Consider the following 48855-nt stretch of genomic DNA (forward strand, 5'->3'; position numbering starts at 1 on the left):
ATCAGCGCCTTGATTTCCTTCGCGGCCGTGGCCGAGCGCTGCGCGAGGCTGCGCACTTCGGCGGCCACGACGGCGAAGCCGCGTCCCTGTTCGCCGGCGCGTGCTGCCTCGACGGCTGCGTTCAGCGCGAGGATGTTGGTCTGGAACGCGATGCCGTCGATCACGCCGATGATGTCGCCGATCTGCCGCGAGCTGCTGGTGATCTCGCCCATCGTGCGCACCACATCCTCGACGACCTTGCTGCCGCGCTTCGCGACATCCGCTGCCTGGCCGGCCAGTTCCGCGGCCTGCATCGCGTTGTCGGCGTTGTGCTTCACGTTGGCCGTCATCTCGTCCATGCTCGACGCGGTCTGCACGAGCGCGGCGGCCTGTTCTTCGGTGCGCTGCGAGAGGTCGGTGTTGCCGGCGGCGATTTCCGTTGCGCCGACGTTGATGTTGTCGGTACCGGTGCGCACGCGCGAAACCGTCTCGACGAGACCGTTCTGCATCGTATGCAGCGCGAACAGCAGGCTGCTGTGGTCTTTATGGCTGAGCACCGGCACGGTCGTCGCGAGATCGCCGTGCGCCATGCGCTGCGCGGCTTCGACGGCCACTTCCAGGTCGCCGCCGAGCGTGCGCCGCACGCTGCGCAGCACGAGCATCATCACGATTGTCGCGACACCGCCGAGCACGGCCGTGATCAGCATCCAGCGCAGCAGGTTCACGTAGAACGCGGACTGCACGTCGTCCATATACATGCCGGTCACGATGAACCAGTCCCACGGCGCGAAGCGAAACACGTAGCTCGTCTTCGCGACCGGTGCCTGGCTGCCGGGCTTCGACCACAGATAGTCGACGAAGCCGCCCTGGGCGGAACCGCCGGCCTTGACGATGTCGAGGAACAGATGGTTGCCCGCCGGGTCGGCGAACTGGCCGAGATTCTTGCCGACCAGTTCCGGCTTGATCGGATGCATCAGCATCACGGGCTGCGAATCGTTGATCGACAGATAACCGTCCGTGCCATAACGCATCGCGGCGACGGTGGCGAGCGCCTGCTTTTTGGCTTCGTCTTCGGTGATCGTGTGCTGCTGCGAAAGGGTGTAGTAATGATTGACGATGCTGTTGGCCTGCTGGACGAGAGACGTCAACTGGTCGCGGCGGTCGGTAATCATCGACTCGCGATTCTGGATCGCGCCGAACGCGCCGATCAGGATCAGACCGATCCAGAGTACGGCGATCATCGAGCCGAGCTTTTTATTGAGGGTCATCTTCTGCATGGTGTACGCGTCTTCCGTCGGTCGGAGCAGGCTGGATTGAGAGGCTGGCAAAGCGGACAAAGCGGACAGAGAGGCGATGCCATGCTCGCGTTTACGGCATCGCGTGTGGTGCGGCGCAGGAAGGGGAAACCCGTAATAAGCAGACAAATATCGGGACTATCCCGCGAGGTGAAATGCAGTTTTGCGCACTACGCGACATTAAACTCTTCGAATACCCGCTGAAGCTGGATAATCGAAATCCGGTTTAATCATGCGCGGTTTTATTCGACTAATATCGCCAGAATATGCCACATGATGCATATAAAAATTACACAATTTTCACCGCAACTCCATCAATTGCCATAAGGCTCGCAGCCGGAAGACAGCGCCGTTTTATTTCGTTTATAGTCGCCACTTTCAGTTCGCGAGACATCGCGTTATATCGTCAGCAGGCGATTGATCGTGGCGAATAAAAAAGCGGATGGGACGCGGGCTTTTTTGCCCATTCTTTTAAACCCGATTTCCTTTCATGCCGGAAAACTCATGCGAGCCATTATTCTTGCCGCGGGGCTCGGCCTGCGCCTCCAGCGGCCGCTCGAACATGCAGCATGAAGAGGCGTTGCACGGTCTGCCGCCCGAAAGCCGTTGTTCAGGCGGTCACCCAGGCCATTCCCCTTCGATATCGCGGACGCCATCTGCGCGCTGTGGATCGAAACCGGTTTTCCCAACGATGTGGCGCGTGCCGGCAATGAAATCCAGCCGCGCCTTCAGAGGACTGTAGGAGTCACACGATGAATGCAAGAGATCCCCAATTCCTGACCGCTTCGCGCAGCGCACGCTTGCGCCAGATGCTGGTGGGCAACGAGCTCGAATTCCTGATGGAAGCCCACAACGGCCTGTCGGCCCGCATCGTGCGTGAAGCGGGCTTTCGCGGCATCTGGGCGTCGGGCCTCGCCATCTCGGCGCAATACGGCGTGCGTGACAACAACGAAGCGAGCTGGACCCAGGTGGTCGACACGCTCGAATTCATGGCCGATGCGAGCGATCTGCCGATCCTGCTCGACGGCGACACTGGCTACGGCAACTTCAACAACGTGCGCCGTCTCGTGCGCAAGCTGGAGCAACGCGGTGTCGCGGGTGTCTGTATCGAGGACAAGCAGTTTCCGAAGACCAACAGCTTCATCAACGGCGAGCGCCAGCCGCTCGCGGAAATGGATGAGTTCTGCGGCAAGATCAAGGCCGGCAAGGATTCGCAGACCGACGACGATTTCTCGATCGTCGCGCGCGTCGAGGCGCTGATCGCGGGCTGGGGCATGGACGAAGCGCTGCGTCGCGCGGAGGCGTACCGTCAGGCCGGCGCCGACGCGATCCTGATTCACAGCAAGCTGTCGCGCCCCGACGAGATTCTCGAATTCGCGCGCGAATGGGCGGGCCGTGGTCCGCTCGTGATCGTGCCGACGAAGTACTACAGCACGCCGACCGAAGTGTTCCGCAAGGCGGGCATCAGCACGGTGATCTGGGCGAACCACCTGATCCGCTCGGCGACGACGGCGATGCAGGCGGTCGCGAAAGAGATCTACACGCACGAGACGCTCGTCGACGTCGAGGACCGCATCGCGCCGGTCAACGAAATCTTCCGCCTGCAGGACGCCGACGAATACTCGGAAGCCGAAAAGCGCTACCTGTCGGCCTCGCGCGCGTCGGGCGCGGCGGTGGTGCTGGCCGCGAGCCGCGGCGCGGGCCTCGAAGCGGTGACGACCGACCGTCCGAAGGTCATGCTGCCGGTCGCGGGCAAGCCGCTGTTGCGCTGGCTCGTCGACGCGTTCAAGAAGCAGGGCGTGAACGACATCACGGTGGTGGGCGGCTATCGCGCCGACGCCATCGACACGGCAGGCGTGAAGCTCGTCGTCAACGAACGTCATGCGCAAACGGGCGAACTGGCATCGCTCGCCTGCGCGATCGACGGCCTGCAAACCGATACGGTGATTTCGTACGGCGACCTGCTGTTTCGCAGCTACATCCTGCGAGATCTGGTCGAGAGCGAAGCGGACTTCAGCGTGGTGGTCGATTCGTCGCTGACGCAGACCGAAAACAGCAGCGTGCGCGACTTCGCATGGTGCTCGGCGGCCGACGATCGCGGCCTGTTCGGCAACAAGGTGCTGCTCAGGCGCGTGGCGAGCGAGCCGCTCGACGCGCAAAAGCCGGATGGCCGCTGGGTGGGACTGCTGAACGTGCGCGGCGCAGGGCGTGAGCGTCTGAAGGCCGTCGTCGCGAAGCTGCGTGAACAAAAGGATTTCGACACGCTCGACATGCCGGCGCTTTTGAACGCGCTCGTCGAAGCGGGCGAACAGATCGAAGTGCAGTACGTGCACGGCCACTGGCGCGGTGTGAACGATCTCGATGACTTCCGTCGCGCAGGCGATTTCGCGCACGCGCAGACGCCGTTCGCCGTCGGCGGCACGAGCGGCGGGGAGGCGTGATGATCGAAGCCGCGCAATTTGTCGAGGCGGCGCGCGAACGCGGCTTCGACTGGTACGCGGGCGTGCCGTGTTCGTATCTGACGCCGTTCATCAACTACGTGGTGCAGGATCCGTCGCTGCATTACGTGTCGGCGGCCAATGAAGGCGACGCGGTTGCGCTGATCGCGGGCGTGACGCTGGGCGCGAAGAACGGCCGGCGCGGCGTCACGATGATGCAGAACTCCGGTCTTGGTAATGCGGTGAGTCCGCTCACGTCGCTGACGTGGACGTTCCGGCTGCCGCAACTGCTGATCGTGACGTGGCGCGGCCAGCCCGGCGTGCCCGATGAACCGCAGCACGCGCTGATGGGGCCGGTCACGCCGGCCATGCTCGACATGATGGACATTCCGTGGGAGACGTTCCCGACTGAAAGCGACGCCATCGGGCCGGCCCTCGACCGCGCGATCGCCCATATGGACGAAACGGGCCGCCCGTACGCACTCGTGATGCAAAAGGGCAGCGTCGCGCCTTACGAGCTGAAGCAGAGTGCGGCACCTGCCGCGCGTGTGCCGCGTGCAGCGCGCTCCGTGCCAGCCGGCGTGCTGCGGGATGCGTTGCCGTCGCGCCACGACGCGTTGCAGCGCGTGATCGCGCACACACCGGTCGATTCGACTGTCGTGCTGGCATCGACCGGCTTCTGCGGCCGCGAACTCTACGCCATCGACGACCGCCCGAACCAGCTCTACATGGTCGGCTCGATGGGTTGCCTGACGCCGTTCGCACTGGGTCTCGCGCTCGCGCGTCCGGACCTGAAAGTGGTCGCGCTCGACGGCGACGGTGCCGCGCTGATGCGCATGGGCGTCTTCGCGACGCTCGGCGCGTATGGTCCGTCGAACCTCACGCACGTGCTGCTCGATAACGGCGCGCACGATTCGACCGGCGGTCAGGCGACCGTGTCGCCAGCTGTGTCGTTCGCGGGTGTCGCGGCGGCGTGCGGCTACGCGTCGGCCGTCGAAGGCGACGATCTCGCATTGATCGACGAGGTGCTCGGTTCCGCACCCGCGCAGGACGGCACGCGCTTCGTGCGCGTGTCGATCAGGCGCGGCACGCCCGACGGCCTGCCGCGTCCCACCATCACCCCGCCCGATGTGAAGACGCGCCTGATGCGCCACATCGGCACGGATCAAGGAGTGCATTGATGCTGCTGCTCAATCCCGGCCCTGTCACGCTGACCGAACGCGTGCGCCGGAGCCTGCTGCAAACCGACCTGTGCCATCGCGAGAGCGAATTCTTCGATCTGCAGGAAGAGGCGCGCACGCGTCTCGTGAAGCTGTACGACCTCGACCCGTCGCAATGGCAGGCCGTATTGATGACGGGCTCGGGCACGGCGGCCGTCGAAAGCATGATCGCGGCGCTCGTGCCGGAAAACGGCAAGCTGCTGATCATCGAAAACGGCGTGTACGGCGAGCGCATCACGCAGATCGCGAGCCAGTACCGCATCGCGCATGAAGCGCTGAAGCACGACTGGATGGAGGCGCCGGATCTCGGGCGCGTCGCCGCGTGCCTCGACGGCGATCGCGGCTTCACGCACGTCGCCGTGATCCATCACGAAACGACGACGGGCCGCCTGAACGACCTCGCGGCGCTCGGCGCGCTCTGCCAGCAGCGCGGCATCCGTCTGCTGGTCGACGGCGTGAGCAGCTTCGCCGCCGAAGCGATCGACTTCGTCGACGGCGGCATCGACGCCGTCGCGGCCACCGCGAACAAATGCGTGCATGGCGTGCCGGGCGCTTCGTTCGTGATGGTGCGCCGCGCGGCGCTCGCGAACGCGGCAAGCCGCACGTTCTATCTCGACCTCGGGCGTCTCGCGAAACTTCAGGACCAGCGCAACACGCCGTTCACGCCTTCGGTGCATGCGTATTACGCACTCGTCGAGGCGCTGCGCGAACTCGAGGACGAAGGCGGCTGGACCGCGCGTCACGCGCGCTACGCGGCGCTCGCCGAACAGGCGCGCGCGGGGCTCGCCGCGCTCGGGATCGAAAGCGCGGTGCCGCCGGCGCAGTCGTCGGTGGTGTTGCGCGCGTACCGGCTGCCCGCGGGCGTCACGTACCCGCAACTGCACGATGCGCTGAAGGCGCGCGGTTTCGTGATCTACGCGGGGCAGGGCGGCCTGTCGGCGGAACTGTTCCGCATCTCGACGATGGGCAACATCCATCCGGCCGACATCGACCGTCTGTTGCAAGGTTTCGCTGAACTGGCCCGCTGACCGGTTCGTCGGGCCGGGGCGTCCCGGAGCGGCTCAGCCCAGCCCGGCTCAGCGTGGGTCCGTCACCGGATCCTTGCTGGGCGGGCCGTCGGGATGCTGCGGTTCGTCGTTGTGTCCTGGCGAAGGCGGCGCGAGCGGGTCGCCTTCAGGGTCGCGTGTCGGGTCCGCGAGCGGATCGGGAACCGGGTTGGTCTGCATCTGATACGTCATACCTTACCTCGTGTCAGGAAGGCGTCCAACGCTCGCGGTGGCCGTGCCGCCCGCCGATCGCAGGACATCCTGTCTAGCGTAGGCTAAACGCAGGCTGCCTGCAGGCGCTTCTCGTGCGGCGGCACTCATTTCCTCGCATGACGCGCCGGTCTGTGCGTCATGTTCAACTGCCAGTAACGTTCCGGCGCGAATACGTCGTCGCAGCCATGCGGGCCGAACGCGCGCAACTGGCTGGCGTACGCGTTGACCGCGTGGCGCTTGACGATGGCCTGGCGCGCCGGATCGATCGTATGCAGCGTGTCCGGATGCGCGGGCGTCGCGACGATGCCGCGTCGCGCGAGTTCTTCGAGCCGTGCTTCGACGACGCCCGGCTGGCGTCGGTGAATCGCTTCCTCATAAGCGAACCATGCAAGATGCGCGAGCCGCGGCAGCACTTCACAGCATGCGTCCGAGACGAGTTCGTGATCGCTGTGAAAAAGGCCGACCGGCATCAGCAGCGTATTGGCCGTCGAGCCGTAGATGATCTCTTCGAGCGCCGCCGCGAGCGTGCCGACCGACGGCGAATCGAGGTACTGGCCGTCGAGAAACGGCATGCGCACGGGAATCGCTTCGAGCGCGGCGAGCGCGTTGTTGTCCTCGATCGTGCGGGCGTGAATCGCTTCGCGGGCGCTGCCGAAGCCGGACCGGGTGTCCCATTCGGTACGCATCTCGTGCCCGGGCGCCGCGGCGAACACCGTACCGACGGCGGCATCGGGATGTGCCGCCAGGAGCGCGCCGCAACTGAATACGGCGTCGTCGAAATGCGGGGACACAATGAAAAGACGCGGACTGGTTTCGCTCATGGCCTCGTGCGTGATGCGCAGCCAGCGTCGAAGCGGGTTATGCGCGTGCTCGTCAGACGGCTCCGTTCAGCTTAGACCTGATCGGCGAAGCTTGTGTGACCGCGTGAGCGGCGACGGCGCGCGGATCAGGTACGCGCCGGGCCAGTCACACAAGCCTGGATCAGGCATCGATCAAGCCAGCCCCAGCAGATCGTCCGGCGTATCCACGTCGCGCAGAATGCCGGGATCGTCGACGTCCAGCCGCGTGACCTCGTGCCGCCTGAAGAGCTCGCGCGCGCCGGTATCGCCGTCGAGCGCGACGAGCGCATCGAAATGCCCGGCGCCGAATCCCGCGGGATGCCCGCGCTCGCCGTTGTAGAACGGCGCGACGAGCGTGGCGCCTTCATCGAGCTTGCGGGCCACGGCCTCGACGGTCGAGATCGCGATGCGCGGCATGTCGGCGAGCGACACGATCCAGCCCTCGGCATCGCGGCTCGCCTCGACGGCGGCCGCGAGGCTCGCGCCCATGCCGCGTTCGGCGTCGCGCGAGAACACCACTTCGCAGCCCGCGTCGTTCAGCACGCGCGCGAGCGCGTCGGACCCGGGCCGCACGACGGCGAGCACGCGCGGCACGATCATCAGCAGACGGTGCGCGGCCTCGTACGCGACCGGCCGGCCATCGGGCAGACGCGCGAGCAGCTTGTTGCGAATGCCCTCCGGGTCGAAGCGCGACCCATAACCTGCGGCCAGCAGCACGCCAGTGGCGGACGACGCGTAAGCCATGGGAGGCACCGGGGAGAGGAGATGGTCCGATTGTGCGGCGCAACCCGCCATCAGGCAAGCAGGGATGGCGGCGAATGCGTCCGGGACGACGCACGATTCCATGTACCCCAAAAAAAGCGCGGTCATACCTTTCGGACATGACCGCGTGTCAATGCGCTTCAGCGTCGTTTCATGCGCGCTCTGCGCTGCGCATGAAACGACACGTCACGCCTGCGTGGAACCCATGATTACCTTGTCGAGCGTAATGGGCAAATCGCGCACACGCACGCCTGTCGCGTGAAAAACCGCATTCGCGATCGCCGCCGGTACGCCCGTGATGCCGATTTCGCCAATTCCCTTCGTGCCGAGCGAGTTGATGTGCGGATCGACTTCGTCGATAAAGCTGATATCGATCGCATTGATGTCGGCGTTCACCGGCACGTGATATTCCGCGAGATTGGCGTTCACGAAGCGGCCGTGACGGGTGTCCAGATCGGTCTTTTCCTCGAGCGCGGCGCCGATGCCCCAGACGATGCCGCCCATCAGCTGGCTGTGCGCGGTCTTCGCGTTGAGCAGCCGCCCGACGCCATACACCGAGGTGATCCGCGCGACGCGAATCGTCCCGAGGTCGGCATCGACATGGACTTCCGCGAACACCGCGCCGAACGAGTGAAACGAGAACTTCTGCTTTTCGTCGCCGGGTTTGACGCTCGCCTGCGCCTCGATCGGCTGGCCGCCCGCGCGCGCGAGGATCGCGCCGGCCGGGTCGCGCCGCGCCGCGTCCTTTATACTGATTACCCAGCCATTCTCGACGGTGACTTCGTCGGGCGTCGCGCCGTGCACGGGCGAAGCCGGATCGGCAAGCGCCATCGCGACGAGCTTGCCGCGCACCTGCGTCGCGGCATCGCGCACGGCGGGCGACACGCTCGCGACCGACTGCGAACCGCCCGATACCGGCGCCTGCGGCAGCGACGAATCGCCGAGCGCGAAGCGGATGGCGCCGGGCGAAAAACCCATCGCGTCGGCGGCGACCTGGGTCATGACGGTGTAGGTGCCGGTGCCGATATCCTGCGTGCCCGAGGCGACCATCGCGGTGCCGTCCGGCAGGATGCGGGCGATCGCCGAGGCCGCGCTGCGATTCGCGGGATACGTGGCGGTCGCCATCCCGAGGCCGATCAGCGTGTTGCCGTCGCGCATCGAACGCGGCGTTGCCGTGCGGCGCGACCAGCCGAACTTCTCCGCGCCGAGGCGGTAGCACTCGCGCAGGCCCTTGCTCGACCACGGCTTGTTTTCCTGCGGATCGACTTCGGCGTAGTTCTTCAGACGCAGCACGACCGGGTCCATCTTCAGCGCCCATGCGAGCTCGTCCATCGCGGATTCGAGCGCGAACGAACCGGTGGTCTCGCCCGGCGCGCGCATGAAGGTCGGCGTGCCGACGTTCAACGGCACGAGCCGGTGCGTGGTGGACTGGTTGGGCACGGCGTACAGCATGCGCGTGACCATCGCGCAGGTTTCCGTCCAGTCCTCGATAACCGACGTGTTCGCGTACGTGTCGTGACGCATGCCGGTGAGCGTGCCGTCGCTGCGCGCCGCGATGACGAAGTGCTGCTCGGTCATCGGCCGGCCGCCTACCGGGCCGAACATCTGCGGGCGCTCCAGCGCGAGCCGCACCGGCCTTCCGGTCTGCTTCGCCGCCATCGCGCACAGCGTCACGTGCGACCACGACGAACCCTTGCAGCCAAAGCCGCCGCCGATGAACGGCGAGATCACATGCACGTTGTCCGCGCCGATGCCGAACGTCTTCGAGACAGCCGTCTTCGCGCCCGAGACGCCTTGCGTCGAGTCGTACAGCGTGAGGTTCGGGCCGTCCCAGATCGCGAGCGTCGCGTGCGGCTCCATCGGGTTGTGATGTTCCATCGGCGTCGTGTAGACCGCGTCGATGCGCGTTGTGCCGCCGGCGAGGCCCGCGGCGATGTTGCCGCGCAGCGTGTCGGTTTGCCGGCCTTGCGGTTTATCGGGCGCGTGAGCGGTGGACTTCGCGCGTGCGAAGTCGAGCGTCGCCGGCGCGGACTGATAGGTGATGTGCAACTGACGGGCGGCGTCGGTGGCCTGTTCGAGCGTTTCCGCGACGACGACCGCGACCGGCTCGTTGCTGTAGTGAACCTGGTTGTCCTGCAGCAGCGACAGATGACGGCCCGCCGGCGGCGCGAGCGGCGGACGGCCGCCGTTGGGCAGCTTCATCGCGTTCTGGTACGTCATCACGAGGATCACGCCGGGCATCGACTGCACGCGCGCGCTATCGATCGACGTAATGCTGCCGCTCGCGACCGTGCTCGTGACGAGCACCGCGTGCGCGAGTCGCGCGGCGGGGAATTCGGCGGCGTAGCGTGCTTCGCCGGTGACTTTCAGCAGACCGTCGGTGCGGTCGAGCGGAAGACCGATCATGTTCATGCGACACCTCCCGGCTGCTGTGCGGCCAGCCTGAGCGCGCGAACGATGGACCGCTTCGCGAGTTCGATCTTGAATGCGTTGTCGCGTTGCGGCCTGGCGTCACGCAGCGCGGCCGCGGCGGCGGCCCGCAGGTTCGCATCGGTGAGCGGTTGTCCCGCGAGCATCTGCTCCGCCGCGCTCGCGCGCCACGGTTTGTGCGCGACGCCGCCAAGCGCGATGCGCGCGCTCCTCACCGTGTCGCCCTCCATCTGCAACGCCGCCGCGACGGAGACGAGCGCGAACGCGTAGCTCGCCCGGTCGCGCACCTTCAGGTAGTACGCGTGATCGCTGTATACCGGAGGCGGCAGGTCGACGGACGTAATGAGTTCGCCAGGCTGCAACGTCGTGTCGAGATCGGGCCGGTCGCCCGGCAGACGATGAAAATCGCCGAAGGCGATTGTCCGTTCACCGCGCGGACCGTTCACGTGCACCACGGCATCGAGCGCGGCGAGTGCCACGCTCATGTCCGACGGGTTCACCGCGATGCATTGCGGACTGGCGCCGAGAATCGCGTGCATGCGTGTGTGGCCGCCGATCGCGGCGCACCCGCTGCCCGGCTCACGCTTGTTGCATTGAGCGAACGCGGGATCGTAGAAGTAGTAGCAGCGGGTGCGCTGCATCAGATTGCCGCCGACGGTCGCCATATTGCGCAACTGCGCCGATGCACCCGCGACGAGCGCCTGCGTCAGCAGCGGATAGCGCGCTCGCACCGTCGCGTGATTCGCCGCGTCGCTGTTGCGCACGAGCGCGCCGATACGCAGGCCGCCGTTGGGCAATGGATCGACGGTATCGAGCCCGCGGATATGCGTGATGTCGACGAGCCGCACCGGCCGCGCGACGCCGCCTTTCATCAGGTCGAGCAGATTCGTGCCGCCGCCGATGAACGCCGTTCCCGGCTGTTGCGCGGACCGGATGGCGCCGGCGACGTCGCTGGCGCGTTCGTAGGAAATCGCTTCCATGATCGATCTCCTCAGGCCATGCCGTCGTTCACGGCGCGCACCGCCGCGACGATGTTCGGATACGCGCCACAGCGACAGATATTGCCGCTCATGCGCTCGCGGATCTCGTCGTCGGACAGTTGCGGCGGCCGCAGGCGCACGTTCGCGGTGACCGTGCTGGCGGCGCCGGCCCTGAACTCGTCGAGCAGGGCGGTCGCCGAGCACAGTTGCCCCGGCGTGCAGTAGCCGCACTGGAACGCGTCGTGTTTGACGAAGGCCAGCTGGATCGGGCTCAACGCGTTGTTGCGCGCAAGACCTTCGACGGTCGTGATCGCTTCGCCTTCATGCATCACGGCCAGCGTAAGACACGCGTTGATCCGCCGTCCTTCGACGAGCACCGTGCACGCGCCGCACTGACCGCGGTCGCAGCCTTTTTTCGTGCCCATGAGGCCGGCGTATTCGCGCAGCGCGTCGAGCAGCGTGACGCGTGGTTCGACACGCAGCGTGTACGCACGGCCATTGATGTTGAGCGTGACCGGGCGCGCGGGCACGGACGTGCGGACGGCGGGCGGCGGCGCGGCCGGTTGCTGCTGCGCGCGCACATGTGGCGCGGCGCCAACGGTCGCGGCGGCCGCCGCCGATTGCAGGAAGCGCCGTCGCGACGTGTTCGGATGCGGTGTCGAGTCGGGGCGTGTGGATGAGTCGGTCGATTCCCTGGCGGAATCCGGACGGTCTGGATGGCTGGACATGACGTTCTGCTGGCTCCATGAAAGGTCGATGCAGACTCGCGACACAGCATTGTTTCGTGCATCGGGGGGCGTCGGTTGAGTGAGCAATTTCAGTGCCGCCGGCGATTGGCGCACATGACTCAGGCGCGTGCGTGCGGGGAAGGTGAACGTCGGGGAAAAATGACAACGCGGCGCTCAACGCTGCACGTTGCGCTTAACGAACGACGAAGTAAAGTGCGTCGCAAAACCCCGCCCCGTGTGGCTTTCTGGATGAAAGCGAGGTGTCACACGACGTTTGCGAAGCCTTTCGTTATGGTTGCATCAACATCGACTTTTTCGCTCCGGAATCAGGGGTTCTGGAGCGACGTTCAAGGCACCGGCAAGCGCACGCGAAGGGACCGGTTCGTCGTCGCGTTGTGCGTCCGTGAACCACCCGCGGAGCCGCTTCGCACAGTGAACGGGGTGGCCATGACCGACGCCGGGAAAGGGGTGGGAGGCGTGGAAATTGGATCCCAATACCGTCTCATGTTGTATGACGTCACATAATAAAAGTGACGATCGTGATGCTGAGGAAACGTTGTTTTTTTGCACTTCTGCGAGATAAATAGGGGTAAGTGCCTAATTGAATTTCCGGGATTCCTCATCGATAGTACGTTGTCGTACAACAAGACAGAATTTGAACAAGTGCTTTTCGCACTGACGAAGCCGTCAGTCAATCGCGAAAACCCCGCGCGACTCTGCTTCTCGCACGCGGGCAGCGCCGGCCTCGCGCAGCGTACCGATGTGGGCGCGAAGGTAGCGGCTTCCCGGATGGAAGGAGCGCAAGACGTGCGCGGCAACCGGCGCGCGTCCGCTGACGGGTCCCGCCGGGTGACAGGTAATACGAAGAGACCGGCAATAAGTGTGAAAGGTATGCGCGGGTGGAGGGTCAGCACGAACGAAGCGGCTACCGCCACCGGGATGGACGGCATGAATGAAGCCCAATAACGCGGATCGCGCAGAACGGGATGTTGTGCAGCTGCGGCGGAAAGGCAACAACAATATTTTTACAGAGGAGTCTAAATGAAAAGAGTAATTGCAACCTCGGCCCTGGGTTTGTTCGCGATTGGCGCACAGGCGCAAAGCAGCGTGACGCTGTACGGGATCGTCGACACCGGGATTGGCTATTTGAGCAGCTCGGCGCCGAAGGTCGGTGCGACGAGTGGCGGCCACTCCGTCGTCAAGATGATCAACGGCATATGGGCTGGCAGCCGCTTTGGCTTGAAGGGCAGCGAAGATCTGGGTGGCGGCACGGCAGCGATCTTCACGTTGGAAGAAGGTTTTAACAGCGCAACGGGCGCGCAGTCGACGAGCGGTCTCGCGTTCAACCGCCAGGCCTTCGTTGGCCTGAGCAATGCCATGTACGGTGCGTTCACGGCTGGGCGTCAGTACACGGCGTACTACACGCTCCTCTCGCCGTACAGCCCGACCACGTGGCTGACCGGTGCCTACGGCGCGCATCCGGGCGATCTGGACTCTCTTGATACGACGTACCGCGTGAACAACTCGCTGGTGTATCAGTCGCCGAGTTTCCGCGGCCTGAAGGTGGCCGGTTCGTATTCGGTGGGCGGCGTAGCGGGCAGCCTCGACGCAGGCTCGACGTGGAGCGCCGCTGTCCAGTACCTGAACGGTCCGTTCGGTATCGCGGCTGGCTTCCAGCGTATCAACAACGCGACCAATGGCGGCGGTGCGTGGTCTGCAAATTCCACGACGAACCCGCTTCCCGTGTCGTCGATCAACGCCGGCTACCAGGCGGCGCAGGCGCAACAGCGTGTCGCGGTGACGGGCGGTTACGCGTTCAGCAAGCAATGGGACGTTTCGTTCTCGTACTCGAACGTGCAATACATCCCGGGGACGCAGTCGGGGTTCACCTCTGAAGCGGTCTTCAACACGGCCGGCGCAGTGCTGCACTTCAAGCCGGTTCCGACGCTGGATCTGGCTGCCGGCTACAGCTACACGCGTGCCTCCGAAGCAAACGGCATCACGAGTGCGGCGAGCTACAACCAGTTCAACCTCTCGCAGTACTACAGCCTGTCGAAGCGCACGGGTCTGTACGCGCTTGAGGCTTACCAGCGTGCCAATGGTCAGACGCTGGCCGCAGGTGGTGGTGGCATCATCAACGCGACGGCCAGCATCGGTGACGGCCAGAACGGCACGCCGTCGTCGTCGCGCAGCCAGGTCGGTGTTGGCGTGGGCATCATCACCAGGTTCTAACTGGCTGACGTGCCGGCGGCGATCTCCGGATTGCCGTTACGCGATGAATGGCCCGTCCGCCGTATTCCGGCGGCGGGCATCTGAAGCGGCGTTTCAGCCTGCTTCAGCGATGGAGCGAAGGGAATTCCCTTCGCTCCATTCTTTTTTCTGCCTCCACGTTGGCGCACCAGGGCCACCGCGCATCGTCTGTCTGCAGCGCCTTGCACAGGTCGATGTTCTTCGCGAGTGCTGGTTTGCTCATGGTTATACGTCGTCGTATATCTAGGTTCGACCGATGTAAATTCACCACACTTACGATTTCTTGACGTCGCCGGGAAATAGTGGGAAAGCGGCGACGAAAGTTGCGGCAGTAGGCGGTTATGTTGTAGGATGACCGATATCTAGGGTCTTCATCCAGGGAAAGCGAAATGTCTATTACCGGCGAAATGCTGATTGGCCGCCAAACCGTGCGCGGCAATGAAAAACCTTTGCGTGCATTCAATCCCGCCACGGGCTCCGAGATCGCCGAGCCGGTCTTCGGCACGGGCACGGTTGCGGACGTCGCGCGTGCGTGCGAACTCGCGCAGCAGGCGTTCGATTCTTATCGTCAACTGCCGCTGGCGGTGCGCGCCGAATTTCTCGAACGCATCGCTGATGGCATTACCGAACTCGGCGACGCGCTGATCCAGCGCGCGCATGAAGAATCCGGTCTGCCGAAGGCGCGTCTCGAAGGCGAGCGTGGCCGTACGACCGGCCAGTTGAAGCTGTTCGCACAGGTGGTGCGGGCAGGCCAGTGGCTCGCCGCGACGCTTGATTCGCCGCTGCCGGAGCGCAAGCCGATGCCGCGCCCGGACCTGCGCATGCAGAAGATTCCGCTCGGCCCCGTCGCCGTGTTCGGCGCGAGCAATTTCCCGCTGGCGTTTTCAGTCGCCGGTGGCGATACCGCTGCCGCACTGGCAGCCGGCTGCCCGGTGGTGGTGAAGGCGCATCGCGCCCACCTCGGCACGTCGGAGATGGTCGGTCGCGTGATTCAACGCGTCGCGCAGGAAATGGATTTGCCCGAAGGCGTGTTCTCGATGATCGTCGGCGCCGGCAGTCTGGTCGGCGAAGCGCTCGTCGCGCATCCGGCAATCAAGGCCGTGGGCTTCACCGGTTCGCGTGCGGGCGGCACTTCGCTGATGCGTGTCGCCGCGGCCCGCGCTGAACCGATTCCGGTCTATGCGGAAATGAGCAGCATCAACCCGGTGTTCCTTCTGCCCGCCGCGCTGTCGGCGCGTGGCGAGAGCATCGCGCGCGGTTTCGTCGATTCGCTCGTGCTTGGCGCGGGCCAGTTCTGCACGAACCCGGGGCTCGCGATCGCCGTCGATAGCGACGCGCTCAAGGGCTTCGTGGCAACCGCTTCGCAGGCGCTGAACGCGAAGCCCGCGCAGACGATGCTGACGTCCGGCATCCATGCCGCTTACGAGCAGGGCGAAGGCAAGCTGGCGGCGCTCAAGGGCGTGGAAGCGGTGGCGCACGGCGCCGCAGCGACGGGCCCGACGCAGGCATGTGCCGCGCTGTTCGTGACCGATGCGCAGACGTTCCTCGCCACGCCGGAACTGGAGGACGAAGTCTTCGGTCCCGCCTCGACGATCGTGCGTTGCCGCGACGAGCAGGAAATGCTGGCGGTTGCCGAGCACTTTGCCGGCCAGCTCACGGCGACCGTGCAGATGGACAGCATCGATCTGGCGGCAGCGAAAAAGCTGGTGCCGGTTCTCGAGCGCAAGGCAGGCCGGATCCTGATCAACGGCTTCCCGACGGGCGTCGAGGTTTCGCACGCGATGGTGCACGGTGGTCCGTTCCCGGCGACGTCGGACAGCCGCGTGACGTCGGTCGGCACGACGTCGATCGAGCGCTTCCTGCGCCCGGTGTGCTACCAGGACTTCCCGGCCGGTCTGCTGCCGCAGGCGCTCGCCGATGGCAATCCGCTCGACCTGTGGCGTCGTCGCGACGGCGAAATCACGCGCAGCTAGGCGACTACGCAGTCTGGCTGGCGGTATGAAAAATGGCCGGGAATGAAGCAATTCATTCCCGGCCATCTGCTTTCCGGTTTCTGGATGTTCTGGATGTGTTGCGCCGGTCGCGTGAACCGGCTGTACGGATCAGCCGTTCAGCCGTTCGCTTCGGTCGTTTCGTTCGCGCGCCTCAGGCGTTCGCGGCTGTTCGACAGGTGCATGCGCATCGCGGCGCGTGCGCCTTCGGCGTCGTGACGCGAGATCGCTTCGAGGATGCTTTCGTGTTCGAGGTTCACGAGCGACAGGTAAGCGTCCGGCTCCGCATGCGCGATGCCGGCCGAGTCGAGCCGGTTGCGCGGAATGAGCGCGCTGCCCATCTGCGAGAGGATATCGACGAAGTAACGGTTGCCGGTCGCGCGCGCTACCGAAATATGAAACTGGAGATCCGCGTCGACACTGTCCTGACCGTTCAGGCGCGTTGCCTCGATTGCGTCGAGCGCGGTGCGCATGCGCGCGACGTCGTCGGATTTGGCGCGTTGCGCCGCGAGACCCGCACATTCCGTTTCGAGGCTGATACGCAGTTCGAGGATCGACAGCACGTCGCGCAGCGTGGTGGCGGGCACCATGTCGATGCCGAGTTTCTCGCGCGGCGGTTCAAGCACGAAGCTGCCGATGCCGTGCCGCGTTTCGATGATCCGGCCGGCCTGCAGACGCGAAATGGCCTCGCGGATCACGGTGCGGCTCACGCCCAGGGCGACCATCAGTTGCGATTCCGTCGGCAGTTTGTCGCCCGGCTTGAGCGCGCTGGACGCGATCTGCTCCGTCACGTAATTGACCACGTACTCGGCGAGATTGCGGGCGCGTCGTGCCGGCGCCGCGGATGCCAGTGGTGTAGCCATCGTATGCGCCCTCGAATCAGATAGTTGCAGAGATATGCTGCAATTGATTATACCGTCGTCTGATGACTGGCCAGATAAACCGCAACTCACTTGCATGGGGCCGGAGTAAGCGCTGAAGCGCCAACTCCGACCGACACGCGAACTCTGGTCGACAGGTGAGCTTTTCCAGGACCCGCGCACGGCGTCGGGATGACCGCCGCGCGCAGGAAGGTGCGCGCGCCCGTCAATGTGCGCCGATCCGGCGATGCGATTGCCGCGCGCCGGGAACGTCGGTGATTAGCGCGGGCGCAGTTCGACCCGTTTGATGTCCTTCACGATCACGAGATAGCTGAACACGGTGATCAACGCGTTGATGCCGACGAATACCAGCGCGCCGTTGAACGACCCCGTCCGCGCGACGAGATAGCCGATGACGATCGGCGTCACGATGCCGGCCGCGTTGCCGAACATGTTGAAGATCGAGCCCGACAGACCGAGTGCTTCCTTCGGCGACGTATCCGCGACGACCGCCCAGCCGAGCGCGCCAATCCCTTTTCCGAAGAACGCGAGCGACATCAGCGCGACGACGAGCCAGTCGGCCGCGACGTAATTGCAGCCGATGATGGAGACGGACAGCAGCATGCCGCCGACAATCGGGACCTTGCGCGCGAGCGTCAGCGAATGGCCGCGGCGAATCAGCGAGTCCGACAGGAAGCCGCCGAGCACGCCGCCGGAAAAACCGCAGATCGCGGGCAGCGAGGCGACGAGACCGGCATGCAGGATCGTCATGCCGCGCGCCTGGACGAGGTAAATCGGGAACCACGTCAGGAAGAAGTAGGTGAGCACGTTGATGCAGAACTGCGCCAGATAGACGCCGAGCAGCATCCGGTTGCCCAGCAGCTGGCGCACGAGCAGCCAGCCGCCGGTGCGCGCGACGTCTTCGGGCTGGGCTTTCCGGTGGCCGTTCACGACGCCGCCACCCTGCTCGATATAGTCGAGCTCCGCGCGCGAGACGCGTGGGTGGTCGGCGGGGTTTTTCATGACCTTCAGCCAGGTGAAGGCGAGGAGGAGCCCGACGACGCCCATCACCAGATAGACCGCGTGCCAGCCGAACGCGTGCGTGAGCCATGCCATCAGCGGCGTGAATACGACGGCGGCGAAATACTGCGCTGAATTGAAAATGGCCGATGCCGTGCCGCGCTCGGTGGTCGGAAACCAGCTGGCCACGACTTTCGCGTTGGCCGGAAACGCCGGCGATTCGGCGGCACCCATCGCGAAGCGCAGCACGAAGAGCGCCACGACCGCGGCAGCGCCGCTACCGAGCAGGCCGATCGAGCTTTGCAGCAGTGTGAAGAGCGACCAGAAGAAGATGCTCACGGCGTAGACCCGCCGTGCGCCAAACCGGTCGAGGAGCCACCCGGCGGGCAGTTGCGAGAGCACATACGCCCAGCTGAATGCGGAGAAGATGTAGCCCATCCTGATCGCATCGAAGCCGAACTCCGTGCGCATCGCCGAGCCGGTCACCGAGAGCGTCGCACGGTCCGCGTAGTTGAACGTCGTGATGACAAAGATCAGCAGCAGAATCGTATAGCGGACTTTCGTGCGCCTCTCGACGTGTGCGGGGTTCGCTGTGCGGCTCATTTCCATGATGATTTTCCTGACGGTTCAGGCGGGGGACGGGTGCTCCCCAGCTTCGATACGGCGCCAGCCGGCACTGACACGGCCTGCCTTTCGACGCGATCGGCCACGCAGTGCGCGTCAGCCGTGAATCTGGCAAAAACGCCCGGCAACGCATGCGTTGCCGGGCGCTCCTGCTGGCCGCGTGGCGCACGTAACCGTGGACCACGCGGCTGGGCGCTTACTGCGCGCCGAGCTTCTTGATGAGAACGTCGAGCTGGCTCATTTCGTCCTCGGTCAGATCGGTCAGCGGGGCGCGCACCGGCCCTGCGCCGTGGCCGACCAGCTTTGCGCCAGCCTTCACGATGCTGACTGCGTAACCGGCGCGGCGATTGCGGATCGCGAGGTACGGCAGGAAGAATTCGTCGATCAGCTTGCCGACCGTGGCGTGGTCGTTCGCGGTGATCGCGCGATAGAAATCCATCGCCGTCTTCGGGATGAAGTTGAACACGGCCGACGAATACACCGGCACGCCCAGTGCCTTGTAGGCCGCGGCATAGACTTCCGCCGTCGGCAGGCCGCCGAGGTACGAGAAGCGGTCGCCGAGGCGGCGGCGGATCGTCACCATGTTTTCGATCTCGCCCACGCCGTCCTTGAAGCCGATCAGGTTCGGGCAACGGTCGGCCAGACGCTCGAGCATGTCGGCGTTCAGCTTCGAGTTCGCGCGGTTGTAGATGATCACGCCGATATCCGGCACGGACTTGCACACTTCTTCAGCGTGTGCGGCGATGCCTTCCTGGCTCGCTTCCGTCAGATAGTGAGGCATCAGCAGAATGCCGTTCGCGCCCAGACGCTGTGCTTCCTGTGCGTAGGCGATCGCGACGCGCGTCGGGCCGCCAGCGCCGGCCAGAATCGGCACCTTGCCCTTGCAGACTTCCATGGCCGTGCGCACGACGTTCGAGTAGTCGTCATGGGTCAGCGAGAAGAATTCGCCCGTGCCGCCGGCGACGAACAGCGCCGATGCGCCATAGGGCGCGAGCCATTCGAGGCGCGCGGCGTAGGTGTCGGCGCGAAAATCGCCCTGTTCATTGAAGTCGGTAACGGGGAAGGACAGAAGGCCTTGCGAAACGATCTGCTTCAGTTCCTGCGGTGTCGTCATGATTAAGTATCCTGGGCTACGGGGTTCGGTACAGAGATTTCTTATACGTCATCGTACAACAAGAAATTGAGCACGACAACCGGGATTTGGCGGCATAATGGACGACATAGGGTTAATACGGACCGTCCGTGCATCATTTCATGTTGTAGGATGACGTATGAATTGGTTGGCGTAGCAGGCGCAGAGAGCGCCATAAGGATCGATGCAATGGAACTGACTCCGCTCTACATTCGCGTTCACCCCAATGACAATGTCGCGATCGTCGTCAACGACGGCGGCCTGGGTGAGGGCGCGGTGTTTCCCGATGGTCTGGCGCTGCGCGAGCGCGTGCCGCAGGGGCACAAGGTGGCGCTCGCCGATCTCGCGGAAGGCGATGAGGTCATTCGCTATAACGTGGTGATCGGCTATGCGCTCAAGGCATTGCCGAAGGGCAGCTGGATTAACGAACATGTGATCCGGATGCCGAGCCCGCCAGGGCTCGAGGACCTGCCGGTCGCGACCATCAAGGCGCCGGACATGCCGCCGCTCGAAGGCTACACGTTCGAGGGCTACCGCAACGCCGACGGCTCGGTCGGTTCGCGCAACATTCTCGCTATCACCACCACCGTGCAGTGCGTGGCCGACGTCGTCCAGCACGCCGTCACGCGCATCAAGGCCGAGCTGCTGCCGCGCTATCCGAACGTCGACGACGTCGTCGGGCTGGGCCACACGTATGGCTGCGGCGTCGCGATCGATGCGCCCGATGCGATGGTGCCGATCCGCACCGTGCGCAACATCAGCCTGAACCCGAACTTCGGCGGCGAAGTGATGATGGTGAGCCTCGGCTGCGAGAAGCTGCAGCCCGAACGCCTGATGCCGCCGGGCACGATTCCGATCGCGGCGGCGTCCAATACCGCGGAAGTCGCCGACATCGGCGACCTCACGGCCGATTCCAACGGCGACGTGGTCGTGCTTCAGGACGACGCGCACGTCGGCTTCCAGTCGATGATCGACTCGATCATGAAAACGGCCGAAGGCCATCTGAAGCGGCTGAACAATCGCCGTCGCGAGACCTGCCCGGCGTCCGACCTCGTGATCGGCGTGCAGTGCGGCGGCAGCGATGCGTTCTCGGGCCTGACGGCCAATCCTGCGGTGGGCTTCGCGACCGACCTGCTGGTGCGCGCCGGCGCGACGGTCATGTTCTCCGAAGTCACCGAAGTGCGCGACGGCGTCGACCAGCTGACCGCGCGCGCGGCCAACGCGGACGTGGCCGCGGCGATCATCCGCGAGATGCAGTGGTACGACGATTACCTGAAGCGCGGCGGCGCGGACCGCAGCGCGAACACCACACCGGGCAACAAGAAGGGCGGCCTGTCGAACATCGTCGAAAAGGCGATGGGTTCGATCATCAAGTCGGGCAACTCGGCGATCTCGGGCGTGTTGTCACCGGGCGAAAAGGTCCAGCAAAAAGGCCTGATTTACGCGGCGACGCCGGCAAGCGATTTTATCTGCGGCACGCTGCAGCTGGCGGCGGGCATCAACCTGCACGTGTTCACGACCGGCCGCGGCACGCCGTACAGTCTCGCGGAAGTGCCCGTCATCAAGGTGGCGACACGTTCGGATCTCGCGCGCCGCTGGCACGATCTGATGGACATCGATGCGGGCACGATCGCAACGGGCGACGCCACCATCGAAGACGTGGGCTGGGAGCTGTTCCGCCTGATGCTCGACGTGGCGAGCGGCCGCAAGGAAACCTGCGCGGAGAAACTCGGGCTTCATAACGCATTGACGCTGTTCAACCCGGCGCCGGTGACCTGAGCGCCGTGCCGTGCGCGGCTTGACGTAGCTTATGTGGCTCAACGTGGCCTTACCACCAACCAGAAAATAACCAGACCAGATGTCCATCAACCCATTCATGACCAGAAAAACAATCCTGAGCGCGCTCGCAGGCACGCTGATCGGCCTTACCGCTTCAGGCGCGAGCCACGCGGCCACCTATGCGTATGTATCGAACGCCGACAGCCAGGATATTTCGGTGTTCAGCCTGAACCCGTCGACCGGGGCGCTCGCCGCGGTGCAGACAGTCGCCGTCGGCGGCACCGCGATGCCGATGGCGCTTTCTCCAGATCATCACCATCTGTATGCCGGGTTGCGTTCGAAGCCGTATCGGGTCGTGAGCTTTGCGATCAATCCGCTCGATGGCCATCTGATCCAGCTGGGCACGGCACCGCTCGCTGAGAGCATGGCGTATCTGTCGACCGACGCGACCGGCCGCTATCTGTTTTCCGCGTCGTACGGCGGCAACCTGCTCGCGGTCAACCCGATCGGCGCCAATGGCGTGGCGGGCGATGTGCAGCAGACCATCCCCACCGGCCCGATGGCGCACGCGATCCGCAATGCGCCGGATAACCGCTATGTGTTCGCGTCGGTGCTCGGTTCGGATGCGTGGCTTCGTCTGAAGTTCGACGCGTCGAACGGCCATCTCACGCCGGATGCCGCGCCTGCGTATGCGCTGCCGGAAAAGTCGGGCCCACGCCACTTCGTGTTCTCGGCGGATCATCGCTTTACGTATCTGATCGACGAACTCGACGGCAAGCTGCATACGCTGGCGTTCGACGCAACCCGCGACACCGTCAAGCCGATCCAGACCATCTCGATCCTGCCGGAAGACTTCAAGGGCGACAAACCGTGGGGCGCGGATCTTCATCTGACGCCGGACGGCCGCTTCCTGTACGCATCGGAACGCACGTCGAGCACGCTCGCGGTATATCGCGTCAATCAGGCCACCGGCAAGCTCACGCGGATCGGCACGTATCCGACCGAGAAGCAGCCGCGCGGATTCAATATCGATCCGTCGGGCAACTATCTGCTGGCAGTGGGACAGCTGTCGACGCAGATGCGCGCATACCGGATCGACCGTAAAACGGGTGCGTTGCGTGCAATCGGCGAGTACCCGGTGGGCAAGAATCCAAACTGGATCGAGATCGTGCAGTTCGACGGCTCGAACTGATCCCGGGAGGCGCATCACGCTGGTACCTTCGCGCGCAGTTCGCATGCGCGCGAATGTATTGGGATCGATTTTGAATGGCCCGTGCGTCCGACGCACGGGCCATTTTTTTGGGCATTCGAAGTATGCCGATGCCGCATTTGCATCGTGCGCGATCAGCGCCGCATTTAACTCATGACGGGATGCTGTTTTTGCTCAAGTCGCCGGACGTGCATGCCGTTAACAGGTCATCGTACAACTCGGGGTCGAAAGCGGCATGCGCAACATATCGGTTCAAAACAGTCTCCTTGGCATCTTTCTGATTTTCGCGGCGATGATCGTGTTTGGCGGCGTGGTCGGCGTCGCGACGCTGAGTCGCGCGAACGCCAACCTCGAGCGCATTCATGGCATCGCGACGCAGGAAGTTCTGGTGAACGACGGCTACAAGGATTCCACCCGCACGCGTGCCGCGTTGACACGCGCGTACTCCGCGCTGAGGGAGCGCAACGATCTCGCGACGCGCGATTCCGCGCTGAAAAGCGCGGCGACCACCTTCAACCGTGCCGCCGGGGAAACCGAATCGTTTCGCAATGCGGCGAAGTTCGACGGTCTCGATGAAGACCTGAAGCAGCAACTGATCGAATCGTCCGCGCATCTCGCGTCGATCCTGAAGCAGGCCGACGACGCGCTGCGCTCGGGTGACACCAACACCTACGTGCAGATCAACGATCACGACATCACGTTGGCCGGGCAGGCGTATACCGCCAACGTCGAAAAATTTCAGGCGCTGGCGAACCAGCTCTCGAACGATGCCGCCGCGCAGGTCGACACCGAATACCTGCGCGTCGTCACGATGGTCATCGTGGGCGTCTGCGCTGCGCTGGTGCTGATCGTGTTCGCGCACTTCGCGTTGCGGCGCGTCGTCACCGTGCCGCTGAAGGACGCGGCCACGATGCTCGACCAGATCGCGAAGAACGATCTGACAGCGCGCATTCCCGAAGCGGGCAACAACGAGATCGGGCAACTGTTCGCCGCGATGCGCCGGATGCAGCGCGGCCTCTCGCTGACGGTGGCGAACGTGCGCAGCAGTTGCGAGGCGATCCATACCGGCGCGCGCGAGATCGCCGCGGGCAATCTCGATCTGTCGAGCCGTACGGAGCAGCAGTCGGCGGCGCTCGAAGAGACCGCGGCCAGCATGGAGGAGCTGACATCCACCGTGAAGCAGAACGCTGACAACGCGCAGCAGGCGAGCGAGCAGGCCGCGAGCGCCGCACAGGTCGCGCAGGACGGCGAAAGCGTGGTCGATCGCGCGATCCAGACGATGAGCGTGATCACCGAAAGCTCGCGCAAGATCGCGGATATCACCGGCATGATCGACAGCATCGCGTTCCAGACCAACATCCTTGCGCTCAATGCCGCGGTCGAAGCCGCGCGCGCCGGCGAGCAGGGACGCGGTTTCGCGGTCGTCGCAAGCGAAGTGCGCAGCCTCGCGCTGCGCAGCGCGGACGCGGCGAGGGAAATCAAGGCGCTGATCGGCGCGTCGGTGCAGGACGTCGAAACCGGCAACGCGCTCGTGACGCGTGCGGGAGAATCGATGCGCGAGATCGTCGGTGCCGTGCGCAACGTCGCGACCATCATGAGCGAGATCAAGTCGGCGACGATCGAGCAGGGCACGGGCATCGAACAGGTCGGGCAGGCCGTGAGCCAGATGGATCAGGTCACGCAGCAGAACGCCGCGCTCGTCGAAGAGGCGGCGGCTGCGGCGAGCGCACTGGAGGATCAGGCGCAGTCGATGACGGAAGCGGTCGCCGAATTTCGCCTGAGGGCGGTTGCGTGATCGTGGAGGGTTGAAGTTGCGGCGAGCTGTGACCGGGCGACAGGCCTGTCACAGCCCTTCGACCATTCAGTCGATGCCGTGAAACACGGCGTCATCCGGGCCGAGATACGCGGGCGGACGCCACGCCGCATCGCGCATCGAATGTTGCACGAGCTTTTCGACGCCGAGCAGCACCGCGAAAATCGCCATCCGCACGGGAATGCCGTTGTCCGTCTGGCGGAAAATCGCGAGCCGCGAATCGTGATTCAGGTCGACGCTCAGATCGTTCGCGCCAGGGCGGCTGTCGCGCGGCAGCGGGTGCATGATCAGCGTGTCGCTGCCGCACACGGCATCCACGAGCGCCTCGTTGATCTGGAAGTCCGGCGTGTAGCCTTCGAACGATTCGTCCTTGAAACGCTCTTTCTGGATACGCGTCGCGTAGACCACATCCGCGCCGCGCAGGCCAGCCGTCAGGTCGTGCGTCTGTTCGATCACGTGCCCGTTGCGCGAGATCTGTTCGAGGATATACGACGGCATTTCGAGCATCGGCGGCGAGACCAGCGTGAACTTGATGCCGCGATAGAGCGCAAGCAGCTTCACGAGCGAGTGCACCGTACGGCCGTATTTCAGGTCGCCGACGAGTGCGATATGCGCGCCATCGACGATCTTGCCTAGCCGCGAGAACTCGCGCTGGATCGTGTACAGATCGAGCAGTGCCTGGCTTGGGTGCTCGCCGGGGCCGTCGCCGCCGTTGATCACCGGAATGTTCGTCGCGCGCGCGAATTCGGCCACCGAACCCTGGTCGGGGTGGCGGATCACCAGCGCGTCGACGTAGCCGCTCATCACGCGGCTCGTGTCGTAGATCGATTCGCCCTTGGCCATCGACGAAAACGTGAAGCCGGTCGTATCGCACACCGAGCCGCCGAGGCGGCAGAACGCGGCGCCGAAGCTCACGCGGGTGCGCGTGCTGGCCTCGAAGAACAGATTGCCGAGCACCGCGCCTTCGAGCACGCGCGAGATTTTCCGGCGGCGCGCGATCGGCTGCATGATGTCGGCCACGCGAAAGAGCGCTTCGACGGAATCGCGCGAGAACTGGTCGACGGACAGCAGCTGCGGCCGCCCCTCAAAGAGCATCTGGCTCGCCAGCGATTGTGAGTCTACGCTTTGCGTATAGCTTTCAGTCGGCGCGCCGTTGACCACGATTTCCGACACGAAGCGCTCGACGATCTCCGGCATCGCGCGCGATTCCTGCGAATCGTCGGGCAGGAGCCACGTATCGAGTGCCCGGCGCGATACGCCGATGCGGTTCGCGAAGCTCTCGCGGGTCATGTTCATGCGACGCATCGCGTCGCGCAGGAAGGCTTGCTGTGGAACGCTCATGCGGATCACCCGTCGGTGGTGAGAAAAGCTGGTTATATACGCGGTGCGTATATTAGTTCGACGGCAGGAGAAGTCAAGCTATTTTGCGATGACGACTCACGAAGGCGCCCGCCTTTGCGAGATAGCGCGGTTGCCGGTTACACTGGCGCTCATGCAAATCCGTCCCATCCGCCGCCTGCGTCCTGCCGCCGTCGCTCCTGCGAGTGTCGTCGTGCGCGCCTGCGCGATGGTTTCGGCACTGGCTCAAGCGATTGCGCAAGCCAAAGCAAAAAAACAGCTGCTCATCTGACCGGAGCCTGCTGTTCCGTCAGATGTGTGACGGAACAGCGAGCCCAGGTCCAGCCTCGACGTCCCTTTCCCGCACTGCCTGACGGAATCGATACGGTCACGTTTCGAGGATTAGTCATGTCGATTTTTTCGGGTATCTGGATTCCGCTCATCACGCCGTTCGCCGGTGGCGCGGTCGATCACGACGCGTTGCGCGCGCTCGTCGGTGGTTATGTGAAGGCGGGTGTGTCGGGGTTCGTCGCGCTGGGCACAACCGGCGAACCCGCCGCGCTCGACGACGCCGAGCAGGCCGCCGTGCTCGCAACCGTGCTTGCGGCGGCGGGCGACGTGCCGGTGATCGCGGGCGTGTCCGGCAATCATGCGGCGACGCTGCGCGAGCGCGTCGCGCGGCTCAACGACGAGCCGGTCGCCGGCATGCTGATCTGCGCGCCGTACTACATCCGGCCTTCGCAGGCGGGGCTGGTCGATCACTTTGCGTCGCTCGCGGACATCAGCCGCAAGCCGGTCGTGATCTACGACATTCCGGCGCGCACCGGCGTGCGCATCGAGACAGAGACGCTGCTGACGCTGGCCGCGCATCCACGCATCGAAGCCGTGAAGGATTGCGCGGGCTTGCAGGACACCACGCTCACGCTGATTCTCGACGGCCGTTTGCGGGTATTGGCCGGCGACGATGCGAATCTCTTCACGACGCTATGCATGGGCGGCGCGGGCGCGATCGCCGCGTCGGCGCATGTACGTACTGAGCGTTTTGTCGCGCTCTATCGTGCGCTGGCGGCGGGGCGGCTCGACGAAGGGCGCGCGATCTGGCATTCGCTTGCGCCGCTCGTGCGCGCGATGTTCGACGAACCGAACCCGGGGCCGGTGAAGTCCGCGCTGGCGGCGCAGGGCGTCATCGGCGGCGGACTGCGCGCGCCGATGACGCGTGCATCCGCCGCGCTGCAGCAGCGGTTGCGGGAACTGGTCGCCATGTGAGCGCGCGCACTTACATCATTCCGCCCGAGTTCGCGCTTCCCGCGTTGCCGGTTCCGCCGCCCGCCGTTGTGCCCGGCGAGGTGGCGGGCAGCGGCTGCGCGGCGCCGGCTGCCGTGACGAAGGACAGCGTGGCGCTCTGCGCTCCGCCGTCGTCGATCGCGCCGGCTGCCTGCAGCGCGTCGAGATCGTGGTCGAGGCCCTCGTTGTCCGGAACGAACGGCGTGGTCAGAAAGTCAGGCACGGACAGTGTCAGTGCAAAGCGCTGCTGGAGACTGCTGACGACGGCGGTCTGCGCATCCAGCACGTCGGTCTGGTTGCCGAGCACCTGCTGGAACCGCGCGTTGCCCGCGAAGCCGGTGAGCAGCCCCATCTCGTTCGTGCCGAGCTGGCCGCCGAGGTATCCGAGCAGCAGATCCGTCTCGGGCGTGACGTTGAACGTGCCGCCCGCGAACGCGACGGAATGGAACGGGGTGCCGCCGGCCGTGGCCGTGATGAGGCAGGGCGGCACCGCGCTCAGCGTGAGACTGAACTGACCGTTGGCGTCGGCGCTCGCGCTCGCCGATCCGCGCACGCAACTCGCGCTGATTGTGGCGCCCGCCAGCGGCTTGCCGCTCGCGGCCGTGCCCGACACCGTCATGTTTACGGGTGTCGCAGCGGCCGTGCCGGCGCTGACGCCCCCGTCTCCACCCCCGCCGCACGCCGTCAGTGTCGCAAGCAGGGCTGCGCACGATGAAGCCAGCGCGGGGTGCGAAAAGCGCGTGATCTGAATGTTCATGACAACCTGCCACCGGTCGATGAGACGAACGCATCCGCGCGCTGCGGTAGCGGCTACGCCGCCTGCGCGTGGTGGACTATCCGACGTAAACGGCAGGGACGGTGCGCGTATTCCGCATGCGTGCGATTTCTACGTTTCGGTGGTGAGCGGCGTAGCGGGGCTGCTGTTTGCATTGCTGCTCATCGGTCGCCTGGTCGAGAAGCCGTTGCATCGGTTCTGGATGCAACGGCCAGAACGCGAACGCAACGAAATCACAGCCACCGACGACTGATACGCGACGCCTCACGCCGCGTATTCATCGATGCAATTCGACACAAGCCGCACGCGTTATTCGAATGCCTTGTCGTTCGGATTCGCGTAGAGCTTCTGGAGCGAATCGCTCATCGGGAAATCGAAATTGATGTTCTTCGGCGGCACGGGTTTCATGAACCATTTGTCGTACATCGCCGTGAAATCCGGTTCTTTCATGACTTCGGCCAGCGTGTCATCCACCAGTTTCCTGAACTCGGGGTCGTCCTTGCGCAGCATGAATCCATATGCTTCCGATGACTGCGGCGTGCCGGTGATCACCCAGTCGGAGGGCTTCGCGGTCAGCGTGCGCGTGCCCGCGAGCAGCACATCATCCATCATGTAGGCCACCGCGCGGCCGGTCTCGAGTGTGAGCCGACCCTCGCCATAGTCCTTGGCGCTGATGATCTGCATGTTCATCTTCTTCTCTTCATTCATCTTGCGCAGGATGCGCTCCGACGTCGTGCCCTGATTCGTCACGACGGTCTTGCCGGCGAGATCGGGGAAGTCCTTGATGCCGCTGTCCTTGCGCGTCAAAAGACGCGTGGTGGCCACGAAAAACGTGTAGGAGAACGCGACCTGATTCTGGCGCGACGTCAGGTTCGTCGTCACGCCGCACTCCAGATCGACTGTGCCGTTCTGCACGAGCGGAATGCGGTTTTGCGACGTCACCGGCACGAAGCGCACCTTCAGGTCCGGATGCTTTGTCTTCGCCTTGACGGCCGAAATCACGCGGTTGCACAGATCCTGCGAAAAACCGACCACCTGGTTGTTCGTGTCGACATACGAAAACGGCACCGACGTTTCGCGGTGCCCGATCACGATCAGGCCACTGCTCTGGATTTTCGCGAGCGTGGGTGTGGCCTGCGCGAAAGCGCCCGGCGTAGCGGCGAGACCAGCAACGAAACAGGCGGTGAGAGCGGGCAGTATCGAAGTTTTCATGGCACTTGACGGTCGGTTCTGGATTGAACTGGATGTGCACGAGGCTGAGGGCCAGGTGCTGCGTTTCTCTACATATGTTGCCATGAAAAAATAAAACGCAACATATGTTAAATACCAGGTTGCGTCGATCGAGTCCGGGCTGACGCGTGAGCGGGCCCGCCCGCGCGGGGGAAAAGGAAATCGATTCAGTGAGGGAAACCGCCGCCGTGTCGTAAACTGTCGGCCAGTCGGGTAGACGAGGCGGCGCCGGAGAGACAGGCCGTCGCATCAACGGACATGCCTGTCAAATTCAGACCCGTATTCAGGTTCAGACTTACGTTCAGATCGAGGCGATGTTGAATCCGGTGAGTATTCTTGGCGTGACAGTGTTGTCGGGCGTCATGGCGATGGCCGTGCTCGGTTCGCTGCTGCGTGCCGCGATTCCCGGTGTGGGATGCTGGGTGGTCGCAAACGCGCTTTCCATCGTGGCGCTGATCTGTTTCGCGTCGCAGGGCCATGTACACGCGCTGCTGTCGATTCTTGCGGCGAACGTGCTGCTGGCGGCAACCGCGTTGACCGGACTCGAAGGGTTCCGGCGGTTCCTTGGCCGTACCGGGTTACCGGTAGCGGGTCTCGTGGGTCTTGTGGCGGTGGGCGCGGGCATTGCGTACTGGACGTGGGTGACACCGAACTTCAACGCGCGCGTGGCGCTCGTCTCGGCGTTTCATGCCGGGATCAACGCGACGATCGCCGTCATCGTGCTGCGCAAGCGGCCGCCCGAGCGCGCGAAATACAGCTATTGCTTCGTCGCGGTGACGGCTTCGCTGTTCTCTGCCGGGCACGCCGTGCGCGGCATGACCTATGGACTGGGGCTGTTGTCGCAGGCGAGGCTGCTGGAGTCGTCGGCGATCAATATCGCTTTTCTCGCGCTCGGCATTCTTGCGCTGCCGACGTTGTCGATCGGCATGGTGATGCTGGCTCACGACCGCATGGCGGACCGTCTGCGAAAGCTGGCCAGCATCGACGATCTCACGGGTGCCTTCGCGCGCCGCGAATTTTTCGCGAGAGCGGACGCGTTGCTCAGGAGCGCGGCGCGCACGGGTACACCTGTTACGTTCGCGGCTATCGATATCGATCATTTCAAGTCGATCAACGACCAGTACGGCCACGCAGCGGGTGACAAGGTGCTGATGCACTTCGTGTCGATCGTGATGGAGGTCGTTCGAACCGGCGATGTGTTCGGCCGGCTCGGCGGCGAGGAATTCGGCGTGGTGTGTCCAGCGACGAGTGCAGGAGAAGCAGTGGTCCTGCTGAACCGGTTGCGCGACCGGCTGGCCGCGTCGGGATATCAATCGGGCTCGGGCGCGGTGCTGCACTATACGTTCAGCGTGGGCGTCGACCAGTATCGCGCGGGCGAGCCGCTATCCGCACTGATGGCGCGCGCCGACGCCGCGCTGTATCTCGCGAAGGCGTCGGGACGCAACCGCGTCGTCGAGGCGCTTCAGGCGGGAGTCGGGTGAGCGTGCATCGAGTGCAGGTCAGGCACGGTTTGAGCAGACGCTACGCGCCAAGCAGCACGCCCGTGCGCAGCGCGCGTGTCCCTGTCACACGTCCGAGCGGCGCGCCCGCGGTCGCGAAGCGGATCGCGCGCCGCATATAGAAAACGCCGTCCGTATTGCTGCTGATCGTGGTCGTTTCATCGGTTAGCGGATCGACGATGTCGAAGAGCGCATCGCCTGCACGAATGGTGTCGCCGATCTTCGCGCGATGCACGACGATGCCGCTTACCGGCGCATAAAACTGTTCGCTGCCGGCGAGCGGCGTGGCAGGCGAGCGCAGCGGCGGCAACGCCTTCGGCTCACCGCGAATCGCGCCGCGCGAAACGAGGTAATCGACGATCGCGTCGGCATCCTGTTGCGCGATGGCGTAAGACACATCGCGTTGCCCCCGGCATTCCACCGTGACCGCAAGCGTGCCGTCCGGCACCGGCCTGTCCGCCGGCATCTGTTGCTGCAGATTCCACCAGATGAGGCTGTGCGCCTCGTCGAAGGCCTGGGCGCCGGAGTTCGTCGCGAGCAGCGATGTTTCGGCGCCGAGATAACGGGCAAACGGTTCGATCGACGGCCACGCGGCTTCGGTGGTGTACACGTGCATCACGGCTTCGAGCGAGCAATGCAGATCGATGACGAGATCCGCATCGAACGAATGTTTGAAGAGCGCGAGCTGCAACGATTCGAATTCCGTCAGCGGCTTTTGCCGCGCCAGTTCTTCGCGCAGCAGATCACGGATGATGTCGCGATTGCGGATCGCGTCGGCGCCCAGCAGATCTTTCGCGCGTTCAGCGAGCGTCGGGAACTGCAGGAAATGCCGGTTGAAGTTCCTGCCGCTCGCGAGATCGAAACGGCCGATGAACTGCCCCATCACGTACTGCCCGAGCCCAACCGGATTCGCGACGGGCACCAGCACGATTTCGGCGCTCAGCGCGCCGCGCGCTTCAAGTTCGAGCAGGCGGCGTTTCAGCAGGACCGCCGTGAGCATCGCGGGCGTTTCGTCCGCGTGCAGTGAAGACTGGATGTAGATCTTCCGGTCGCTGGCCGGTGAACCGGATCGCGCCGAAGCTGACGCGGACGCCGGTGCAAAGTGAAAACTCACCAGCTCGCGTTGCGTGCCGACGGCGGGTGAAAGAAGGGACGTGGTCTGTTTTTGCATGCGTGTTCCGGTCAGGAGAGGAGGGCGCTCATTCGCCGTACGGGTCGAAGTCGAAATAGCGGTGGGCGATCTGCGTGTACGTGCCGTCCTTGCGCATCGATGCGATCGCGCCATCCACGGCTGCTTTCAGCGCCGTATCCTCCTTGCGCATGCCGATGCCCACGCCATGATCGCCCATCGAGAGCGGCTCGCCGACAAACGCGAAGCCCTTGCCGGCAGGCGTGCGCAGAAATCCGAAATCGGCTTCGACGGTGCCGAGCAGCGCGGCGTCGAGCCTGCCGTTGACCAGATCCTGAAACACTTCATCCTGGCTCTTGTAGGCGGTCACGCGCACGCCTTGGGTGGCCCAGTGCGCAAGCGCGTAAGTCTCGAACTGCGTGCCCGACTGCACGCCGATCTGCTTGCCCGCAAGGCTCGCGGGCGTGCCGTTGAACGGCGCACCCTGACGCGCGATGAGACGCGACCTGAACTGGAACAGCTTCGACGAAAACGCGATCTGCTGCGAGCGCTTTTCGGTAATCGCCATCGACGAAAGGATCGCGTCGATCTTGCGCGCCTGCAATGCGGGAATCATGCCCGAGAACTCCAGTTCAACCCACTGGCAGTGCGCGTGGATACGCCGGCAGATTTCGTTGCCGAGATCGACGTCGAAGCCCTTGACGCTGCCGTCGGGCGCTTTGGCGTCCATCGGCGGATAGCTCGGGTCGATGCCGAGGCGAATCGAATCGTTATCGCGTGCATGCGCGCTGCCGACGAGCGTCAGCGCGGCGACGAGGATCGCGAGGGATGTCTTCTTCATGGCGGCCTTGTTCACGATGCGCCGCGGTACGTCACGGTACGCGCGGTGTTGTGTGATGTGGTGTGGGTTCCCGGGGAGATGTGAGCGCATCCTAAGACGCGCCGATGAATCATGAAAGACCACTCCGGGCTATCATGATCACTTTATGTGATCACGGACTGGCAAGCCATGGCGCTGACACTTTCGCAGTTACGTGTGTTTTCGGCGGTGGCGCGGCATGGCAGCATCCGTGCGGCGTCGCGCGCGCTGGGCATTGCGCAGAGCGGGGTCACGCATCAGGTGCAGAACCTCGAACTGATGCTCGGCGCGACGCTCTTCACGCGGACCAATCGAGGCATCGCGCTGACGGCGCTCGGTCAGCGTCTGTTGCAGCGTGCCGCGACGATTCTCGGCGAATGCGAGCGGGCCGAGCAGGAGATGCAGCAGCTGAGCGGCGATTACAGCGGCGACGTGTCGTTCGGCATGTCCACCGAACCGCTGATCGATGCGCTTGCACCCGTGCTCGCCGAATACCACGCGCGTTTCGACAAGGTCGCGTTGCGTCTGCGGACCGGTACTTCGCGGATGATGATTTCACGCATTCGCGACGGCACGCTCGACTTCGCCGTCGCGCTGGTGACGAAACAGAGCGACACGGCCGATCTTTCCGTGACGACGCTGTATCCGTCCGATCCGGTGATCGTCTGCCGGCGCGGTCATCCGAAAGCGTCGGCGACCTCGCTGACGGAACTCGCCGGCTGCACATGGGTGGCGACGCCCTCGCCCGGGCAAGCGGGCGATGCGCCTTCGAACCGGCTCGCGGATCTGTTCATCGAACGCGGTCTTGCGCCGCCGAAGGTCATCGCCACTGTCGAAGGCCTGTTCGAGGCGCTGCATCTCGTCACGCAGACCGACTGCCTTTCGCTGGAGCCGTCGATCCTGACGCAACGCGGGCTGTTCGCGCACGCGCTGGTCACCATTCCGGTGCGCGAGCGCGCGATGCCGCAGGACGTTTGCCTGCTGCAGCGCGCGTCGATGCCGTTGACGCCGGCGGCGCAGCAACTCGCGACGATGCTCGTTTCCTGGACGCGCACGCTGCATGCACCGCGCGATTCCAGCACTTCAGAGGGTTTGTCGCTGGCTTGAAGCTTGCCGCGCGGCGTCACGACTACGCCACGCACTTCACGCGCGTGCCGTGGATGCGTGTGCGCCGGACTTTGAATTGAACGTACCGTGTTCGCCCGCGACGACCACGCAGTCACGGCCTTTTGCTTTTGCAGCGTAAAGGCAGTGGTCGGTCTCCATCATCCATGCCGTGAAGTCCGCCATGCCGGGCCGGTAGCACGTGAGGCCCGCGCTTGCCGTGCAACGCAGCGCGCGATCGGGGTTGCCGGTGCGCAAACGCAGGTCGAGCAGCAGCAGTTCGACCATCGGGTGTGCATCGACCAGCTTCAGTCCCGGCAGGATCACCGCGAATTCTTCACCGCCATAACGCCCGACGATATCGCCGGGCCGCAACGTCATCTGCAGGAAGTGAGCGAAGCTGCGCAGCGCGGCATCGCCGGCGGCGTGACCCTCGGTGTCGTTGACGCGCTTGAAGTGATCGAGATCGAGCAGCACCAGACAGCACGGCGCGCCTTCCGCGCGACAGCGTTCGAACTCGATGGCGAGCAGGTCTTCCCAATGGCGCCGATTCCACAGGCCCGTGAGCCCGTCGGTGCGGCTCAGGCGCTCCGATTCGCGCGCGTGCAGGGCGAGTTTCTGCGCCATACGGTAGGTCGCCCAGCCAAGCGCAAGCGGATACAGCACGAGAAACGGCATGCATGCGATGAGGGTCGGCATCTGCGATTGCGGCTCGAACGTGAGGCCGAGCGTCAGCGCGCCGATCGCAAAACCGAGAAGATGCGCAACGAGGCCGCGCAAAAAGAGCCGCATGCCGCCGGCAGCGATGTTGTCCATGCTGAGCATCGCGAGAATCAGCACGCAGGGCAGCAGATTGAAGTGCATCGCGACGACCCACAGGCCGCCGAACACCGAATCGACCATCAGATTGCAGCGTTCGCCGCGATACGGCACCTGCCAGGCGAGTGCCGCGCGATACGCGAGATGGGGCCAGAAAAAACCGTGAAAGACCAGCAGCGCCCACAGCCAGAGGCTCGCATGCAGTTGATGGAAAACCGACGCGACGCAGAAAAAGCCGAAGCCAAGGCCGATCACGCGAAGGCGATAGACGCGCCCTGCGAAACGTTTTCCTTTGCCTGCATATCGATTGGTGCTCAACACTGTCCCCGATGTCGGCGGTAGGCTGGGTGTCGCCTGAATGTCGCTGTGGCGAACCTCGATGATTGTATCTGATGCAAGTTTTGCCGGGCGACGATGTTGTGATGTCCGGAACGGCTTTGTTTTACGCCCCTGGCGGGCGCGGGTGTGCCGAAACGCCCGTATCCGGCGGACAGGCGCGCTGCATGCCGCCACGCTACACCGCGCGATGACGCTACCGGCGCATCATAGGTTCGCGAGAACCTCGACGGTCATGTCGACGAGCGCGCGAAGCCGTGCCACACGGCGCAGGTCGCGGTGATAGCCGAACCACACATCGCGCCCGGGTGGCGCCTCGCCAGGATCGATGCGCGCGAGTCCCGGCGTCGTATCGCCGAGCGGGCACGGCAGCACGGCAAAGCCGCCGCCTTCCGCGCACATGCGCGCCTGCGCGCCGCGGTTGTTGCTGCCGAACGCGACAGTCGCATTCGGCAGCAGGCGTTTGATCCACACCACGTCCGGTAGCGCGTCGAACGCGCTGTCCATGCTGATGAGCGTCTGGCCTGCGCCATCGCCGGCACTGGGCGGCACGAGATCGCTGCGTCCGTATAACGCGTAATCCATGTGCATCAGCTTGCGCTGGATGACGTCGGGTTCCTCGAACGGCGTGATGCGAAACGCGAGATCGGCTTCGCGTCGCGCAAGGTTGTATGGACGCGCGTCCGTCACGAGTTCCAGCGACACGCCCGTGTGACGGGCCAGAAACCGCGCGAACACGGGCGTCAGCACGTGAACCCCGAACCAGTCCGACGACGCGACCCGCAGCGAGCCCGTCAGGCGGGCGTCGTTGCCAGCCAGCGCGCGGGTGAAGCCGAGCGCTTCTTCTTCCATTCGCTCCGCGTAGGCGAGCACGGCCGCGCCCTCGTCGGTCAGCACGAAACCGTCGCGGGTGCGCTGAAACAGCGTCTGCCCGAGCACCGTTTCCAGCGCGCGCAGCCGCCGGCCCATGGTCGGCTGCGTCTGGCCCGTCTGCTTCGCCGCGGCACCGAGCGTGCCGGTACGCGCGATCGCGAGGAAGATACGTACGTCACTCCATTCCGGATAGCGTTCAGTCATTTATGTATGGAAGACGTGCAAAATCGTTGATTTACATGCCGTTACGCATGAACCAGTATGGAGACATCTTCTTCGCCCTTCAACAGGAAAGAAATCATGTTCATGCAGGCGCTGGTACTCAATCGCTACAACGGTCCGCTCGAAATGACGACGCTTCCCCGACCCGAACCCGCGCGCGGCCAGGTGCTCGTGCGCATCGCGGCGAGCGGCCTGAACCCGCTCGACACGAAGATCCGCGCCGGCAGCGCCGCGCACGCAAACCATCCGTTGCCGCTGGTGCTGGGCATCGACCTGGCCGGCACCGTGGAGGCAGTGGGCGAAGGCGTCAGCGCGTTCAAGCCGGGCGACGAGGTGTACGGCATGACGGGCGGCGTCGGCGGTATTCAGGGATCGCTCGCGCAATACGCGGCAGTCGACGCGGACCTGCTGGCGCCCAAGCCGGCTACTCTGGACATGCGCGAAGCCGCGGCGTTGCCGCTCGTGTTCATCACGGCGTATTCGGGCATCGTCGACCGTGCCCGTGTTCAGGCAGGCCAGACGGTACTGGTGCAGGGTGGCGCGGGCGGTGTCGGGCACGTTTGCGTGCAGCTCGCGGCTGCGCTGGGCGCGAAGGTATATGCCACCGCGAGTTCGCGCGACCTCGATCTGGTCGCGCGCCTGGGCGCCACGCCGATCGATTATCGCGAGCAGACGGTCGAGCAATACGTTGCGTCGCTCACGCAGGGCGCCGGCTTCGATGTCGTGGCCGATACCGTCGGCGGTGCGACGCTCGATGCGTCGTTCGCGGCGGTGAAGCATTTTGGGCACGTGGTGAGCGCGCTTGGCTGGGGCTCGCATGCACTCGCGCCGCTGTCGTTTCGTGAAGCGAGCTATTCGGGCGTGTTCACGTTGTATCCGCTGCTAAGCGGCCTTCATCGCGCGCATCACGGCGAGATGCTGCGCGAAGCCACGCGGCTCGTGGAAGCGGGCAAGCTCACGCCGCGTCTCGATCCGCGACGCTTCGACATGGCTTCGGCGGAACACGCGTACGAAGCCATCACGAGCGGCACGGCACGCGGCAAGATCGTGGTGGATATAGCGTGATGTCCGCAGCGCAGCGCGCTGACATCACGCGATGCGTGAAGCTGTGCACGGACCGATGCTCGACGTGTGCCTGCATTCGTCGACGTTTATCTCAAAATTGGATAGTGCTTATCCCTGATATCGCGTTGCGCGATATGAGCCGTGTTCGTCACACTGGGTGCAAATCAATGCCGCATTCAGGAGACACACATGCGCACTCAGGTTGGCATCATCGGTGCCGGGCCGGCAGGCCTTCTTCTTTCCCATCTTCTTCATCTTCGCGGCATCGAGTCGGTTGTGCTCGAAACACGCAGCCGCGAGCAGATCGAATCGACGATCCGCGCTGGCGTGCTCGAACAGGGCACCATGGACCTGCTCGTCGAAGCGGGTGTGGGTGCGCGCATGCAGGCTGAAGGCGCGCTGCATCATGGCTTCGAACTCGCGTTCGAAGGCAAACGGCGCCGCATCGATCTCACTGGGCTGACCGGGCATTCGATCACCGTCTATGCGCAGCACGAAGTCATCAAGGACCTTGTCGCGGCGCGCGTGGCGGCGGGTGGCGAGCTGCGCTTCAATGTGTCCGATACGTCGCTGCACGATCTCGACACCGCGACGCCGTCGATCCGCTATCGCCACGAAGGCGAAGCATGCGAGCTGCACTGCGATTTCGTGATTGGCTGCGACGGTTCGCAGGGCGTATCGCGTGCGGCGATTCCGCAGGCCTCGCGCAAGGACTACGAACGCGTGTATCCGTTCGGCTGGTTCGGCATTCTGTGCGAGGGCAAACCTTCTTCGGACGAGTTGATCTACGCGCGCCACGATCGCGGTTTCGCGCTGGTGAGCACGCGCTCGGCCAACGTGCAGCGGATGTACTTTCAGTGTGATCCGAACGATTCGGTCGACAACTGGTCGGATGACCGCATCTGGGCCGAACTGCACGCACGGGTCGATTCGGAAGACGGCAGGAAAGTGGTGGACGGCAGGATCTTCCAGAAGAACATCGTGGGCATGCGCAGCTTCGTATCGACAACGATGCAGCACGGCCGTCTTTTCCTTGCGGGCGACGCCGCGCACATCGTGCCGCCGACTGGCGCGAAGGGCATGAACCTCGCCGTCGCCGACGTGCGGGTGCTGACGAACGCGCTGCGCGCGTACTACGAGGAGGATCGCGGCGACCTGCTCGCGAGCTACAGCGAGACTGCGTTAAAGCGTATCTGGCGCGCGGAACATTTCTCGTACTGGATGACGCGCATGATGCATCGTCTCGACGATGCTTCGCCGTTCGAGCAGCGTCTGCAGGTGGCGGAACTCGAATACGTGACCACGTCGCGCGTCGCGGCGACCGCGATGGCGGAGAACTATACAGGCGTCGCGCCGGTGTAAATGCAGCGGTACGTCGCAACGCCTTTCGAAATCGTACGCATGAGCGACGTGAGTCAGATTTCTGTAAGCACGACATTATTTTTAACGCGCCGGAATAATTCGCGGCACCGCGACGTTTGCCAACCAGATGTATCGGGTTGAATCCTCCCGGTACTGTTCTCGTGCGCAGACACCGCCGGGATGTATGGGCACTGCCGGCCGCGATACCCGCCGTCGACAGGCAACATACGATCCTGGCGAGCGCGCGCCTTCGTGTTTTCCGGAGACATCCATGTCCATCCGCATGAAACTCGGCGTCACGCTTGTGACGCTATCTTTTGCCGGTACCGCATTTGCACAGGCGCCGGCTAAACCCTCACGTATTCGTGGTGAAATCGTCTCACTCAACGGCGACGTGATGAAAGTTCATCGTCGCAGCGGTGATATGGTTTCCATTGAAGTCAAACCCGACATGAGCGTATCCGCCGTGAAACCGATGCAGCTCTCCGACATCAAACCGGGCTCGTACGTGGGCACTGCCGCCACGACCGGAACGGATGGAAAGCTGACCGCCACGGAGGTTCTCGTGTTTCCCGAGTCGGCGCGTGGCACAGGCGAAGGGCACTACGCGTGGGATCTGAGCCCGAACAGTTCGATGACGAATGCAAACGTCGATACGGTTGTCGAAGGCACCAGCGGTCGCGATCTGAAGCTGTCGTACAAAGGCGGCACGAATGTCGTGACCGTGCCGCCCAACGTACCCGTCGTCACGCTTACGTCAGCGGCTCGCGTCGATCTGATGCCGGGCAGGAAAGTCTTCGTCGTGGCGACGCCTGCTGCGCAGGGCACGTTTGTGGCTCAACGTGTGGTGGTCGAAAAGAACGGCGTCGCGCCGCCGATGTAATCAACCCCTGATCGCATGGCCGGCCGGGCTGAACAGGTGGCCCGGCCGGCCATGCATTCCAGAGCCTTTTTCCGCACGCTTTCAATCCCTCCGCATCGTCGTATTCAGGCTTCGTTCCCGTGCCCGCATCCGTCGCATTGATCACCGCTGCGCACCTCTGTGGGCGCGCCGGTGGTCGTTCCTTTGTCGCTGCCGGGTCTTTGCTATTGTCTTGAAAGAGGAAACCGAAACCAGGCAAATGGTTTCTGGCGACAGCAGGCCATTTTCTGGCCTCCGCGCTGGCTGACAGTCTGGCGGCGGCGCGCGGGATATACGCGGTTTCCCGATGCTCACCCTAACCTTGATACGCATGATTCACAGGACGCACATCGCGATGACAACCCGGGCGCCACGTGCGAAGCATCGCGTTGAAACCGCACAGGCGGCGGCAGGCCAGCCGCCGCTCGCGCTGCCTCATGTCGATTTCGATGCGGGGCCGTCTGGACGCATCCTGGCCGCCGCGCGCGAAATCCTGCTGCGTGACGGCTATAGCGGGCTCACGATGGACGGTCTTACAGCTGCGCCCGGTATGAGCAAGAAAACGCTGTACGTCCATTTCTCGTCGAGTACTGGCTTGCCGTCGCGAGAGTCCTGCACGATCCGGCCATGCTGGCACGTACGCAGTTGACGCCGCAGAAAGCATTCAACAAGGCGCTCGACCTGTTTTTCCTGGGAACGTTGACCACTTCGGGGCGTGCGCGAGTCAAGGGGCGGGCCGGCTAACGGCACGCCCCGACACGCCCCGATGCACCGCACGAACGCGCATCGCCTGCCGCCCGTCTGTTCACGTGAGCCCTTATTTCAGGGCATATTCCAGTTTCGGATACCAGTCGATGCCGCGCCCGCCAGGCGTCATGTCCAGCACGGTCCATAACGGCATGGCGTCCGGTGCGCCGCGCGGGTCCTGGCCCGGGTCCGCCGTAAGCGGTCCCATTTCGTCGCCCCAGAAGTGGCGCACGGTGTCACCGGAACGGACAAACACGTTGAACGTCGCGTTGTCGTCGCCTTCCGGGTTCTCGTCGGCGTAATCGCGGTTGAAGCTGTTGCCGCCCGACGAATACAGGCGCAGATGCCGCCAGCCCCGTTCTTTCCTGAATGCGCCCAGACGCTCGACCGGCGATCTGGCGATCACCGCGAACGCCACGCGCTGCAGGATGTCGGCCATCTCGCCGTCCAGCGCGGTGAGCATCGAGGTGCACATGGGACACGGCCGTGCCCGCTTCGGGCCGAACATCCAGTTGTAGGTGACGAGTGTGTCGTGCTCTCCGAACATTTGCCGCAACGTCGTGGCCCCATGCTCGCCTTCAAAGCGGTAATTCTCCGGCACCTCGCCGCCGGGCGGCAGCGCGCGGCGCTGCGCGGCAACCCGTTCGATATGGCGTCGCAACTCGATTTCTTCCGCCAGCAGTGCGTTGCGTGCGCTCCGGTATAGCGCGTTTTCACCGGGAAACCGGCGCGTTGACTGTGCCAGCTCCACGACTGGTCTCAACGCCTGTGCAGAAGCCTCTACTGAAGTCATGAAGGATCCCCTCGTCGGTTAAAGGAAACGGGGGTGCGAGACTGCGGAGTACTCCACCTGTCTGCGACCCCTGTCTTTTCTCACGACGAGCGGGACTTGAGGAAATCGACAACCGGTTCGTGGATTCCGTAATACGGATTAATCGGCGATCCGTTTGTCCGCGAGGGCGCGCTGGCAGTCGGCAAGCACATTGCGGACCAGCCGGGACTGGAAATCGAGGTCGTCGGTATTGAGGATTTCCTCGACGGCGTCGCGTGCCCATTCGGTGTCGACAAACGATGCGTGCTGACGGGCAATATCGACCGCCAGCGCCGACAATCTGGCGATGCAGAGCCAGTCGGCGGTGCGCATATGCCGGTCGAGCCACTTGTGCGCCGCCTGGACCTGGAACGACGGTTCAGGCCACATCTCGTTGAGATACCACGCGCCGAGATTCCCGCAGGTGAGCCAGCAGAGCAACTCGACGCGATCGCGTGGGCTTAACTGGTGACGTACATCACTCATGGCAACGCTCGCGAATCTGGATAAATGCGGTTCGCGGGTGCGCGAACCCTTGGTAAAACAATAACACGGCGCAATTGGGTTATGGATACGCTTTTCCATCATATCGTCGGCTGAAACGCGCTTCCTGAATGTGTGCTTGCCGACGTTAGTGCGCGCGTTTTAGCCCGGGCCGCCGCTCTCCAGGGGCATTCCCGATGCTATTGCCGCTGCAGGGTCAAGCGTGCCTCAAGACCGCCGCCCGCACGGTTTTGAAGCGACAGGCTCGCGTTCATGGCGAGTGCCAGCTGACGCGCGATGGCAAGCCCCAGACCGGTTCCGCCGGAATCGCGATTGCGCGAAGCTTCGACGCGATAAAAGGGCTGAAATACCGCTTCGATTTCATCGTCGGGTATGCCTGGCCCGCGATCCAGAACCGAGATCGTGACTTCGTCTGGCTGCGACGCGTCGATCACGATATCGCTTGCGCCGGAATACTTCAGCGCGTTGTCGACCAGGTTGCCAAGGATGCGGTGCAGTGCCTGCGGTCGGGCGAGCAGCGATGTGCCGATCCTGCCTTGCAACGTCACCGCCTGACCGGCATCCAGATAGTCGGACGCCAGACTTTCCAGCAGGGCGTCGGGATCGATACGGCGCGGTGCTTCAGCGGCGCCATGCAATGTCCGCGCGTAGGTGACGCCTTCGCGAACGAGCGCTTCCATCTCTTTCAGGTCCTGCTGGAATTTCACCTGTTGTTCAGTGTCGTCCATCAGATCGGCACGCAGACGCATGCGGGTAATCGGCGTTTGCAGATCGTGCGAAATAGCGGCCAGTATCTGGATACGCTCGGTCATATAGGTCGAAATGCGATCCTGCATCGCGTTAAAGGCTTTAGCAGCGTGCGCGACCTCGGCAGGGCCGGTTTCCGCGAGGCGGGTCGTTTTCATATCGGGCCCAAGCGTATCCGCCGCCTCCGCCAGTTCCTTGAGCGGAGCCGTCGCGATGCGCACGGCAAGCCAGGCGCATACGCCGAGAACGATCCACTGGCCCAGCATCATCAACGGCAGCCAGGGCGAAAGCGGTATGGCGGGTTGCGGCCGGACGTCAATGGTCAACGGTGAGCCGTCGCTCAAACGCAGATGCACCTGCAGATGTTCCTGACGGTCGGGCAGGGCATTGACGGTCAATGCATAGTGTCGATCCAGACCTCGCGTGAACGCCGCCGCGGCGGCCGTGGACAGCCGCGATTCAGGCGGCGATCCGGTGACACCGGGCCCCAGGATAAAACTATAGGAGCGGCGCGCGAGCCGGGGTAACCATTGTGCCCGTTCGCCGGCAGGCAGGTGATCCAGAAAGGCGACAGAAATGGAGACTTCGCGATCGACGTATCCCGTCATCATCGTGGAAAATGCGTCGTCCCGTTCGTGAAGCGTTAGCGAAAAAGACAGTGTCTGCGCGAGCAGCAGGCCCAGAAAAAGGATCAGGGTCAGCCGTGCAAAGAGGGTGCGCGGCCATCGGATCCAGCGTGCGGACATCATTCAGCCGCCCCCTGGGATGTCACGGCAACCGACAGCACGTAGCCTTCACTGCGCAGTGTCTTGATGTAGCGCGGTTCACGCGCGCCATCGCCCAGGCGTTGACGCAGCCGGCTGACGAGCAGATCGATGGACCGGTCGAATGGATCGGGGCGGCGCCCCTGGGTGAGGTTGAGCAGCTGATCGCGCGTGAGCACCCTTTGCGGATGATCGAGGAACACGCGCAGCAGGCGATATTCACCGCCGCTTAGCGCCACCATCGTGCCGCTCGCATCGAGCAGATGGCGCGCGGTGGTATCCAGCCGCCATTCTCCGAAGTGCAGGAACTGCGCCGGCTCGCTGCCCTGCATATTGGACGGCAACATACGCGCGCGCCGCAATACTGCCCGCACGCGTGCGAGAAGCTCACGTGCGGCGAACGGCTTGACGAGGTAATCGTCCGCGCCCATCTCAAGCCCTACGATACGATCGGCTTCCTCGCCTAGCGCGGTCAGCATCAGGATGGGCACCGAACGCCACGGTCCGGCGCGCAGTTCACGACATATCACAAGACCGTCTTCGCCCGGCAACATCAGATCGAGCACGATCAGATCAGGCGTTTCTTCCTCTAGCAGCGCACGCATCTGCCGGCCACTGGGTGCAAGCGACGCGCGCAGGCCGTTCTTCGTGAGGTAGCTGCCGAGCAGTTCGCGAATCTCGCGGTCGTCGTCGACAATCAGGATATGGTCGGGCTTTTCCATCGTCTGCATCAGAAGGTCCGGCGTTTTTCAGGTGCCCGGCTAGTGTGGATCAATGAGCAGCTAAAGGGCGTGCTTATTTCGAACCCGATGCCGCCGGTCAGAAATACGAGCATTGCGATGATCCGTTTCATGCGGCCTCCACGACGGAGAGGCTCGCTCCATCGCCGACGGACGATTCGAGCGCATACACATCGACACCCTCGAGGCAGCCGAGATTCACTCTCCACAGCGCAGGGTTCGTACGGGTCTGGTGAAACGTGTAGATGCCACAGTGTTTGCAGAAGTAATGCTTCGCCACTTTCGTGTTGAATTGATAGAGCGTTAGCGCTTCCTTGCCGCTGACGATTTCGAGTGCATCCGCGGCGAAAGAGGGCGACATCAGCGCGCCCTTGCGACGACACAGGCTGCAGTTGCAACGCATGGCTGGTGCCACCGGCGTACGCACTTCGAATTGCACTGTGCCGCAATGGCACGATCCCTTCAGCTTTTCAAATGACATGAGACGCTCCTCGACGGTTGGAGCCTGCTTTATAGCCCGAAAAAGGGCGACGTTTGTATCGCAATGTATCCGCGGTTGCAGGCGATACACAACATTGCAAATCCCGCGTTTCGAGACACAGGTGGGATACATCCGCACGTTTTAATGCACCAACGCCGGATCGAACCCGCACCGCTTACGAGATGTTTGATACCGGATGTTCCTTCTCAGTCATCCAGTTTCAGGAGAGCACCATGAAGACCTTGATCATCGCAGTCACCCTCGCTGTTTCCGCTACGACAGGTATTGCTTACGCTGCCGGTGCCACCGCTACCGGCGTCGAAAATGCGGCCGCCACGCATCTGGATCAGACCGCACCAGGCGCCAGCGCACAACCGCGCACGCGTGCCCAGGTCAGAGCCGAACTCGTGCAGGCAGAGAAGAGCGGTCAACTCGCGAACCTGAACCGCATGTTTTATCAAGGCGGAAACTGACCGGCTGCCGGTTTCCACGAATTTCCAATACGTTGCAACGCTGTACCAAAGTTGAATACAGAACCGAACTGAAAAAAGGATTTCATCATGACCCGAATCGAAAAAGTGCTGTACACCGGCAAGACGCATACTTCTGGCGGCCGGGATGGCCAGTCCCGCAGTTCCGACGGCCGCCTCGATATCAAGCTGACGTCGCCTGGCAAGGCAGGGGACGGCACGAATCCGGAGCAGCTCTTCGCGGCTGGCTGGTCGGCCTGCTTTATCGGCGCGATGGGGCACGCGGCCCGCCGGATGAACGTCACGCTGCCGGCGGATCTGGCTGTCGACGCTGAAGTGGATCTGGGCACGGCCGGCGATGGCTACTTCCTGCAGGCGCGCCTGAATGTGAGCCTGCCCGGCCTCACGCGTGAAGTGGCGCAGGCGCTGACGCAAGCCGCGCATCAGACGTGCCCGTATTCGAAAGCCACGCGCGGCAACATCGACGTCGTGATCAACGTGGTCTGAACGCAAAAGTCATGACATCGGCAGCGGCGGGCGCAGGCTTTATACGTGCCCGACCCTGCCTGAAAATAGCGGGAGTGTAGTTCGCAGCACGACTGCATCGCACGTTGAATTCATCCGGTTGTTTAACTAGTCTGTGAAATATATAAATCACGGAGACTGTCATGGATGATCCGTTTCGCCGTCCTTCGCTGGGTGCCGCGCTGTTCTACAAAGACCCTTTAGCCGCGCTCGACTGGCTGGAGAAAGCTTTTGGCTTTGAGCGCACGATGGTCATAACAGATAGCGAAGGGCGTCTCGGCCACTCCGAAATGCACTTTGGCGACCGCTATCTGATGATCGGCAGCGAATGGGCTGATCACACTTCAAGCCCTGCATCGGTTGGCGGCAAGAACACGCAATGCGTGCATGTGCATCTCGAATCCGGCCTCGACGCGCATTGCGAACATGCACGTTCAGCCGGCGCGGTGATCGTGCGCGAACCGGAGGACCAGTTTTACGGCGACCGCGTGTATGCCGCGCGCGATCCGGAAGGGCACGTATGGAGCTTTGGGCAGACCGTACGCAAGGTCACGCGCGAAGAAGCGGAGCAGGCGAGCGGGCTGAAGATCGAAGGCTGGGTGTGACGTATGGGCATGCCCGCTGTGGCGGCGAATCGTCTATACGCGTTGTCGCTTACCGTTCGCAAGCCGCCACAGCGCACCCACTAGCAGCGATCCTGTACCAAGGCCCACGCCAAGCAGGACGATCGAACTCATATGATCGCGCACGAGCGGCACATTTCCAAACACGTAACCGGCAGCGACGAGCGAGACGATCCAGATAGCCGCGCCTGGCACGACGAACGCGACGAACCGCGCGAACGTCATGCGTGCGACGCCACCGACGAACGGCGCGAACGTGCGTACCACTGCGATATACGGCGACAGCAGAAACGTGATCCCGCCGCGCGCTTCATAGAACGCGTGCGCCTTGCGCAGTGCGTTCCGGTCGATCCAGCGAATGTTCGCGGTATAGACCTTCTCGCCGATCGCGCGGCCCGTTGCGTAGTTGACGATGCTGCCGGCGACCGCCGCCGCAAACAGCACCGGCATCACAATCCATACGTTCAGGGCGTGCGTTGCCGCGAACGCGCCACAGATAAAGATCAACGGATCGCCAGGCAGAAAGAAGAGCGGCAAAAAACCGATCTCGACGAAGATAATCGCAAACAGCATCGAGTACACAGCGGTGCCGTACTGCTCGATCAAACCGCCCAGGTGCTGGTCGAAGTGCAACGCGAGCTGTAACAGGTGCATCAGGTCCATATCGTGTCGGGCAGAATTCAGGTTTCAGCAGTGTAGTCCTGCGTGCGGTGCGCGTACGGTTTTTCGGATCCGTCACGATGATCAGGAGGCAGGTCATACGAGGGACGACAAAAAAGCGCGGGATACGCGTCCGTGTCATGCCGGTCGCGCATCCCGCGCCTGTTACTGCGAACCTGCGTTGAAACTTGCCGGTTATCCGTTCACGGCTTCGAGTGCCGGATAGTCGGTGTAGCCGGCTTCGCCCTCAGCGTAGAAGGTTTCCGGAACCGGTGTGTTCAGCGGTGCATCGAGCGCAAAACGGCGCGGCAGATCCGGATTCGCGATGAAGAGCTGTCCCCATGCCACCGCATCGGCTTCGCCTGCGTCGATCACCTGCTGCGCGCTTTCCTTCGTGAACCGTTCGTTCGCGATGTACGGGCCGCCGAATGCCTGTTTCAGTTGCGGTCCGAGACGGTCGTCGCCCAGTGCTTCGCGCGCGGCGATAAACGCGATCTTGCGCTTGCCGAGTTCGCGTGCCACGTAGCCGAACGTGCCCGCAGGGTCGGAGTCGCCCATCGAGTGTGAATCGCGCCGCGGCGCCAGGTGAACGCCGACGCGGTTCGCGCCCCACACAGCGATACATGCGTCCGTCACTTCGAGCAGCAGCCGTGCGCGGTTTTCGATCGAGCCACCGTAGGCATCCGTGCGATGGTTCGTGCTGTCCTGCAGGAACTGGTCGAGCAGATAGCCGTTTGCGCCGTGTATTTCGACGCCGTCAAAACCGGCGGCTTTCGCGTTCTCCGCACCCTTGCGATACGCTTCGACGATGCCCGGAATTTCCGCGAGATCGAGCGCGCGCGGTGTCACGTATTCGCGCTTCGGACGCACGAGGCTCACGTGGCCCTTCGCGGCGATCGCGCTCGGCGCAACGGGAAGGTCGCCGTTCAGGAACACGGGGTCGGATACACGCCCAACGTGCCACAGTTGCAGGAAGATCTTGCCGCCAGCCTGATGGACCGCTTCGGTGACGAGCTTCCAGCCCTCGACCTGCTCCTGCGACCAGATGCCCGGTGTCGCGGCGTAACCGAGACCTTGCGGCGTGACAGACGTCGCTTCGCTCAGGATCAGGCCAGCCGACGCGCGCTCGGCGTAGTACTTTGCCATCAGTGCGTTTGGAACGCGGACGTCACCTGCGCGGGAACGCGTCAGCGGTGCCATGAAAATGCGGTTGCGTAACGTGATATCGCCAATCTGGACCGGATCGAAAAGAGTCGGCATAAGTGTTCACCTTTCCTGGCGGGCAAGGGCCCGCCGCTATGAAACAGCGTGAATAAAAGAAACGAGGCGATGCGAATGCGTTGCGTCAGAGGTCTGCGTTCATGTGTTCGATAAACGCCTGAATGACTGCTTCATTGCGTTTGAAGAACACCCATTGACCCACGCGCTTCGACGTGACGAGCCCCGCGCGCTGCAACGCGGCGAGGTGCACGGACACAGTCGACTGCGACAGGCCGCAGTGGCCTTCGAACTTGCCGGCGCAGACGCCATGATCGAGCGGAATCTCCTGATCTGAAAAATGCTCGGACGGGTTCTTTAGCCAGCCGAGAATCTCGCGGCGCACGGGATTGGCGAGCGCCTTGTGGATTGCATCGACATCGATCGGTTGCGGAGCAGTGCGGGCTTTCATGAACGTTTATTCCGACGCGGCATGCGAACATGCCGGCAATTGCATCGCTACGGGACGAATCATATATCGTGATTATACGATATTCGAAAAGGCCTTGCTGTCTATGGGGGTGATAATTGCTGGCGCATAAAAAGATTCGCACTTTGCCAAAGCAAGTGGAAACAGATGAGCGGCGAAGTCATTGCTCGCATTCAGGTGTGCGTGGGCTCGCTCGATAGACCCAGTGTCGCGCTGTCATGTCTCGAACAGACCGGGGCGCCTTCGCGAGTGGCCGCGCAGGAAATTCGAATCGCGGACCTTGCATTGCTTCGAGGACGAACTGGAGGCGTAGCGCTGTCAGCATGCAATCGACGCAGGCGTGCCAACCATCCCGCCCGGAGCGAGGTTCGCGGTTTGACTGACAAAACCTGCCACTCGACGAGCCGCTTCGCCATCTTTCGACCCATCGGGGCGGGTTGGTAAAAAACGGCAGGTTCTGTCAATCAAAGGGCAGCTTTTGCCATTGGATGACGCGAACGGGACCGCTAGGATGTGGGCATCTGGTGCGTAGCGTGTGGAAGCAGTCCTCCACGCGGCGCATTTTCCGCTCAAACATACAGGAAGGAGACGCGTGATGAGTTATAACGCCCCCCTCAAGGACATGCTTTTCGTGATGAAGGAGCTGGCCGGTCTGGACAGCATCGCCACATTGCCGGGTTTCGAGGATGCC

Annotated in this window: 46 protein-coding genes (1 of these 46 cut by a window edge); 21 read left to right on the forward strand and 25 right to left on the reverse strand. The window is 63.7% G+C overall.

Annotated features, from left to right (window positions below; translation table 11 throughout):
* A protein-coding gene (locus tag LPA34_RS19020; RefSeq protein ID WP_228981175.1) for a methyl-accepting chemotaxis protein crosses the window boundary here: on the reverse strand, nt 1-1247 show its 5' portion. The gene continues 298 nt to the left of window position 1, outside the view; 1247 of the gene's 1545 nt are visible here — the first part of the coding sequence; the start codon lies at nt 1245-1247; its stop codon lies beyond the left edge, outside the window.
* A gap of 450 nt (nt 1248-1697) precedes the next feature.
* Here LPA34_RS19020 and LPA34_RS19025 point away from each other — a divergent pair, with 450 nt between their 5' ends.
* The 4 genes from LPA34_RS19025 (at nt 1698) to LPA34_RS19040 (ending at nt 5960) form a co-directional block, all read left to right on the forward strand.
* Complete coding sequence (locus LPA34_RS19025; protein WP_228981080.1) at nt 1698-1847, forward strand: hypothetical protein; 150 nt, start codon at nt 1698-1700, stop codon at nt 1845-1847.
* 179 nt (nt 1848-2026) lie between these two features.
* Entirely contained in the window at nt 2027-3715 is a 1689-nt protein-coding gene (gene aepX, locus LPA34_RS19030) for a phosphoenolpyruvate mutase (protein ID WP_228981082.1), read from the forward strand.
* Nucleotides 3715-4893: a phosphonopyruvate decarboxylase gene (aepY, locus tag LPA34_RS19035; protein ID WP_228981177.1), complete on the forward strand. Its 1179-nt coding sequence runs from the start codon at nt 3715-3717 to the stop codon at nt 4891-4893. The genes aepX and aepY overlap by 1 nt, the downstream gene beginning before the upstream one ends.
* Nucleotides 4893-5960, forward strand: a complete 1068-nt coding sequence (locus tag LPA34_RS19040; protein WP_228981084.1) for a 2-aminoethylphosphonate aminotransferase — start codon at nt 4893-4895, stop codon at nt 5958-5960. Before aepY ends, LPA34_RS19040 begins: the two co-directional genes overlap by 1 nt.
* Nucleotides 5961-6008: 48 nt before the next feature.
* On the opposite strand, the gene LPA34_RS19045 is transcribed toward LPA34_RS19040, so the two are convergent.
* The 6 genes from LPA34_RS19045 to LPA34_RS19070 all read right to left on the reverse strand — a co-directional run bounded on the left by LPA34_RS19045 (nt 6009) and on the right by LPA34_RS19070 (nt 11930).
* Nucleotides 6009-6170 carry a hypothetical protein gene (locus LPA34_RS19045; protein ID WP_228981087.1) on the reverse strand — a complete coding sequence of 54 codons (162 nt, stop codon included), beginning with the start codon at nt 6168-6170 and terminating at the stop codon, nt 6009-6011.
* A 125-nt stretch (nt 6171-6295) separates the two neighbouring features.
* A complete protein-coding gene (locus LPA34_RS19050; RefSeq protein ID WP_228981089.1) occupies nt 6296-7012 on the reverse strand; it encodes a PIG-L family deacetylase in 717 nt (238 codons plus the stop codon).
* A gap of 171 nt (nt 7013-7183) precedes the next feature.
* A complete protein-coding gene (locus tag LPA34_RS19055; RefSeq protein ID WP_228981091.1) occupies nt 7184-7774 on the reverse strand; it encodes a nucleotidyltransferase family protein in 591 nt (196 codons plus the stop codon).
* Between the two features lie 204 nt (nt 7775-7978).
* Nucleotides 7979-10204 carry a xanthine dehydrogenase family protein molybdopterin-binding subunit gene (locus LPA34_RS19060; RefSeq protein ID WP_228981093.1) on the reverse strand — a complete coding sequence of 742 codons (2226 nt, stop codon included), beginning with the start codon at nt 10202-10204 and terminating at the stop codon, nt 7979-7981.
* A complete protein-coding gene (locus LPA34_RS19065) occupies nt 10201-11202 on the reverse strand; it encodes an FAD binding domain-containing protein (protein WP_228981095.1) in 1002 nt (333 codons plus the stop codon). Before LPA34_RS19065 ends, LPA34_RS19060 begins: the two co-directional genes overlap by 4 nt.
* A gap of 11 nt (nt 11203-11213) precedes the next feature.
* Nucleotides 11214-11930, reverse strand: coding sequence for a (2Fe-2S)-binding protein (locus LPA34_RS19070; RefSeq protein WP_228981097.1), 717 nt, complete (start codon nt 11928-11930; stop codon nt 11214-11216).
* Between the two features lie 1041 nt (nt 11931-12971).
* On the opposite strand from LPA34_RS19070, the gene LPA34_RS19075 reads away from it, so the two are divergent.
* Nucleotides 12972-14162 (forward strand): porin, encoded by a 1191-nt coding sequence (locus LPA34_RS19075; RefSeq protein ID WP_228981099.1) that lies wholly within the window; start codon nt 12972-12974, stop codon nt 14160-14162.
* 407 nt (nt 14163-14569) lie between these two features.
* Nucleotides 14570-16153: an aldehyde dehydrogenase (NADP(+)) gene (locus tag LPA34_RS19080; RefSeq protein WP_228981101.1), complete on the forward strand. Its 1584-nt coding sequence runs from the start codon at nt 14570-14572 to the stop codon at nt 16151-16153.
* 137 nt (nt 16154-16290) lie between these two features.
* On the opposite strand, the gene LPA34_RS19085 is transcribed toward LPA34_RS19080, so the two are convergent.
* The 3 genes from LPA34_RS19085 to kdgD form a co-directional block, all read right to left on the reverse strand.
* Complete coding sequence (locus LPA34_RS19085; RefSeq protein ID WP_228981107.1) at nt 16291-17034, reverse strand: FadR/GntR family transcriptional regulator; 744 nt, start codon at nt 17032-17034, stop codon at nt 16291-16293.
* Between the two features lie 276 nt (nt 17035-17310).
* Nucleotides 17311-18660: an MFS transporter gene (locus LPA34_RS19090; RefSeq protein ID WP_228981110.1), complete on the reverse strand. Its 1350-nt coding sequence runs from the start codon at nt 18658-18660 to the stop codon at nt 17311-17313.
* 211 nt (nt 18661-18871) lie between these two features.
* Entirely contained in the window at nt 18872-19789 is a 918-nt protein-coding gene (gene kdgD, locus LPA34_RS19095) for a 5-dehydro-4-deoxyglucarate dehydratase (RefSeq protein ID WP_228981111.1), read from the reverse strand.
* A gap of 207 nt (nt 19790-19996) precedes the next feature.
* On the opposite strand from kdgD, the gene garD reads away from it, so the two are divergent.
* The 3 genes from garD (at nt 19997) to LPA34_RS19110 (ending at nt 24591) form a co-directional block, all read left to right on the forward strand.
* Nucleotides 19997-21586 (forward strand): galactarate dehydratase, encoded by a 1590-nt coding sequence (gene garD / locus LPA34_RS19100; RefSeq protein WP_228981113.1) that lies wholly within the window; start codon nt 19997-19999, stop codon nt 21584-21586.
* Nucleotides 21587-21683: 97 nt separating this feature from the next.
* Nucleotides 21684-22778: a lactonase family protein gene (locus LPA34_RS19105; protein WP_228981115.1), complete on the forward strand. Its 1095-nt coding sequence runs from the start codon at nt 21684-21686 to the stop codon at nt 22776-22778.
* A gap of 253 nt (nt 22779-23031) precedes the next feature.
* Nucleotides 23032-24591, forward strand: a complete 1560-nt coding sequence (locus tag LPA34_RS19110; RefSeq protein WP_228981118.1) for a methyl-accepting chemotaxis protein — start codon at nt 23032-23034, stop codon at nt 24589-24591.
* Nucleotides 24592-24657: 66 nt separating this feature from the next.
* On the opposite strand, the gene LPA34_RS19115 is transcribed toward LPA34_RS19110, so the two are convergent.
* Nucleotides 24658-25950 carry an aspartate carbamoyltransferase gene (locus LPA34_RS19115; RefSeq protein ID WP_228981120.1) on the reverse strand — a complete coding sequence of 431 codons (1293 nt, stop codon included), beginning with the start codon at nt 25948-25950 and terminating at the stop codon, nt 24658-24660.
* A gap of 88 nt (nt 25951-26038) precedes the next feature.
* On the opposite strand from LPA34_RS19115, the gene LPA34_RS19120 reads away from it, so the two are divergent.
* Nucleotides 26039-26239 (forward strand): hypothetical protein, encoded by a 201-nt coding sequence (locus LPA34_RS19120; RefSeq protein ID WP_228981123.1) that lies wholly within the window; start codon nt 26039-26041, stop codon nt 26237-26239.
* Nucleotides 26240-26355: 116 nt separating this feature from the next.
* Nucleotides 26356-27213 carry a 4-hydroxy-tetrahydrodipicolinate synthase gene (gene dapA, locus LPA34_RS19125; RefSeq protein WP_228981124.1) on the forward strand — a complete coding sequence of 286 codons (858 nt, stop codon included), beginning with the start codon at nt 26356-26358 and terminating at the stop codon, nt 27211-27213.
* A gap of 10 nt (nt 27214-27223) precedes the next feature.
* Here the strand turns inward: dapA and LPA34_RS19130 are convergent, their stop codons facing one another.
* Both LPA34_RS19130 and LPA34_RS19135 read right to left on the reverse strand, forming a co-directional pair.
* Nucleotides 27224-27988 (reverse strand): carboxypeptidase-like regulatory domain-containing protein, encoded by a 765-nt coding sequence (locus LPA34_RS19130; protein WP_228981126.1) that lies wholly within the window; start codon nt 27986-27988, stop codon nt 27224-27226.
* 327 nt (nt 27989-28315) lie between these two features.
* Nucleotides 28316-29218, reverse strand: a complete 903-nt coding sequence (locus tag LPA34_RS19135; RefSeq protein WP_228981128.1) for a glutamate/aspartate ABC transporter substrate-binding protein — start codon at nt 29216-29218, stop codon at nt 28316-28318.
* A 344-nt stretch (nt 29219-29562) separates the two neighbouring features.
* On the opposite strand from LPA34_RS19135, the gene LPA34_RS19140 reads away from it, so the two are divergent.
* Nucleotides 29563-30717, forward strand: coding sequence for a GGDEF domain-containing protein (locus LPA34_RS19140; protein WP_228981131.1), 1155 nt, complete (start codon nt 29563-29565; stop codon nt 30715-30717).
* Between the two features lie 40 nt (nt 30718-30757).
* Here LPA34_RS19140 and LPA34_RS19145 read toward each other — a convergent pair whose 3' ends face one another.
* Together LPA34_RS19145 and LPA34_RS19150 are read right to left on the reverse strand one after the other, a co-directional pair.
* Nucleotides 30758-31906, reverse strand: a complete 1149-nt coding sequence (locus LPA34_RS19145) for a succinylglutamate desuccinylase/aspartoacylase family protein (protein WP_228981133.1) — start codon at nt 31904-31906, stop codon at nt 30758-30760.
* 28 nt (nt 31907-31934) lie between these two features.
* Complete coding sequence (locus LPA34_RS19150) at nt 31935-32705, reverse strand: transporter substrate-binding domain-containing protein (RefSeq protein WP_228981135.1); 771 nt, start codon at nt 32703-32705, stop codon at nt 31935-31937.
* A gap of 168 nt (nt 32706-32873) precedes the next feature.
* On the opposite strand from LPA34_RS19150, the gene LPA34_RS19155 reads away from it, so the two are divergent.
* Nucleotides 32874-33830, forward strand: a complete 957-nt coding sequence (locus LPA34_RS19155; protein WP_228981137.1) for a LysR substrate-binding domain-containing protein — start codon at nt 32874-32876, stop codon at nt 33828-33830.
* Nucleotides 33831-33866: 36 nt separating this feature from the next.
* On the opposite strand, the gene LPA34_RS19160 is transcribed toward LPA34_RS19155, so the two are convergent.
* Nucleotides 33867-34964 carry a diguanylate cyclase gene (locus tag LPA34_RS19160; RefSeq protein ID WP_228981139.1) on the reverse strand — a complete coding sequence of 366 codons (1098 nt, stop codon included), beginning with the start codon at nt 34962-34964 and terminating at the stop codon, nt 33867-33869.
* Between the two features lie 225 nt (nt 34965-35189).
* A complete protein-coding gene (locus tag LPA34_RS19165; RefSeq protein ID WP_228981141.1) occupies nt 35190-36059 on the reverse strand; it encodes a LysR family transcriptional regulator in 870 nt (289 codons plus the stop codon).
* Between the two features lie 96 nt (nt 36060-36155).
* On the opposite strand from LPA34_RS19165, the gene LPA34_RS19170 reads away from it, so the two are divergent.
* The 4 genes from LPA34_RS19170 to LPA34_RS19185 all read left to right on the forward strand — a co-directional run bounded on the left by LPA34_RS19170 (nt 36156) and on the right by LPA34_RS19185 (nt 40054).
* Entirely contained in the window at nt 36156-37142 is a 987-nt protein-coding gene (locus LPA34_RS19170; RefSeq protein WP_228981143.1) for a zinc-dependent alcohol dehydrogenase family protein, read from the forward strand.
* Nucleotides 37143-37331: 189 nt separating this feature from the next.
* Nucleotides 37332-38504 (forward strand): 4-hydroxybenzoate 3-monooxygenase, encoded by a 1173-nt coding sequence (locus LPA34_RS19175; protein WP_228981145.1) that lies wholly within the window; start codon nt 37332-37334, stop codon nt 38502-38504.
* A gap of 271 nt (nt 38505-38775) precedes the next feature.
* Entirely contained in the window at nt 38776-39387 is a 612-nt protein-coding gene (locus LPA34_RS19180) for a hypothetical protein (RefSeq protein ID WP_228981147.1), read from the forward strand.
* Between the two features lie 349 nt (nt 39388-39736).
* Nucleotides 39737-40054 carry a TetR/AcrR family transcriptional regulator gene (locus LPA34_RS19185; protein ID WP_228981153.1) on the forward strand — a complete coding sequence of 106 codons (318 nt, stop codon included), beginning with the start codon at nt 39737-39739 and terminating at the stop codon, nt 40052-40054.
* A 168-nt stretch (nt 40055-40222) separates the two neighbouring features.
* Here the strand turns inward: LPA34_RS19185 and LPA34_RS19190 are convergent, their stop codons facing one another.
* The 5 genes from LPA34_RS19190 to LPA34_RS19210 form a co-directional block, all read right to left on the reverse strand.
* Nucleotides 40223-40945 (reverse strand): DUF899 family protein, encoded by a 723-nt coding sequence (locus tag LPA34_RS19190; RefSeq protein WP_228981155.1) that lies wholly within the window; start codon nt 40943-40945, stop codon nt 40223-40225.
* A 138-nt stretch (nt 40946-41083) separates the two neighbouring features.
* Nucleotides 41084-41449 (reverse strand): hypothetical protein, encoded by a 366-nt coding sequence (locus tag LPA34_RS19195; RefSeq protein WP_228981156.1) that lies wholly within the window; start codon nt 41447-41449, stop codon nt 41084-41086.
* Between the two features lie 197 nt (nt 41450-41646).
* The gene (locus LPA34_RS19200; RefSeq protein ID WP_228981159.1) at nt 41647-42963 is read right to left on the reverse strand and encodes a sensor histidine kinase; all 1317 of its coding nucleotides are present in this window, start codon (nt 42961-42963) and stop codon (nt 41647-41649) included.
* On the reverse strand, nt 42960-43700 hold the full coding sequence (locus LPA34_RS19205) for a response regulator (protein WP_228981180.1): 741 nt from the start codon (nt 43698-43700) through the stop codon (nt 42960-42962). Before LPA34_RS19205 ends, LPA34_RS19200 begins: the two co-directional genes overlap by 4 nt.
* Nucleotides 43701-43827: 127 nt before the next feature.
* On the reverse strand, nt 43828-44199 hold the full coding sequence (locus LPA34_RS19210) for a GFA family protein (protein WP_228981160.1): 372 nt from the start codon (nt 44197-44199) through the stop codon (nt 43828-43830).
* A gap of 233 nt (nt 44200-44432) precedes the next feature.
* On the opposite strand from LPA34_RS19210, the gene LPA34_RS19215 reads away from it, so the two are divergent.
* The 3 genes from LPA34_RS19215 to LPA34_RS19225 all read left to right on the forward strand — a co-directional run bounded on the left by LPA34_RS19215 (nt 44433) and on the right by LPA34_RS19225 (nt 45799).
* Nucleotides 44433-44672: a DUF4148 domain-containing protein gene (locus tag LPA34_RS19215; RefSeq protein ID WP_228981162.1), complete on the forward strand. Its 240-nt coding sequence runs from the start codon at nt 44433-44435 to the stop codon at nt 44670-44672.
* Between the two features lie 87 nt (nt 44673-44759).
* Nucleotides 44760-45176, forward strand: coding sequence for an organic hydroperoxide resistance protein (locus LPA34_RS19220; RefSeq protein ID WP_228981163.1), 417 nt, complete (start codon nt 44760-44762; stop codon nt 45174-45176).
* A gap of 161 nt (nt 45177-45337) precedes the next feature.
* Nucleotides 45338-45799: a VOC family protein gene (locus LPA34_RS19225; RefSeq protein WP_228981165.1), complete on the forward strand. Its 462-nt coding sequence runs from the start codon at nt 45338-45340 to the stop codon at nt 45797-45799.
* A gap of 33 nt (nt 45800-45832) precedes the next feature.
* On the opposite strand, the gene LPA34_RS19230 is transcribed toward LPA34_RS19225, so the two are convergent.
* The 3 genes from LPA34_RS19230 to LPA34_RS19240 all read right to left on the reverse strand — a co-directional run bounded on the left by LPA34_RS19230 (nt 45833) and on the right by LPA34_RS19240 (nt 48146).
* Complete coding sequence (locus LPA34_RS19230; RefSeq protein ID WP_228981170.1) at nt 45833-46480, reverse strand: VTT domain-containing protein; 648 nt, start codon at nt 46478-46480, stop codon at nt 45833-45835.
* A gap of 192 nt (nt 46481-46672) precedes the next feature.
* Nucleotides 46673-47737 (reverse strand): alkene reductase, encoded by a 1065-nt coding sequence (locus LPA34_RS19235; RefSeq protein WP_228981171.1) that lies wholly within the window; start codon nt 47735-47737, stop codon nt 46673-46675.
* An 85-nt stretch (nt 47738-47822) separates the two neighbouring features.
* Nucleotides 47823-48146 (reverse strand): ArsR/SmtB family transcription factor, encoded by a 324-nt coding sequence (locus tag LPA34_RS19240; protein WP_228981172.1) that lies wholly within the window; start codon nt 48144-48146, stop codon nt 47823-47825.
* A gap of 613 nt (nt 48147-48759) precedes the next feature.
* Here LPA34_RS19240 and LPA34_RS19245 point away from each other — a divergent pair.
* Nucleotides 48760-48855 (forward strand): acyl-CoA dehydrogenase N-terminal domain-containing protein (locus LPA34_RS19245; RefSeq protein WP_228981181.1); only part of this gene is annotated, 96 nt, incomplete at its 3' end.

The sequence above is a fragment of the Paraburkholderia gardini genome, assembly GCF_907164575.1.
Lineage (GTDB): Bacteria > Pseudomonadota > Gammaproteobacteria > Burkholderiales > Burkholderiaceae > Paraburkholderia > Paraburkholderia gardini.

Excerpts from the sequence above, each read along its gene's own strand:
- LPA34_RS19155 (WP_228981137.1), top strand. The coding sequence starts at position 32,874 with ATGGCGCTGACACTTTCGCAGTTACGTGTGTTTTCGGCGGTGGCGCGG.
- LPA34_RS19110 (WP_228981118.1), top strand. The coding sequence starts at position 23,032 with ATGCGCAACATATCGGTTCAAAACAGTCTCCTTGGCATCTTTCTGATT.
- LPA34_RS19230 (WP_228981170.1), bottom strand. The coding sequence starts at position 46,480 with ATGGACCTGATGCACCTGTTACAGCTCGCGTTGCACTTCGACCAGCAC.
- LPA34_RS19040 (WP_228981084.1), top strand. The coding sequence starts at position 4,893 with ATGCTGCTGCTCAATCCCGGCCCTGTCACGCTGACCGAACGCGTGCGC.
- LPA34_RS19055 (WP_228981091.1), bottom strand. The coding sequence starts at position 7,774 with ATGGCTTACGCGTCGTCCGCCACTGGCGTGCTGCTGGCCGCAGGTTAT.
- LPA34_RS19210 (WP_228981160.1), bottom strand. The coding sequence starts at position 44,199 with ATGTCATTTGAAAAGCTGAAGGGATCGTGCCATTGCGGCACAGTGCAA.
- LPA34_RS19175 (WP_228981145.1), top strand. The coding sequence starts at position 37,332 with ATGCGCACTCAGGTTGGCATCATCGGTGCCGGGCCGGCAGGCCTTCTT.
- LPA34_RS19075 (WP_228981099.1), top strand. The coding sequence starts at position 12,972 with ATGAAAAGAGTAATTGCAACCTCGGCCCTGGGTTTGTTCGCGATTGGC.
- LPA34_RS19220 (WP_228981163.1), top strand. The coding sequence starts at position 44,760 with ATGACCCGAATCGAAAAAGTGCTGTACACCGGCAAGACGCATACTTCT.
- LPA34_RS19180 (WP_228981147.1), top strand. The coding sequence starts at position 38,776 with ATGTCCATCCGCATGAAACTCGGCGTCACGCTTGTGACGCTATCTTTT.
- LPA34_RS19135 (WP_228981128.1), bottom strand. The coding sequence starts at position 29,218 with ATGAAAACTTCGATACTGCCCGCTCTCACCGCCTGTTTCGTTGCTGGT.
- LPA34_RS19185 (WP_228981153.1), top strand. The coding sequence starts at position 39,737 with ATGATTCACAGGACGCACATCGCGATGACAACCCGGGCGCCACGTGCG.
- LPA34_RS19235 (WP_228981171.1), bottom strand. The coding sequence starts at position 47,737 with ATGCCGACTCTTTTCGATCCGGTCCAGATTGGCGATATCACGTTACGC.
- LPA34_RS19130 (WP_228981126.1), bottom strand. The coding sequence starts at position 27,988 with ATGAACATTCAGATCACGCGCTTTTCGCACCCCGCGCTGGCTTCATCG.
- LPA34_RS19085 (WP_228981107.1), bottom strand. The coding sequence starts at position 17,034 with ATGGCTACACCACTGGCATCCGCGGCGCCGGCACGACGCGCCCGCAAT.
- LPA34_RS19070 (WP_228981097.1), bottom strand. The coding sequence starts at position 11,930 with ATGTCCAGCCATCCAGACCGTCCGGATTCCGCCAGGGAATCGACCGAC.
- LPA34_RS19080 (WP_228981101.1), top strand. The coding sequence starts at position 14,570 with ATGTCTATTACCGGCGAAATGCTGATTGGCCGCCAAACCGTGCGCGGC.
- LPA34_RS19240 (WP_228981172.1), bottom strand. The coding sequence starts at position 48,146 with ATGAAAGCCCGCACTGCTCCGCAACCGATCGATGTCGATGCAATCCAC.
- garD (WP_228981113.1), top strand. The coding sequence starts at position 19,997 with ATGGAACTGACTCCGCTCTACATTCGCGTTCACCCCAATGACAATGTC.
- LPA34_RS19045 (WP_228981087.1), bottom strand. The coding sequence starts at position 6,170 with ATGACGTATCAGATGCAGACCAACCCGGTTCCCGATCCGCTCGCGGAC.
- LPA34_RS19145 (WP_228981133.1), bottom strand. The coding sequence starts at position 31,906 with ATGCAAAAACAGACCACGTCCCTTCTTTCACCCGCCGTCGGCACGCAA.
- LPA34_RS19090 (WP_228981110.1), bottom strand. The coding sequence starts at position 18,660 with ATGGAAATGAGCCGCACAGCGAACCCCGCACACGTCGAGAGGCGCACG.
- LPA34_RS19105 (WP_228981115.1), top strand. The coding sequence starts at position 21,684 with ATGACCAGAAAAACAATCCTGAGCGCGCTCGCAGGCACGCTGATCGGC.
- LPA34_RS19060 (WP_228981093.1), bottom strand. The coding sequence starts at position 10,204 with ATGAACATGATCGGTCTTCCGCTCGACCGCACCGACGGTCTGCTGAAA.
- LPA34_RS19115 (WP_228981120.1), bottom strand. The coding sequence starts at position 25,950 with ATGAGCGTTCCACAGCAAGCCTTCCTGCGCGACGCGATGCGTCGCATG.
- LPA34_RS19150 (WP_228981135.1), bottom strand. The coding sequence starts at position 32,705 with ATGAAGAAGACATCCCTCGCGATCCTCGTCGCCGCGCTGACGCTCGTC.
- dapA (WP_228981124.1), top strand. The coding sequence starts at position 26,356 with ATGTCGATTTTTTCGGGTATCTGGATTCCGCTCATCACGCCGTTCGCC.
- LPA34_RS19050 (WP_228981089.1), bottom strand. The coding sequence starts at position 7,012 with ATGAGCGAAACCAGTCCGCGTCTTTTCATTGTGTCCCCGCATTTCGAC.
- LPA34_RS19065 (WP_228981095.1), bottom strand. The coding sequence starts at position 11,202 with ATGGAAGCGATTTCCTACGAACGCGCCAGCGACGTCGCCGGCGCCATC.
- aepX (WP_228981082.1), top strand. The coding sequence starts at position 2,027 with ATGAATGCAAGAGATCCCCAATTCCTGACCGCTTCGCGCAGCGCACGC.
- LPA34_RS19170 (WP_228981143.1), top strand. The coding sequence starts at position 36,156 with ATGTTCATGCAGGCGCTGGTACTCAATCGCTACAACGGTCCGCTCGAA.
- LPA34_RS19190 (WP_228981155.1), bottom strand. The coding sequence starts at position 40,945 with ATGACTTCAGTAGAGGCTTCTGCACAGGCGTTGAGACCAGTCGTGGAG.
- LPA34_RS19205 (WP_228981180.1), bottom strand. The coding sequence starts at position 43,700 with ATGGAAAAGCCCGACCATATCCTGATTGTCGACGACGACCGCGAGATT.
- kdgD (WP_228981111.1), bottom strand. The coding sequence starts at position 19,789 with ATGACGACACCGCAGGAACTGAAGCAGATCGTTTCGCAAGGCCTTCTG.
- LPA34_RS19225 (WP_228981165.1), top strand. The coding sequence starts at position 45,338 with ATGGATGATCCGTTTCGCCGTCCTTCGCTGGGTGCCGCGCTGTTCTAC.
- LPA34_RS19215 (WP_228981162.1), top strand. The coding sequence starts at position 44,433 with ATGAAGACCTTGATCATCGCAGTCACCCTCGCTGTTTCCGCTACGACA.
- LPA34_RS19165 (WP_228981141.1), bottom strand. The coding sequence starts at position 36,059 with ATGACTGAACGCTATCCGGAATGGAGTGACGTACGTATCTTCCTCGCG.
- LPA34_RS19120 (WP_228981123.1), top strand. The coding sequence starts at position 26,039 with ATGACGACTCACGAAGGCGCCCGCCTTTGCGAGATAGCGCGGTTGCCG.
- LPA34_RS19200 (WP_228981159.1), bottom strand. The coding sequence starts at position 42,963 with ATGATGTCCGCACGCTGGATCCGATGGCCGCGCACCCTCTTTGCACGG.
- aepY (WP_228981177.1), top strand. The coding sequence starts at position 3,715 with ATGATCGAAGCCGCGCAATTTGTCGAGGCGGCGCGCGAACGCGGCTTC.
- LPA34_RS19195 (WP_228981156.1), bottom strand. The coding sequence starts at position 41,449 with ATGAGTGATGTACGTCACCAGTTAAGCCCACGCGATCGCGTCGAGTTG.